This is a genomic window from Streptomyces sp. NPDC056128 (assembly GCF_042263835.1).
Taxonomy (GTDB): domain Bacteria; phylum Actinomycetota; class Actinomycetes; order Streptomycetales; family Streptomycetaceae; genus Streptomyces.
Genome location: NZ_JBHJVQ010000027.1, coordinates 63932 through 104462 on the forward strand (window position 1 = coordinate 63932; position 40531 = coordinate 104462).

Annotated in this window: 39 protein-coding genes (1 of these 39 only partly in view); 12 read left to right on the forward strand and 27 right to left on the reverse strand. The window is 73.4% G+C overall.

Going from position 1 to position 40531, the window contains the following annotated elements:
• Window positions 1–469: the 5' portion of a bifunctional glutamate N-acetyltransferase/amino-acid acetyltransferase ArgJ gene (gene argJ / locus ACFC1X_RS32360; RefSeq protein WP_376360590.1), read on the reverse strand. It extends 683 nt beyond the left edge of the window; the window shows 469 of its 1152 coding nt (coding positions 1–469); it begins with the start codon at window positions 467–469; its stop codon lies beyond the left edge, outside the window.
• Window positions 466–1494 carry an N-acetyl-gamma-glutamyl-phosphate reductase gene (gene argC / locus ACFC1X_RS32365; protein WP_376360593.1) on the reverse strand — a complete coding sequence of 343 codons (1029 nt, stop codon included), beginning with the start codon at window positions 1492–1494 and terminating at the stop codon, window positions 466–468. Before argC ends, argJ begins: the two co-directional genes overlap by 4 nt.
• A 135-nt stretch (window positions 1495–1629) precedes the next feature.
• Here argC and ACFC1X_RS32370 point away from each other — a divergent pair, with 135 nt between their 5' ends.
• Window positions 1630–2829: an SMI1/KNR4 family protein gene (locus ACFC1X_RS32370; RefSeq protein WP_376360596.1), complete on the forward strand. Its 1200-nt coding sequence runs from the start codon at window positions 1630–1632 to the stop codon at window positions 2827–2829.
• A 24-nt stretch (window positions 2830–2853) separates the two neighbouring features.
• Here the strand turns inward: ACFC1X_RS32370 and ACFC1X_RS32375 are convergent, their stop codons facing one another.
• Window positions 2854–5328, reverse strand: coding sequence for an alpha-L-arabinofuranosidase C-terminal domain-containing protein (locus tag ACFC1X_RS32375; RefSeq protein ID WP_376360599.1), 2475 nt, complete (start codon window positions 5326–5328; stop codon window positions 2854–2856).
• 139 nt (window positions 5329–5467) lie between these two features.
• On the opposite strand from ACFC1X_RS32375, the gene ACFC1X_RS32380 reads away from it, so the two are divergent.
• Window positions 5468–5977: a DUF6314 family protein gene (locus tag ACFC1X_RS32380; protein WP_376360601.1), complete on the forward strand. Its 510-nt coding sequence runs from the start codon at window positions 5468–5470 to the stop codon at window positions 5975–5977.
• Here ACFC1X_RS32380 and ACFC1X_RS32385 read toward each other — a convergent pair.
• The 3 genes from ACFC1X_RS32385 to ACFC1X_RS32395 all read right to left on the reverse strand — a co-directional run bounded on the left by ACFC1X_RS32385 (window position 5883) and on the right by ACFC1X_RS32395 (window position 8509).
• Window positions 5883–6503, reverse strand: a complete 621-nt coding sequence (locus ACFC1X_RS32385; protein ID WP_376360604.1) for a histidine phosphatase family protein — start codon at window positions 6501–6503, stop codon at window positions 5883–5885. The genes ACFC1X_RS32380 and ACFC1X_RS32385 overlap by 95 nt on opposite strands.
• 71 nt (window positions 6504–6574) lie before the next feature.
• Window positions 6575–7015, reverse strand: a complete 441-nt coding sequence (locus tag ACFC1X_RS32390) for a GNAT family N-acetyltransferase (protein WP_376360607.1) — start codon at window positions 7013–7015, stop codon at window positions 6575–6577.
• 54 nt (window positions 7016–7069) lie between these two features.
• Window positions 7070–8509 (reverse strand): PLP-dependent aminotransferase family protein, encoded by a 1440-nt coding sequence (locus ACFC1X_RS32395; RefSeq protein WP_376360610.1) that lies wholly within the window; start codon window positions 8507–8509, stop codon window positions 7070–7072.
• Here ACFC1X_RS32395 and ACFC1X_RS32400 point away from each other — a divergent pair.
• Entirely contained in the window at window positions 8508–9434 is a 927-nt protein-coding gene (locus ACFC1X_RS32400) for a DMT family transporter (RefSeq protein WP_122617270.1), read from the forward strand. The genes ACFC1X_RS32395 and ACFC1X_RS32400 overlap by 2 nt on opposite strands.
• A 30-nt stretch (window positions 9435–9464) precedes the next feature.
• Window positions 9465–9659 (forward strand): DUF1918 domain-containing protein, encoded by a 195-nt coding sequence (locus ACFC1X_RS32405; protein WP_376360614.1) that lies wholly within the window; start codon window positions 9465–9467, stop codon window positions 9657–9659.
• A gap of 21 nt (window positions 9660–9680) precedes the next feature.
• On the opposite strand, the gene ACFC1X_RS32410 is transcribed toward ACFC1X_RS32405, so the two are convergent.
• The gene (locus tag ACFC1X_RS32410; protein WP_376360617.1) at window positions 9681–10931 is read right to left on the reverse strand and encodes a glycoside hydrolase family 10 protein; all 1251 of its coding nucleotides are present in this window, start codon (window positions 10929–10931) and stop codon (window positions 9681–9683) included.
• Window positions 10932–11107: 176 nt separating this feature from the next.
• Here ACFC1X_RS32410 and ACFC1X_RS32415 point away from each other — a divergent pair, with 176 nt between their 5' ends.
• Both ACFC1X_RS32415 and ACFC1X_RS32420 read left to right on the forward strand, forming a co-directional pair.
• Entirely contained in the window at window positions 11108–11980 is an 873-nt protein-coding gene (locus tag ACFC1X_RS32415) for a 3-hydroxybutyryl-CoA dehydrogenase (RefSeq protein ID WP_307010662.1), read from the forward strand.
• Window positions 11981–12162: 182 nt separating this feature from the next.
• On the forward strand, window positions 12163–12420 hold the full coding sequence (locus ACFC1X_RS32420; protein ID WP_064726990.1) for a hypothetical protein: 258 nt from the start codon (window positions 12163–12165) through the stop codon (window positions 12418–12420).
• Window positions 12421–12635: 215 nt separating this feature from the next.
• Here the strand turns inward: ACFC1X_RS32420 and ACFC1X_RS32425 are convergent, their stop codons facing one another.
• The 9 genes from ACFC1X_RS32425 to infC form a co-directional block, all read right to left on the reverse strand.
• A complete protein-coding gene (locus ACFC1X_RS32425) occupies window positions 12636–13199 on the reverse strand; it encodes an NUDIX hydrolase (protein WP_376360622.1) in 564 nt (187 codons plus the stop codon).
• A 121-nt stretch (window positions 13200–13320) separates the two neighbouring features.
• Window positions 13321–14661 carry a transcriptional regulator gene (locus ACFC1X_RS32430; protein ID WP_376360625.1) on the reverse strand — a complete coding sequence of 447 codons (1341 nt, stop codon included), beginning with the start codon at window positions 14659–14661 and terminating at the stop codon, window positions 13321–13323.
• Window positions 14662–15115: 454 nt separating this feature from the next.
• Entirely contained in the window at window positions 15116–17638 is a 2523-nt protein-coding gene (gene pheT, locus ACFC1X_RS32435) for a phenylalanine--tRNA ligase subunit beta (protein WP_376360628.1), read from the reverse strand.
• The gene (gene pheS / locus ACFC1X_RS32440) at window positions 17638–18759 is read right to left on the reverse strand and encodes a phenylalanine--tRNA ligase subunit alpha (RefSeq protein WP_376360631.1); all 1122 of its coding nucleotides are present in this window, start codon (window positions 18757–18759) and stop codon (window positions 17638–17640) included. Before pheS ends, pheT begins: the two co-directional genes overlap by 1 nt.
• A 169-nt stretch (window positions 18760–18928) precedes the next feature.
• The gene (locus ACFC1X_RS32445) at window positions 18929–20068 is read right to left on the reverse strand and encodes an ATP-binding protein (RefSeq protein WP_376360634.1); all 1140 of its coding nucleotides are present in this window, start codon (window positions 20066–20068) and stop codon (window positions 18929–18931) included.
• 50 nt (window positions 20069–20118) lie between these two features.
• The gene (locus ACFC1X_RS32450; RefSeq protein WP_376360637.1) at window positions 20119–20967 is read right to left on the reverse strand and encodes a TrmH family RNA methyltransferase; all 849 of its coding nucleotides are present in this window, start codon (window positions 20965–20967) and stop codon (window positions 20119–20121) included.
• A 180-nt stretch (window positions 20968–21147) separates the two neighbouring features.
• Window positions 21148–21531, reverse strand: coding sequence for a 50S ribosomal protein L20 (rplT, locus tag ACFC1X_RS32455; RefSeq protein ID WP_004002577.1), 384 nt, complete (start codon window positions 21529–21531; stop codon window positions 21148–21150).
• A 97-nt stretch (window positions 21532–21628) separates the two neighbouring features.
• Window positions 21629–21823, reverse strand: a complete 195-nt coding sequence (gene rpmI, locus ACFC1X_RS32460) for a 50S ribosomal protein L35 (RefSeq protein WP_003977225.1) — start codon at window positions 21821–21823, stop codon at window positions 21629–21631.
• Between the two features lie 108 nt (window positions 21824–21931).
• Window positions 21932–22594, reverse strand: coding sequence for a translation initiation factor IF-3 (gene infC, locus ACFC1X_RS32465; RefSeq protein WP_376360688.1), 663 nt, complete (start codon window positions 22592–22594; stop codon window positions 21932–21934).
• A 385-nt stretch (window positions 22595–22979) separates the two neighbouring features.
• Between infC and ACFC1X_RS32470 the strand changes: the two genes are divergently transcribed.
• Window positions 22980–23336: a DUF1844 domain-containing protein gene (locus tag ACFC1X_RS32470; protein WP_125493101.1), complete on the forward strand. Its 357-nt coding sequence runs from the start codon at window positions 22980–22982 to the stop codon at window positions 23334–23336.
• On the opposite strand, the gene ACFC1X_RS32475 is transcribed toward ACFC1X_RS32470, so the two are convergent.
• Complete coding sequence (locus ACFC1X_RS32475; protein WP_376360641.1) at window positions 23327–24076, reverse strand: SseB family protein; 750 nt, start codon at window positions 24074–24076, stop codon at window positions 23327–23329. The genes ACFC1X_RS32470 and ACFC1X_RS32475 overlap by 10 nt on opposite strands.
• A gap of 11 nt (window positions 24077–24087) precedes the next feature.
• Window positions 24088–24648: a GNAT family N-acetyltransferase gene (locus tag ACFC1X_RS32480; RefSeq protein WP_376360643.1), complete on the reverse strand. Its 561-nt coding sequence runs from the start codon at window positions 24646–24648 to the stop codon at window positions 24088–24090.
• A gap of 125 nt (window positions 24649–24773) precedes the next feature.
• Between ACFC1X_RS32480 and ACFC1X_RS32485 the strand changes: the two genes are divergently transcribed.
• Window positions 24774–25508, forward strand: a complete 735-nt coding sequence (locus ACFC1X_RS32485; protein ID WP_376360691.1) for a serine hydrolase — start codon at window positions 24774–24776, stop codon at window positions 25506–25508.
• On the opposite strand, the gene mycP is transcribed toward ACFC1X_RS32485, so the two are convergent.
• Together mycP and ACFC1X_RS32495 are read right to left on the reverse strand one after the other, a co-directional pair.
• Entirely contained in the window at window positions 25493–26698 is a 1206-nt protein-coding gene (mycP, locus tag ACFC1X_RS32490) for a type VII secretion-associated serine protease mycosin (RefSeq protein WP_376360646.1), read from the reverse strand. The genes ACFC1X_RS32485 and mycP overlap by 16 nt on opposite strands.
• Entirely contained in the window at window positions 26695–27702 is a 1008-nt protein-coding gene (locus ACFC1X_RS32495; RefSeq protein WP_376360649.1) for a hypothetical protein, read from the reverse strand. Before ACFC1X_RS32495 ends, mycP begins: the two co-directional genes overlap by 4 nt.
• 1383 nt (window positions 27703–29085) lie before the next feature.
• On the opposite strand from ACFC1X_RS32495, the gene ACFC1X_RS32500 reads away from it, so the two are divergent.
• Window positions 29086–30288, forward strand: a complete 1203-nt coding sequence (locus tag ACFC1X_RS32500; protein ID WP_376360652.1) for an amino acid deaminase/aldolase — start codon at window positions 29086–29088, stop codon at window positions 30286–30288.
• 29 nt (window positions 30289–30317) lie between these two features.
• Here the strand turns inward: ACFC1X_RS32500 and ACFC1X_RS32505 are convergent, their stop codons facing one another.
• Genes ACFC1X_RS32505 through ACFC1X_RS32520 form a run of 4 tightly spaced genes read right to left on the reverse strand, consistent with a single transcriptional unit; the run spans window position 30318 to window position 34969 of the window.
• Window positions 30318–31340, reverse strand: coding sequence for a DUF2510 domain-containing protein (locus tag ACFC1X_RS32505; RefSeq protein WP_376360694.1), 1023 nt, complete (start codon window positions 31338–31340; stop codon window positions 30318–30320).
• Window positions 31341–31377: 37 nt separating this feature from the next.
• Complete coding sequence (locus tag ACFC1X_RS32510) at window positions 31378–32160, reverse strand: 3-oxoacyl-ACP reductase (protein ID WP_376360654.1); 783 nt, start codon at window positions 32158–32160, stop codon at window positions 31378–31380.
• Window positions 32157–33596, reverse strand: a complete 1440-nt coding sequence (locus ACFC1X_RS32515) for an aldehyde dehydrogenase family protein (protein WP_376360657.1) — start codon at window positions 33594–33596, stop codon at window positions 32157–32159. The genes ACFC1X_RS32510 and ACFC1X_RS32515 overlap by 4 nt, the downstream gene beginning before the upstream one ends.
• A gap of 8 nt (window positions 33597–33604) precedes the next feature.
• A complete protein-coding gene (locus ACFC1X_RS32520) occupies window positions 33605–34969 on the reverse strand; it encodes a glutamine synthetase family protein (RefSeq protein ID WP_376360660.1) in 1365 nt (454 codons plus the stop codon).
• Window positions 34970–35042: 73 nt separating this feature from the next.
• Between ACFC1X_RS32520 and ACFC1X_RS32525 the strand changes: the two genes are divergently transcribed.
• Together ACFC1X_RS32525 and ACFC1X_RS32530 are read left to right on the forward strand one after the other, a co-directional pair.
• Window positions 35043–35777, forward strand: a complete 735-nt coding sequence (locus ACFC1X_RS32525; protein ID WP_376360663.1) for a FadR/GntR family transcriptional regulator — start codon at window positions 35043–35045, stop codon at window positions 35775–35777.
• A 75-nt stretch (window positions 35778–35852) separates the two neighbouring features.
• The gene (locus tag ACFC1X_RS32530) at window positions 35853–36545 is read left to right on the forward strand and encodes a gamma-glutamyl-gamma-aminobutyrate hydrolase family protein (RefSeq protein ID WP_376360696.1); all 693 of its coding nucleotides are present in this window, start codon (window positions 35853–35855) and stop codon (window positions 36543–36545) included.
• Between the two features lie 209 nt (window positions 36546–36754).
• Here the strand turns inward: ACFC1X_RS32530 and ACFC1X_RS32535 are convergent, their stop codons facing one another.
• Complete coding sequence (locus ACFC1X_RS32535; protein ID WP_376360666.1) at window positions 36755–37702, reverse strand: LysR family transcriptional regulator; 948 nt, start codon at window positions 37700–37702, stop codon at window positions 36755–36757.
• Between the two features lie 70 nt (window positions 37703–37772).
• Here ACFC1X_RS32535 and ACFC1X_RS32540 point away from each other — a divergent pair, with 70 nt between their 5' ends.
• Entirely contained in the window at window positions 37773–38930 is a 1158-nt protein-coding gene (locus ACFC1X_RS32540; RefSeq protein WP_376360669.1) for a TDT family transporter, read from the forward strand.
• Here the strand turns inward: ACFC1X_RS32540 and ACFC1X_RS32545 are convergent.
• Window positions 38857–39582, reverse strand: coding sequence for a helical backbone metal receptor (locus ACFC1X_RS32545; protein WP_376360672.1), 726 nt, complete (start codon window positions 39580–39582; stop codon window positions 38857–38859). The two genes, ACFC1X_RS32540 and ACFC1X_RS32545, sit on opposite strands and share 74 nt — an antisense overlap.
• Window positions 39579–40148, reverse strand: coding sequence for a helix-turn-helix domain-containing protein (locus ACFC1X_RS32550; protein ID WP_376360675.1), 570 nt, complete (start codon window positions 40146–40148; stop codon window positions 39579–39581). Before ACFC1X_RS32550 ends, ACFC1X_RS32545 begins: the two co-directional genes overlap by 4 nt.
• Window positions 40149–40531: the final 383 nt, after the last annotated feature.

The window sequence follows — 40531 nt, forward strand, 5'->3', positions numbered from 1 at the left end:
TGACTACGGACGTCTTGTGCACGGTGTCGGTGGTCTTGATGGCGATGGCGGCCTTCTCGCCGCCGTGCTCGGAGAGCTGACCGGCGGCCGTCTCCACGCCGGGGAGCAGCTTGTCCATGGGCAGCAGTACGCCGATGAGTCCCGTGGAGCAGACGGCGACCTCGCCCGCGCCCGTCCCGAGCACCTCGGCGACCTTCTCCGCCGTGGCGTGGGTGTCCTGGAAGCCCTTGGGGCCGGTACAGGCGTTGGCGCCGCCGGAGTTGAGGACGACGGCGGAGACCTGCCCGCTCTTCAGCACCTGCTCGGACCACAGGACCGGCGCGGCCTTGACGCGGTTGGAGGTGAAGACGCCCGCGGCGGCGCGGCGGGGACCGGTGTTGACCACGAGGGCCAGGTCGGGATTGCCGCTCTCCTTGATCCCGGCGGTGATTCCGGCCGCCGTGAATCCCTTTGCTGCGGTCACGCTCACGGGGCGACTCCGATCGTCGTCAGTCCGGTGGTCTCGTCGAGACCCAGGGCGATGTTCATGCTCTGGACGGCACCGCCCGCGGTGCCCTTGGCCAGGTTGTCGATGGCGCCGATGGCGATGACGCGGCCCGCGGCGGCGTCGTACGCGACCTGGACCTGAACGGCGTTGGAACCGTAGACGGAAGCGGTGGCGGGCCACTGGCCCTCGGGCAGCAGGTGCACGAAGGGCTCGTCGGCGAAGGCCTTCTCGTAGGCCGCGCGGACGGCTTCGGCGGTGACACCGGGCTTCGCCTTGGCGGTGCAGGTGGCGAGGATGCCGCGGGGCATCGGTGCGAGGGTCGGCGTGAAGGAGACGGAGACCGGCTCACCGGCGACCGCGCCGAGGTTCTGGATCATCTCGGGGGTGTGCCGGTGCAGGCCCCCGACGCCGTACGGCGACATGGACCCCATGACCTCGCTGCCCAGCAGGTGCGGCTTGGCCGCCTTGCCCGCGCCGGAGGTGCCGGAGGCGGCGACGATCACGGCCTCGGGCTCGGCGAGGCCGGCGGCGTAGGCCGGGAAGAGGGCCAGCGAGACGGCGGTCGGGTAGCAACCGGGCACCGCGACACGCTTGGACCCCTCCAGCGCGGCGCGGGCACCCGGCAGTTCGGGGAGGCCGTAGGGCCAGGTGCCGGCGTGCGGGGAGTCGTAGAACCTCTCCCAGTCGCCGGCGTCCTTCAGGCGGAAGTCGGCGCCCATGTCCACGACCAGCACGTCCGGCCCGAGCTGCTCGGCGACGGCGGCGGACTGGCCGTGCGGCAGCGCGAGGAAAACGACATCGTGCCCGGCGAGCACCTCGGGCGTGGTCGCCCCCAGGACCCGGTCGGCCAGCGGCAGCAGATGCGGCTGCAGCGCGCCGAGCCGCTGCCCCGCGTTGGTGTTGCCGGTCAGGGCGCCGATCTCGACCTCGGGGTGCGCGAGCAGCAGACGCAGCAGCTCACCGCCCGCATACCCACTCGCTCCGGCCACCGCCGCACGTACCGCCATGACGTCCTCCATCCTTGATGGCATGACTATACGTATCGCTGCACGTTTATGCAATTTAGCTCTGAGCAGGCGGGCATCCGTCCGGCACCGACGGGTAGGCTGCCCAGCCGATCACCGGAGCGCACGGAGGACCCGTTGAGCGTCGACATCGCCGGTTTCACCACCTCGCACGACGAGCGACCGCCGGCTCCCGTACCGGTGGACTGGGACCTCGTCGAGGAGTGGCTCGGGGTACGGCTGCCACGGGACTACAAGCAGCTCGCGGAGCGGTACGGGCCCGTGGACCTCGGGGAGTACTTCTGGATCCACGTGCCGTGCGTCGAGGGCGGCCGGTTCGACTACGGCGAGTGGCTGCGCGAGACGCACCGGGAGGCCCGGATCGACGCCCGGGACCTGCCGCCCGAGGAGCGGTTCGCAGTGCACCCGGAGCCGGGCGGACTGCTGGCCTGGGGGTGCACCCGGGGCTCCGACACCCTCTTCTGGGACACCTCCGTCTCGGCCGATCCGGACGAGTGGACGGTGGTCGTCCGGCACCAGGGCTCCGTGCCGGGGAGCGGCCTGCTGGACTGGCACGCCTACGACCTCACCCTCACCGAGTACCTGCGCCACGCCGTCCGGGACACCTGGGAGCTGCCCTCTCCGCCCGGCCCGCTGATGGGGCCCGTGACCGGCAGCGTGGGGCGGACCGCCTTCCTGCCGACGGCCGCGCCCTGGACTCCGCCCGAGCCCGTCCCTCCCCGGCTGACCGCCGAGGAGCGACGCGTCGCCCTGGAGACCGGCACCGGAATGGACGCCCTGCGCCTGCTGTCACCGCCGCCCGAGCGGCCCTACCTGGGCGGCGGCACCTGGGAGGGGCTCTTCGCGGAACTGGGCACACGGCTGCCTGGCGAGTACGTGCGGCTGATGGACCTGTACGGCGCCGGGTGCTGGAGCGAGTATCTGCGCTTTCTCACCCCCCTGCGGGCCGGTGAGCGACGTTTCGCCACTCATGTCGAGGCGGTGCTCGGCGCGTACCGCTCGCACCGGTACAGCTTCCCGGAGTCGTACGGGCTCACCGTCTGGCCCGAGCCCGGTGGCTTCCTGCCCTTCGCCAACTCCATCGACGCCGATCACCTCGGCTGGCTCACGGAGGGCGACGACCCCGACGCGTGGCCGCTGGTGGTGTGGCCGCGGCACGCGCCTCAGGGGGCGCCCCTGGAGGACGGTCTGGTCGACACGCTGGTGGCGTGGCAGCGCGGGACGCTCGTCACCCACGGGCTGGCCGGTCTGGACGAGGAGGACGACCCGCTGGAGTTCGCCGGGTTCGAGGCCTGGGACGACCGCGCGTACTGGTGAGGCCGCCCCAGGCCCGCCCGACGGCTACCGCTGCCTGATCCGCAGGAACGTCACCGAGTTCGCCGGGAACGTGTACCCGAACTCGCTCGCCACCCCGGAGAAGGTGGACCGCACCGGGGTGACCGGCGTGGTCGTCTCCGTGTTCACCGCGTCCTGGTCGGCGGCCAGGGTCGTGACGCGGGCCTTGGTGGCGACCTTCGCTCCGCCGAGGTCGACGGCCGTGCGGGCCGCCGTGTCCTGGGCGTTGACGACCTTGACGATCAGGTCGCCGGTGCGCGCGTCCTCCGTGACGACCTGCCGGAACGGCTCGGCCGGCTTGTCGTCGGTGAAGCTGCCCCACTCCTCTCCGTCGAGGTAGAGGGTCACCTGGCGGCCCCGCACCTTGACGTCGATGTCGTAGGCGCGGCCCGTCTCGATCGACCCGGCCCTCGACAGGAGCGTCGACTTGCCGCCGTCCGCGGCCTGCTCGACGGCGGACCGGGTGTTGTTCCAGCCGCCCAGGTTCCACCAGTAGTAGTTGCCGGTGTCCTTGACGCCGAAGGCGACGAGGAAGCCCTCCTTGCCGGCCTTCTTGGTGGCCCTGACGTGCAGGTCGTAGTTCTGCCAGGCGGGGTCACCGGCCGTGACCATGGTGTTCTCGGCCGCGGTGTCTGTCTGGACGTAGGCGCCGTCCTGGACGGCCCAGCTGCCCGCGCCCGAGTGCGTCCACCGCGACGCGTCACCGGAGAAGTCGTCGGACAGGAGGGTCCGACCGTCCGCCGAGGTCACCCGCACGTCGTCGTACGCCGCGCTGGTCGCCCACGTCGACAGGCCGACGGCGCCGGTGATGGGGCCGCTGACGTCCGGTGTGCTCGTCGCCGTGGACGGGACGACGCGATCGCCGGTGTTGTTCATGAAGAGCTTCTGGACCTCGTAGTTCGCCGAGCCCCAGGACGCGTGGTTGTTGAACCAGATCATGTCCGGGCTCCACTGCACGTAGTCCTCGTTGGCGAGCAGCGGGGCGTAGGAGGCGAGCTTGACGACGTCCGCGTTGCGTTCGAGGCCGGTCATGAAGGCGGCCTCGGACAGGGCGTTCTTCCAGGCGTTGCCCTGGGAGGCGTACTCGCCGAGGAAGACCTTCGGGCCCTTGCGGTCGTAGGAGTCGTAGCGGTCGTTGTTCTGGAGGAACCACTGCGGGCTGTTGTAGTAGTGCTCGTCGACCATGTCGACGCCTGCCTCGCGGTTCAGCTGCCACGCCGTGTCGAAGATGGTGCCGGAGTCGTCCGGTCCGGAGTTGGAGATCACGGTGATGTCCGGGTACTTCGCCTCGATGGCCGCGCGGAACTTCTTGAAGCGCTCGAGGAACTCGACCGGGAGGTTCTCCTCGTTGCCGACCCCCAGGTGGGTGAGGCCGAAGGGCTTCGGGTGCCCCATCTCGGCGCGCTTGCGTCCCCACTCACTGGTGCGGGGGCCGTTGGCGAACTCGATGAGGTCCAGGGTGTCCTGGATGTGCCGCTTCAGCAGCGCGTCGTCGTCGACCGCCTGGTTCTGGCCGCAGCCGGTGACCAGGGCGGGGACGACGGGCAGCGGCATGGCGCCGATGTCCTCGGCGAAGCGGAAGTACTCGTAGTAGCCGAGGCCGTAGCTCTGGTTGTAGCCCCAGAAGTTGGCGTTGGTGGCGCGCTCCTCGACCGGGCCGATGGTGTCCTTCCACTGGTAGCTGCGCTCGCGCTGCCAGCCGCTCGCCTCGCTGTAGTCCTCCATGGAGCCGGTGTTGACGAGGCAGCCGCCGGGGAAGCGCAGGAAGCCGGGGTGCAGGGCCTCGATCTTCTCGGCGAGGTCCTCGCGCAGGCCGTTCGGCTGGTGCTTGTAGGTGTCGCGCGGGAACAGCGACACCATGTCGAGGGCGGCCGGGGCGGCGGTGGCCACGGCGAGCCTGCCGCGGTCGCTGGTGCGGGTCGCGGTGAAGGTGGCGGTGTACTTGCGCCACTCGCCCCTCGCGGCCACCTCGCGCACCTTCGCGAGCGTCCCGGCGGCGTCCCGGAGGGTGACGGTGAGGGTGGTGCCGCTCTCGGCGCGGGCCCACACCGAGAAGTCGTACCTCTCGCCCTTCTCGACGTGGATGCCGGTGTTGTAGCCGCCGTTGGTGACCGACGAACCGGCGTCCAGGGAGAGGTAGGTGCGGTTGCGCTCGTTGAGCCGGCCCGCGTCGTCCCGTACCCGGGCCGTGCCGTCGGCCGTCCAGGAGGTGAGCGGCGTGTACGAGGCGTGGTCGGCGGTGGAGTACTCGAAGGACCGGTTCTGCACCAGCTCGGCGTAGAGGCCGCCGTCGGCGGCCCGGTTGATGTCCTCGTAGAAGACGCCGTACATCGTGTCGTCGATCGCGGCGCCCCGGGCGGACGGGTCGACGGTGATCGTGTAGTCGGCGGCGGCCTCCGCGTGTGCCGGGGACGGCAGCAGGGCCGAGGCCGTCAGGAGGGCGGTGACGCTGAGACCGAGTCTCCAGCGGGTGCGTGACATGGATACTCCGCGGCTCTCACTAGGTCGTTCGAGATATCGGACGTTGGTCAGCACTTCGAACGGCAAGATAGGGAGGTGACCGAAGGGCGTCAATGGGTCACGCAGCAACCAGTGGGCCGGGGCCGGAAAGCGAGTGGAAATGGGCGAGTTGTGGCCGGTGCCGGACGTGCTGGCATATCTCGCGGGCCGGTGGCGCACCGAGCGGACGGTGCGGGACCTGGCGAGCGGCGCGGAGGGCCGCTTCGAGGGGACCACCGTGTTCGACGCGCTGGCGGAGGGCGGGCTGCTGAGCCGGGAGTCCGGCGCCTTCACCTGGCAGGGCGTGACCCGGCCGGCGGAGCGGACGCTGCGCTACGCGCCGGGGAGCGCTCCGGGCACCGCCGACGTGCGCTTCGCGGACGGCCGCCCCTTCCACGGCCTGGACCTGGCCTCGGGACGCCATGTGGCCGACCATCCGTGCGCCGCCGACCTCTACCGCGGCGAGTTCACCGTCCAGGGCCGGGATCGCTGGCGGACGGTGTGGCGGGTGGGCGGCCCGGCCAAGGACCTGCTGCTCACAACGGATTATCTTCGTGAAACGCCGGATGCGCGGCCCACTGCGGAGGCGTCCCCTCGAAGCGCAGGCTCCAGCGGCCCGCCCGGCCCGTGACCGTGGTCGCCGAGAGGGGCCGCACGTCCAGGTTCCAGTACGTGGCCGGCGGCGCCCGCAGCGCGTAGACCAGCGCGGCCCGGATCACGGAGGGCTCGGCGACGGCGACGATGCGGTCGCCGTGCTCGCCGGGGCGGGTGTCGAGCCAGCCGCCGACGCGGCTGATGAAGACCAGCAGCGACTCCCCGCCGTGCGGGGCCGACCACGGGTCGGCCAGCCAGGCGTCCACCGCCGCGGGCTCGCGGGCCATGGCCTCGGCGAGCGTCAGTCCGCGCCAGCGGCCCATGTCGCATTCCCGCAGGGCGAGTTGGACCAGCGGCGCGCAGCCGAGGGCGTCCCCGGTGGCGCGGCTGCGGGGCGTGGGCGAGCAGTAGCGCAGCTCGGCGGCGGCCAGCGGCAGCAGACTGCCCGCGGCGCGGAGCACCTCGTCCCATCCGGCCTGGTCCAGCGGTCGGTCGTCGTCGAAGCGCTCGGCGAGCAGCGGTGAGCTGCGTGCGGAGGCGACGAACGTGACCCGATGCGCCATGCCGTGATGGTGGAGGGCAGAGGTGACCAGGTCAAGGGGTGTTACTCGGCGCTACCCAGGATTCACGCCATTCACGGCCCGAAGGTGAGCGCCATCCACTCGTCGGGCCGCTCCAGCGCGGTGAAGCCGAGCTTCTCGTAGACCCCGTGCGCGTCGTGCGTGGCCAGCAGGATCCTGCGCGGCCCGTACCCCCTCAGGTGCTCGCGCACCGCGGCGACCAGCGCCGAGCCGAGGCCCTTGGCGCGCACGGCGGGGTCGACGTACACGTCGCACAGCCAGGCGAAGGTCGCCAGGTCGGTGATCACCCGGGCGTACGCCACCTGCTCCCCGGACAGGGCGTCGTAGACCCCGAAGTTGAGCGAGCCCTCGATGGCCCGGTTCTGCTTCTCGCGGGGCCGCCCGAGGGCCCAGTACGCGTCGGTGGAGAGCCAGTGGTGCACGCGCTCCGCGTCGATGCGCCGCGGGTCGGTGGAGATCTCGTAGCCCTCGGGCAGCCTCGGGGTGTGGGTCATGCCGGGATGCTCGCAGGGCCGGTGAGACCGCGTCGACCGGATATCGCGCCGGGGTCAGCCGCCCCACACCTCCGTGCAGGCGGTGCGCAGCCGTCGTACCCCTTCGGCGATCTCGCCGGCGCCCGCCACCGCCGCGAAGCTCAGCCGGAGGTGAGGGGCGGGCGGTTCGGCGCTGAAGTAGGGGCGGCCCGGGGTGATCGCCACGCCCGCGCGCAGGGCGGCGGCGGTGAGCGCGACCTCGTCGGTGCCGTCGGGCAGCCGGAGCCACAGGTGGTATCCGCCGGACGGGATGTGCGGCAGCGACACCTCGGGCAGGTGCAGCCGCAGCGCGGACGTCATCGCGTCCCGCCGGTCCTTCAACTCGGCGGCGATCGCGCGCAGATGGCGCGGCCAGGCGGGTGACCCCACGAGTTCCAGCGCCGCCTCCTGGAGGGGCCGGGGCACGAAGAAGGTGTCGACGACCTGGATGGCCCGCAGCCGCTCCAGGACCGGCCCGCGCGCGGCCAGCGCGCTGACCCGGAAGCTGGGCGAGGTCGCCTTGGTGAGCGAGCAGACGTGGACCACGACGCCGTCCGGGTCGTCGGCGGCGAGCGGCGCGGGCAGCGGTCCGGCGTCCTCGTGCACCAGCCGCCGTACGAAGTCGTCCTCCACGACGAAGGCCCCGGCCGCCCGCGCGATGCGCAGCACCTCACCGCGCCGCTCCGGGGCGAGCACGGCACCGGTCGGGTTCTGGAACAGGGGCTGGCAGACCAGGACACGGGCGCCGGTGGCCCGGAAGGCGTCGGCGAGCAGGGACGGGCGGACACCGTCGGCGTCCACGGGGACCGGCACCGGGCGCAGTCCTGCCGCCCGCGCGATGGCCAGCATGCCGGGATACGTCGGGGACTCGACCAGCACGGGGGTGCCGGGCGGGGTGAGGGCGCGCAGGGCGGTGGTCAGCGCGGACTGTCCGCCCGCCGTGATCAGCACCTCCGCGGCCGTGATGGCTCCACCGATCCCCCGCGCGAACCACTCCCGCAGCTCCGGCAGCCCCTCCATCGGCGGCCGCCCCCACGCACCGGGCCGCCGCCCGGCCCGGGCCAGGGCCGCGGCCATCGCGCGCTCGGGCTGGAGCGACGGGTGCAGGTAGCCGCCGTTGAACTCCACGACGCCGGGCGGCGGTGCGGCCAGCGAGACCAGCACACCCGAGGCGTCCACCGTGCGCGGTACTAGGTCGGCGGCGCCGTCGGCGCTGAGCGCGACCTCCTGCCAGGAGGTGTCCCCGGCGGGTGCGGCCGTGGGGCGCGGCCGGGCGCGGAAGGCACCGGCGCCGGGCCGGGTGACCACCAGCCCCTCGGCCGCCAGTTGGGCCAGGGCCCGGGAGACGGTCACCGGGCTCACCCGAAATCGGTCGACGAGGGCCCGGCTCGACGGGAGCTTTCCGCCGGGTGAGTAGCGGTCGAGCTCTCCTCGCAACTCACTCACCAGGTCAGCGACACTGCTACGCTCTTGCATGAGAGCACAGAGTAGCGCTACCGCACCGTCCGGGATAGCAGTGGGCGGTCCGACCGCGAGCACCGGCGGCCGGTCCTCCGGCACGCTCCTGGCCGCGCTCGGCGTCGTCGCCTTCTCCCTCACCTTCCCGGCCACCGCCTGGGGCCTGGAGGGGTTCGGCCCCTGGTCCCTGATCGCCGTGCGCAGCATCCTGGCCGCGGTGATCGCCGGGGGCTGCCTGCTCGTCCTGCGGGTGGCGTTCCCCGAGCGGCGGCACTGGGCCGGGCTCGCGGTGGTCGGTGCCGGGGTGGTCCTGGGCTTTCCGCTCCTGACCACGCTCGCCCTCCAGACGTCGACGACCGCGCACGCCGCCGTCGTGGTCGGCCTGCTCCCGCTGACGACCGCGCTGTTCTCCGCCCTGCGCATCGGCACCCGGCCCTCGCGCACCTTCTGGCTCGCCGCCCTGGCGGGCGCGGCGGCCGTGATCGCCTTCACGGTGCAGCAGAGCGGCGGGGCGCTGACCTCGGCCGACGCCTATCTCTTCGCGGCGCTGCTGGTGTGCGCGGCCGGCTACACCGAGGGCGGACGGCTGGCCCGGGTGATGCCGGGCTGGCACGTGATCGGCTGGGCGCTGGTTCTGTGCCTGCCGCTGACGGTGCCGATGGCCGCGGTGGCCCTGTCGTTCGAGCCGGTGCACCTGACGGCGCACAGCGTGACCGGGCTGCTGTGGGTGGCGGCGGGCTCGCAGTTCCTCGGCCTGGTCGTCTGGTACCGGGGCATGGCGGCGATCGGGATCCCGAAGGCCAGCCAGTTGCAGCTGGCCCAGCCGCTGCTCACACTGGTGTGGTCGGTACTTCTCCTGGGCGAGCACCTGACGGTGGCCGCTCCGCTGACGGCCGCGGCGGTACTGGTGTGCATCGCGGTCACCCAGCGGGCCCGGGGCTGAGAGCGGCACACAGGCGAGGAGGCCCCACACATGCACGCAATGAAGGGCGACCAGCTGGTGCAGCACGGCCGGGTGGTCGGTGAACACGACAAGATCGGCGAGATCGTCGAGGTCCTGGGCGAGAAGGGCTCTCCCCCGTACCGGGTCCGGTTCGAGGACGGGCACGAGGGCGTCTGCTCGCCCGGCCCCGACACCGAGATCCGGCACCGGGAGATCCAGCTCTAGGGCACCAGATCCGGGGCAGGCTCAGCGCGGGGCGGCGGCCGGCAGCGTGTAGTGGTCCGCCGCCACCCGCGTCATCGCGCCGCCCCGGTCCTCCGCCACGTCCTTGGCGGAGAAGAAGACGTGTCCGCGCACCTGCGGGTGGCGCGCGGCCAGCGTGAGGTGGCGGGACACCTCGGCCGGGTCCTGCCAGGCGGCGGGCTGTGCCGGGTCCCCGGCCTTGTACAGCGCCTCTCCCACGTACAGCTGCGTCCGGCTGCCCTGGGCCACCTCGGCCCACCAGGGGAGCAGCTTCGCGTAGTCCGCGCCGTTCTGGCCGATGCTCCAGTACAGCTGCGGCACCACGTAGTCGAGCCAGCCCTCGCGCACCCACTTGCGGGTGTCCGCGTACAGGTCGTCGTACGTCTGGACGCCCGCCCGGGTGTCCGAGCCGCGCTCGTCGGTGGTCGCGTTGCGCCACACCCCGAAGGGGCTCACCCCGAAACGGGCGGCCGGGCGGATCTTCTTGACGCGTGCCGCGGTCTCGCGCACCAGCCGGTCGATGTTGTCCCGCCGCCAGTCGGCCCGGCTGCCGAAGCCGGTGCCGTAGGTGCTGTAGGTCCCGCCGTCGTCGAAGCTCTCGCCCGCCACCGGATAGGGGTAGAAGTAGTCGTCGAAGTGGACGCCGTCCACGGCGTACTTCTCCACCGCGTCGAGCATCGCGTCCTGGACGAAGGCCCGGACCGCGGGCAGCCCGGGGTTGTAGTAGAGCTTCCTGCCGTACGGCACCACCCACTCGGGGTGCTTGCGCGCCGGGTGGGCGGGGACCAGGTGGCTCGGGTCGTCGTGCAGGGAGACCCGGTACGGGTTGAACCAGGCGTGCAGCTCCAGGCCGCGGGCGTGCGCCTCCTCGACCGCCGTGCCCAGCGGGTCCCAGCCAGGGTCGCGTCCCTGGCTGCCGGACAGGTACTGCGACCACGGCTCGTACGGCGAGGGCCACAGCGCGTCGGCCGTCGGCCGCACCTGGAGGAACACCGTGTTCAGCCCGTGCCGGACCGCGTTGTCCAGGTGCTCGACCAGTTCCGCGCGCTGCTCCGCGGCGCCCAGCCCGGCGCGGGTGGGCCAGTCGCGGCCGGCCACCGTGGCGAGCCACATGCCCCGCATCCCGGCGGCGGCGCGGCGCACCGGCGGTTCCGACGCGGAGACCGGCGCCGCCGGCGCCGCCGACGCCGCGGGCGCCATGGTGAACGCCGACAACGCCGCCACCGCGAAGGCACGACGCGAGACACCGCTCATGGGGAGACCTCCTGAACGCTGTGGATCCGCACGCTCACGGATCGTGTACGGGGCCTCAGCATGCCCGACCCGGGAGACGGATCCGTGACCATTCGGGGGTAACGTGCTCGATCGGAGCAGGCGCCGGGGACCCCGGTGCGCCTGTTACCAGCCTTGAAGTCAGCGAAAGGGACGATGTGACCGGCATCTCGGGAGATATCGCACGCGTCGGCGTGGTGGGCTGCGGTCAGATGGGGGCGGGCATCGCCGAGGTGTGCGCCCGCTCCGGTCTGGAGGTGATGGTCGCCGAGACCACGGGCGAGGCTCTGGAGATCGGCCGCACCCGGCTGTACAACTCGCTGGCCAAGGCCGCCGAGCGCGGAAAGATCACCGAGGAGGAGCGGGACGCCACGCAGGCGCGGCTGAGCTTCACCACCGATCTCGGCGAGTTCGCCGACCGTGACCTGGTGATCGAGGCGGTCGTCGAGAACGAGCAGGTCAAGACCGAGATCTTCCAGGTGCTCGATCAGGTCGTGACCCGGCCGGACGCGATCCTGGCCTCCAACACCTCCTCGATCCCGCTGGTGAAGCTGGCCGTCGCCACCTCGCGGCCCGACCACGTCATCGGCATCCACTTCTTCAACCCGGCCCCGGTGCAGCAGCTGGTCGAGCTGATCCCGGCGCTCACCACCTCCGAGGGCACGCTCAGCCGGGCGCAGCTGTTCACCGAGAAGGTGCTCGGCAAGCACGCCATCCGCGCCCAGGACCGCTCCGGTTTCGTGGTGAACGCGCTGCTGATCCCGTACCTGCTCTCCGCGATCCGGATGTTCGAGTCGGGCATCGCGAGCCGCGAGGACATCGACAACGGCATGGAGATGGGCTGCGCCCACCCGATGGGCCCGCTGAAGCTCGCCGACCTGATCGGTCTGGACACGGTCTCCTCGGTGGCGTACTCGATGTACGAGGAGTACAAGGAGCCGCTGTACGCCGCTCCCCCGCTGCTCCAGCGCATGGTCGACGCGGGCCGCCTCGGCCGCAAGAGCGGCTCGGGCTTCTACTCCTACGGCTGATTACGCGCAGCTACGCGCACGGGCCCGGCACCTCAGGTGGTGCCGGGCCCGCGGCTTTCACACGGCGTGTGCGTCCCGGGCTCGCATATGCCGCCCGCACACTCTCCCCACGCGTCCACCAGGCGAGTTGACTCGACATGCACATGCAAGGGACGTGAGACGACTACGGAAAGGAGCGGTCCGTGACCGCCGATCCCGAGCACCCCGTCGTCCAGGGAGAACTCGCAGAGTTACGACGCCGGCTCGATGTGGCCTACGCCCGAGTCGAGGGCGGGCACGCCCTGCTCTCCCACCGCACCGAGGAGACCGCCAAGGAGCTGGCGGATCTGAGCACCCGGCTGACCGCCCTGGAGCACGCCCGCTGGCCCCTCCCCTCGGTCGCGGTCCTCACGGCCCTGGGCGCACTGGTCGTGGCGGTCTGGCAGGCCCTCGGCCACTAGGGCCTGTCCGGCGGATCATGCCGCAGACGCGGGGTCTGGCACGCCCTCCCCCACTGCCTTAAAGGCGTGGGAGGTACCCCCAGCGGCGTTGTCGTCGGTTGCCAGGGCTCCGCCCTGTCGCCCTCCTCCGCCTTGCAGCTGGACGCACCAGACCCCACTCACCGGCGCTGATCAGGCGCCGCCACTTTCCTGCGACCTGATCCGCCGGACAGGCCCTAGGCCCCGGCGCCGAGGGCGGGCGGGGTGTCCTGGCCGAGCCTGAGGTGGTGCAGCAGGAGTAACGCGGCCGCCATGTTGGCGGCCGGGACCTCCCCGCGGGCGACCAGGTCGGGAACGAGCTTGAGCGGAATCCACTCCCGGCGGTCCGACTCGAAGTCGTCCACGGGGTGCCCGACGTACGCGCCTTCGTCGGCCCAGTAGATGTGGTGCCGGGCGTCGGTGAGCCCGTTGGACGGCTCCACGCTCATCAGGTGCCGCAGCGGTCCCGGCCGCCAGCCGGTCTCCTCCTCCAGTTCCCTGGCCGCCGCCACCGCGACGTCCTCGCCGTCCTCGACGACGCCGGCCGCCAGTTCCCAGCCCCAGCTGTCGGTGATGAAGCGGTGTCGCCACAGCAGGAGGACCTCGTTCGCCTCGTTCACGACCGTGGCCACGGCCACCGGACGCATCCGTATGAGGAAGTGGTCGAGGTGCCGACCGTCCGGTAGTTCGACATCGGCGAGATTGACGCTGAACCAGCGATTTGCGTACACATTTTGTTCGCTCTGTTTCGTCCACTGCACGGTTCTGCCACCTTTCTTGGAGTAGGTGGCAATATCGCAGCAGCAGCGTCCCGGCAGCAGGCGCACGGCGGCCGCTCACGGCGCAGTGGTGGGCGCAGTGTGCCCCGAAGGGCGGACGGGATCACAGCGGTACGCGCAGCGCCCCGTCGATGAGTTCGGCGGCCTCGGTCGTGCCCGCGCAGCCGCTGCGCACCAGGTGCTCGCGCACCGCGCGGAGTCGGTCGCGCAGGCGCTGGGACTCCATGCCCCGGGCCTGTTCGGCCATCTGCACGGCGGTGGCCACCGCCTTGTCGGCGTTGCCCTTTCGCAGCTCGATGGTGCTGAGCATGGCGAGCCGGTGCACCCGGCCGCGGTCGTGCGCCGGGTTGTCGACGGCCGCCGCGGCGTGCTCCCCGGCCGCCGCCAGTTCCCCGAGGCTCAACAGGGCCTCGGCGACTTGGACGTTGACCAGTCCGGGCTGGACATAGCCGGTCTCGTCGGGTTCGTAGCCGCGCCGGATGCGCTCGGCGGCCTGCTCGGCCCGGCGGATGCAGGACAGCGCGCCGCTGCCGTCGCCGAGGTGCGCGTACGCCTTCGCCTGCATCGCGTAGAGGTCGGAGGCGAGCGCCGGGGTGATGTGGCGGCCCGCGGCGCGCAGCGCGGCCTCGGCGAAGGCGACGGCCTGCCGGTGCTCCCGCATGAACAGCGCCTGGTTGACCAGCAGCGCGATGACGTAGGCGCCGAGCCCCTGGTCGCCGCTGGCCTTGGCGAGCCGCAGGGCCTGGTGGAAGTAGCGCTGCGCGAGTCCGTGCGCGTCGGAGTCGTACGCGCAGATCCCGGCGACCGCCACCAGACCGCCGGTGGCCCGGTGCAGTTGGCGTCCCGTGGCGTCGGTGTAGCCGCCGCGCAGCAGCGGCGCGGCCTCGGAGTTGAGGAAGCCGACGATGCGGGCGCGGGTCGCCATGCCGCCGGCCTTGCGGTACATCTGCTCGTAGTGGGCCCGCGCACAGCGCAGCATCTCCAGGTCGGCGGCGGTCACCCGGTGCCGCCCCCCGCGGGAGACGTCCACGTCCTCGGGCGGGTTCTCCCACTCCCAGACCGGCATCACGGCGGGCGTGCCGGTAAGCGCGGGGGCGCCGAGGATGTGCGGGCGCCGCTGCTGGTCGGAGCGCCACAGGGCGGTGGCGCGCTCCACGAACCCGGAGAGCGAGCCGGTGTGCGGGGCGGCCGGTTCGCCGGGCACGCCGAGGCCGATGTCGTCGAGGGTGACGGGGCGGTGCAGGCGGGAGGCGAGGACCTCGCAGATCAGGTCGGGCACCTGGCCGCGCGGGCGCTGGCCCTTCAACCACCGTGCGACGGCGGTGTGTTCGTACCTCAGCGCCAGTCCGCGGGCGCGTCCCGCCTGGTTGACGTGTGCGGCCAGTCCCGCGTGCGAGATCCCGGCCTCGTCCAGGATCGCGTCGAGCAGGGTGTTGGGCTGCATGGGTGCCCCCCGGTGCCGCGGTGACTCGGTGCCGACAGCGTAGTGTGCCGGGCTTCACACGGGGTGTGAACGGAGTACGCGCATCCGCAGTGTGTGCGCACTGTCGCGGAGAGTTCCGGGCCGGTTGACTGAAGGGCCTCGAAAGAGGCCGGCCGGGCCGCCGGCTCCCCCTCGTACAGTGCGGCGGCCCGAACTTGTGCCGTCCGCCCAGCTGCCTGCCCGACACTCCGTGGCGGGGCGGACGGCTCCGCCGGCTTCGCGAAGCGACCAATCGCCGTTCAGGGTGCGGGTGCGCTGTCGACTGCGGGTGCGCTGTGGCTGGTCGCGCAGTTCCCCGCGCCCCTTGAGGGACGTCACCTGAACGCCGCCAAGGGGCGCGGGGAACTGCGCGAGCCACCACGACGTACCCGCGGCCGCCAACCGGCAGAAGCCCCCCGCCCCTTGGGCGCACCGCCTAACTACGCAGCACCGCTCCGACCCGCTCGCCCGCGAGGGCAACCGCCGCGTCCCGCGCAGCCGACGCCTCGTCGACGGTGAGCGTCCGGTCCCCCGCGCGGAAGCGCAACGCGTACGCGAGGGACTTGCGCCCCTCACCCAGCTGCTCCGCGTTGCCGTAGACGTCGAACAGCCGGATGGACTCCAGCAGTTCACCGGCGCCCTCGCGCAGGGCGGCCTCGACCTCCGACGCCGGGACGAACTCGTCGACCACCAGGGCGACATCCTGCGTCGCCACCGGGAACGTGGAGATGCCCGGCGCCTGCGGGGTGTCGTTCCCGGCCCGCGCCACGACGTCGAGGTCCAGCTCCATCGCGCAGGTCCGCGCGGGCAGACCGAGCGCCTTGAGCACCCGCGGGTGCAGCTCACCCGCGTGTCCGACGACCCGCTCCGTGCCGTCGACCGTGACGATCAGCTCGGCGCAGCGCCCGGGGTGCCACGGCCCGTACTGTCCCTTGCGGAGGATCAGCTCGGCGCCGGCCTCCCGGGCCACCAGGCGTCCCGCCTCGACGGCGTCGGCCCAGTCGGCCGGACGGCCCTTGCCCCACCAGCCGGCCTGCTCCTGCGCGCCGGTCAGGACCACCGCGACGTGCCGCGGCTGGTCGGGCAGCGCGGCGTCCAGCGCGGCGAGGTCGTCCTCGCCGGGCCGCCGGTCGACGGGCAGGTTGGCGGCGACCCGTCGCTCGTCGCGCGGGAGGAAGACCAGGCCCGTCTCGAAGAGCGCCAGGTCGTGCGAGCCCCGGCCGTCGTTGCGGCGCAGGGCGCCGAGCAGGCCCGGCAGCAGCGTGGTCCGCAGCGCGGGCTCCTCGTCGCTGAGCGGGTTGACCAGCTTGACGACACGGCGGGCCGGGTCGTCGGCGTCCAGCCCGAGCTGGTCGAAGACCTGCTCGCCGACGAACGGGTAGTTCAGCGCCTCGACGTAGCCCGCGCCGGCCAGCGCCCGGCCGACCCGGCGGTGCAGCCGCTGCCGGGAGGTCAGGCCGCGGCCCGCGGAGGGCCTGGGCAGGGTGGAGGGCAGGTTCTCGTAGCCCTCCAGCCGGATGACCTCTTCGGCCAGGTCGTTCGGGTCGGTCAGGTCGGGCCGCCAGGACGGGACGGTGACGATCAGTTCGTCCTGCCCGTACACGTCGCAGCCGACCTCCTGGAGGCGGCGTACGACGGTCTCGCGGCCGTACGCGACACCGGCGACCTGGTCCGGGTGGTCGGCGGGGACGCTGATGGTGTGCGGTGCGGAGGGGGCGCTGATCTCCGTGACGCCGGCCTCGGCGGTGCCGCCCGCGAGCAGCACCAGCAGGTCGACGGTGCGCTGCGCGGCAGCGGCGGCGGCCTGCGGGTCCACGCCGCGCTCGAAGCGACGGGACGCCTCGGAGGACAGCTTGTGCCGGCGGGCGGTGCGCGCGACGGACACCTGGTCGAAGTGGGCGGCCTCGATGACCACGTCACTCGTCGCGTTGCCGCCGTTCTCCGCGGCGTCGTGGTCCGCGATCTCGGTGTTGGCGCCGCCCATGACGCCGGCGAGACCGATCGGGCCCCGGTCGTCGGTGATGACCAGGTCTTCGGCGTGCAGCTTCCGCTCGACGCCGTCGAGGGTGACGATCTTCTCGCCCTCCTCGGCCCGGCGCACGCCGATGGTGCCCTGGACGAGGCCCCGGTCGTAGGCGTGCAGCGGCTGGCCCAGCTCCATCATCACGTAGTTGGTGACGTCGACGGCCAGCGAGATCGGGCGCATGCCGACCTTCTGGAGGCGCCGCTGGAGCCAGAGCGGGGAGCGCGCCTCGGCGCTGAGGCCAGTCACCGTGCGGGCGGTGAAGCGGTCGCAGCCGGTGGGGTCGGCGATCTTGACGGGGTAGCCGTAGGCGTTGGGGCCCGGCACGTCGATGAGGGCGGGGTCGCGCAGCGGCAGGCCGTAGGCGATGGCGGCCTCGCGGGCGACGCCGCGGATGGACAGGCAGTCGCCGCGGTTGGCGGTGACGGCGATGTCCAGCACCTCGTCGACCAGCTCAAGCAGCTCGATGGCGTCCTTGCCGACCTCGGTCTCCGGCGGCAGCACGATGATGCCGTGGCTGCCGTCGTCGCCCATGCCCAGCTCGTCGCCGGAGCAGATCATGCCGTGGGACGTCTTGCCGTAGGTCTTGCGGGCGCTGATCGAGAAGCCGCCCGGCAGGGTGGCGCCGGGGAGGACGACGACGACCTTGTCGCCGACGGCGAAGTTCCGGGCGCCGCAGACGATCTCCTGCGGCTCACCGGTGCCGTTGGCCTGTCCGACGTCGACGGTGCAGAAGCGGATCGGCTTCTTGAAGCCCTCCAGCTCCTCGATGGTCAGCACCTGGCCGACGACGAGGGGGCCCTTGAGGTCGGCGCCGAGGTGCTCGACGGTCTCGACCTCCAGACCGGCCGAAATCAGCTTGGCCTGCACGTCGCGGCCGGTCTCGGTGGCCGGCAGGTCGACGTACTCCCGCAGCCAGGAAAGCGGGACCCGCATCAGATCTCCATCCCGAACGGCCGGGTGAACCGGACGTCACCCTCGACCATGTCTCGCATGTCCTCGACGTTGTGGCGGAACATCAGCATCCGCTCGATGCCGAACCCGAAGGCGAAGCCGCTGTACTTCTCCGGGTCGATGCCGCAGGCGGTGAGCACCCGCGGGTTGACCATGCCGCAGCCGCCCAGCTCGATCCAGCCCTCGCTGGAGCAGGTGCGGCAGGGCCGGTCGGGGTTGCCGACGGACGCGCCCTTGCAGACGTAGCAGAGCATGTCCATCTCGGCGGAGGGCTCGGTGAAGGGGAAGAAGTTCGGCCGCAGCCGGGTCTTCATCTCCGCGCCGAACAGCGACTGGACCATGTGGTCCAGGGTGCCTTTGAGGTCCGCCATGGTCAGGCCCTCGTCGACGGCGAGCAGCTCGACCTGGTGGAAGACGGGGGTGTGCGTGGCGTCCAGCTCGTCGGTGCGGTACACCCGGCCGGGGCAGATCACGTAGACCGGCAGCTCGCGGTCGAGCGCGGAGCGGATCTGCACGGGCGAGGTGTGGGTGCGCAGCACGACGCCGGACTCGGCGCCGCCGTCGGGGCCTTCGACGAAGAAGGTGTCGGCCTCGCCGCGGGCCGGGTGGTCCGGGCCGATGTTGAGGGCGTCGAAGTTGAACCACTCGGCCTCGGCCTCGGGGCCCTCGGCGACCTCGTAGCCCATGGCCACGAAGACGTCCTCGATGCGCTCGGAGAGCGTGGTGAGCGGGTGGCGGGCGCCGGCCGGCACGCGGTCGTGGGGCAGCGTGACGTCCACGGCCTCCTCGACCAGCACGCGCGCGTCGCGCTCGGCCTCCAGCTCGGCCTGGCGGGCGGCCAGCGCCTTGTTGACCGCGCCGCGGGCCATGCCGACCCGCTTGCCCGCGTCGGCCTTGGCCTGCGGGGGCAGGGCGCCGATCTCGCGGTTGGCCAGCGCCAGCGGAGAGGCCCCGCCGGTGTGGGCGACCTTGGCCTCCTGGAGCGCGTCGAGGGAGTCCGCGGCGGCGAAGGCGGCGAGCGCCTCGTCCCGCATGCGCTCGATCTCTTCCGGTTTCAACGCCTCGACCTCGACAGGGTCGTACGACTTATTCGGTGCCGACATCTCTTCCCGTGCTTCCGATTGGCTGGCTGGAACGCCCCGTCTACGGTCCGGAGACGGGGCTGGGACGCTTCGTCTGCGGAACTGGACGCAAAGGTGCCAAAGGCCGAGTCTAACGGGGCTGTGGAACGCGGATCACGCCCGTGGGGTCGTCGGCCGTCTCAGGTGATGCTCAGCTGAGATACGCCGGTGCCGCCACGGGCAACGTAAATCGGAACTCGGCGCCGCCGCCGGGGGCGCGGCCGACCGTGATGGTGCCGCCGTGGGCCTCGACGATGCCCTTGACGATGTACAGCCCGAGGCCGGTGCCACCGCGCTTGCTGCCCCGCCAGAAGCGGGTGAAGACGCGGTTCATGGATTCCTCCGGGATGCCGGCCCCTTCGTCGCTCACCGTGACCGACGTGCCGGCGTCCTCCCCTTCGCGGGGGGACGCCGTGGGCGTGATGTCAATGGTGACGGTTCCCTCGCCGTGCCGCACGGCATTTTCCAGCAGGTTGCTCAGCACCTGGTCGACCTTGTCGGGGTCGGCCCACAGGTCGGGCAGCGGCCGGCCGAGGCGGAGCAGGAAGCGGTCGGCCTCCTGGCCGGAGGCGACGTACGCCTGGATGTGCCGGCCGACGGCGGCGCCGATGTCGACCGGCTGGCGGCGGACCTCGAGCCGGCCGGAGTCGATCCGCGAGATGTCCAGCAGCTCGGCGATGAGCCGGGTGACCCGGTCGGCGTCGGCGTCCACGGTCTCCAGCATCAGCCGCTTCTGGTCGTCGGTGAACCTCTCCCACTTGGCCAGCAGCGTCGCCGTGAAGCCCTTGACGGAGGTGAGGGGCGAGCGCAGTTCGTGGGCGACGGTGGCGATCAGCTCGGCGTGGCTGCGTTCGGTGCGACGGCGGGCCTCGGTGTCACGCAGGGTGACGACTACGCGGTGGACGGGGCCGAGGCGTTCGACGCGGACGTAGCGGGCGGAGACGAGGACTTCCCGGCCGCCCGGGAGCAGGAGGTTGCGCTCGGGCTGGGCGGCGCGGATGGCGAGGCCGCCGTAGGGGTCGGTGAGCTGCCACCAGCGGCGGCCCTCCAAGTCCTCCAGGGGCAGTGCCTTCTCCAGCGGCCGGCCGAGGGCTTCGGCGGCGGGGACGGCGGTGATGCGGGCGGCGGCGGCGTTGAAGCAGACCACGCGGCCGCGTTCGTCGGCGACGACCAGGCCGTCGGGCAGCTCGTCGGGGTCCAGGCCGAGGCCGGCGAGATCACCGGGGGTGCGGGGCGCGGGCGGACGCGGCGCCCCCCGGGCTCCCGGCGCGCTGCTCGTGCCGACACTCATCCCCGTATCCCACCTCTCAGCCGCGCGGGGGCCTTGGGCAGGTCACCCTACTAGGCGTTGGTGACGGAGCGGCACCCTCCGGCGGCGCGCTGTGCACGCGCCGACGCGTAGAGACATACGGCGGCGGCGGTCGCCAGGTTCAGGCTCTCGGCCTTCCCGTGGATCGGGACGCGCAGGACGGCGTCGGCGAGGCCGCGGGTCTCCTCGGGGAGCCCCCACGCCTCGTTGCCGAACACCCAGGCGGTGGGGCCGCCCATGGTGCCCGCGTCCAGCTCGGCGTCGAGGTCCTGCTCCCCCGCGCCGTCGGCGGCGACCACCCGGACCCCGGCGTCCCGCAGCCCGGCCACGGCCCGCTCGACGGGGACGCCGACGGCGACCGGCAGGTGGAACAGGGAGCCGACGGAGGCGCGTACGGCCTTGGGGTTGTACAGGTCGACGGAGGCGTCGGTGAGGACGACGGCCTCGGCGCCGGCGGCGTCGGCGCAGCGCAGCACGGTGCCGGCGTTGCCGGGGTCGCGGACGTGCGCGAGGACGGCGACGAGCTTGGGGCGGGCGGCGAGGATCTCCTCGAAGGGGGTGTCGATGAACCGGCAGACCCCGACCAACCCCTGTGGGGTGACGGTGGTGGAGATGTCCTCGATCACCTGCTCGGCGGCGAGGTGCACACGCACCCCGGCCTCACGGGCCGCCCCGATGATGTCGGCGTACCGCTCCGCGGCCTCGACGGTGGCGAACAGCTCGACCAGCGTGTCCTCGTACCCCGCGGCCTCCCGCACGGCCTGCGGCCCCTCGGCCAGAAACAGCCGCTCCTTCCCCCGAAAGTTCCGCTTACCCAGCCGCCGGGCGGCGAGGACCCGGGGGGAACGGGGGGAGATCAGCTCGGGGGCAGCGGGACGCACTCTTCTCACCTTCACAACTAAATCGACGCGGGCTGAGGCGCCCCTCCAGGGGCGCGGGGAACTGCGCGACCAGCCACAACGAACCGGCACCCGAACGACGGGCCGGACGGCAACTGAAGGACCCGCAGGCTTCCACAAGCCTGCGGGTCCTTCAGTCACTCGGCTCAAGCCAGCGCAGCGTCACGCAGCCTTGGGCGCGTTCACGTCGCTGGGCAGCGCCTTCTGCGCAACCTCGACCAGCGCCGCGAAGGCACCGGCGTCGTTGACCGCCAGCTCGGCGAGGATCTTGCGGTCGACCTCGACGTTGGCGGCCTTCAGGCCCTGGATGAAGCGGTTGTACGTGATGCCGTTGGCGCGGGCAGCGGCGTTGATGCGCTGGATCCACAGCTGGCGGAAGTCACCCTTGCGCTTCTTGCGGTCGTTGTAGTTGTAGACCAGCGAGTGGGTGACCTGCTCCTTGGCCTTGCGGTACAGGCGCGAACGCTGACCGCGGTAGCCGGAGGCCTGCTCGAGGATCGCCCGGCGCTTCTTGTGGGCGTTGACTGCCCGCTTGACGCGTGCCACTTGTTAACTCCTTGTAGCGGGGCCGCGGTGATCCTCACGCGGCCCGGTATCGATGGGGTCCCGGTCCTGACGTACGGCGCTCAGTGGCGCCCGTACGTCACTTGCCGAGAAGCTTCTTGATCTTCGCGGCGTCGCCCGGGGCCATCTCGGCGTTGCCGGTCAGGCGGCGCGTCACGCGGGACGACTTGTGCTCGAGCAGGTGGCGCTTGCCGGCGCGCTCACGGAGCACCTTGCCGGAGCCGGTGATCTTGAAGCGCTTGCTGGCACCGCTGTGCGACTTGTTCTTCGGCATAGCGCCGTTCTCTCCTCGTCGGTGGCGCTCCGGTGCCCGGTCGTGAAACCGGGCACGGTGGAGCGTCGCTTGTATCGGTTGGTCCTGGGGACTCGCGTCCCCCCGGGGTCACGCCTCGGCGGGTTCCTGGGCCGGAGCCTCGGCGCCCTCGGCGTCCTCGGCGTCGGCCTCCGCGGCGTTCTGCGACTTACCGGGGTTGGCCTTCGCGTCCGCCTTGCGCGCTTCCTGCGCCTGACGGGCCTCGGCCATCGCCTCGGTCTTCTTCTTGTGCGGACCGAGAACCATGATCATGTTTCGGCCGTCCTGCTTCGGGTTCGACTCCACGAAGCCGAGGTCCTGGACGTCCTCCGCGAGACGCTGCAGCAGTCGGTAGCCCAGCTCGGGGCGGGACTGCTCGCGGCCACGGAACATGATCGTGATCTTGACCTTGTCGCCCTGCTTGAGGAACCGGACGACGTGACCCTTCTTGGTGTCATAGTCGTGCGGGTCGATCTTCGGCCGGAGCTTCATCTCCTTGATGACCGTGTGCGCCTGGTTCTTGCGCGCCTCACGGGCCTTCATGGCCGACTCGTACTTGAACTTCCCGTAGTCCATGAGCTTGCAGACAGGCGGACGGGCGTTCGCCGCGACCTCGACGAGGTCGAGGTCGTACTCCTGCGCAAGCTCCAGGGCCTTGGCAAGCGGAACAATCCCGACCTGCTCGCCGCTGGGACCGACAAGTCGCACCTCGGGAACGCGAATCCGGTCGTTGATGCGGGGCTCGGCGCTGATGGATCCTCCTCGGTAGCACCACGCGACGGTCTGGCAAACAGCCGCGTAACGTCTGTGTTCGATAGACCTAACCGCGCCGATGCACAAAAAATGCCCCGGACGATCACAGGCGGGGCTCCTCGAACTACTACCGGAGCACCGTCGCGATGAACGCGGGGCGCGATTTCGGGCCGGTCACCGCCGCTGGGACGGGACCGCCTGACCGGTGACCCGCCGTCCCTGAGGACGGCCAGGTGGGAGATCGGAGCCTCCACTTGTGGGCCGGATCCGCTGCCGTGGGCGTGCGTGTCCGACCGGTCGTTACACAAGGTTAGCAGCTCGGCGGGGGAAGGGCTAACCGAGACCGAGTGGGGCCGGATCGCCCGCTGCGCCTATCGTGTGCGGCATGAGTGACACCCCGCCTGAGACGCCCGACTTCGACGCCATGACCCGCGACATCGCGGAGGTCCCCGCGGTCGAGGTGATCGTGACGGTCGCCGTCAACCTGATGAGCGCCGCCGCCGTGAAGCTGGGGCTGACCGAGGAGGGCGAGGCGCACAAGGACCTGGACGAGGCGCGCAAGCTCGTGCACGCGCTGGCCGGTCTGCTCGACGCGACGGCGACCGAGATCAGCTCCTTCCACGCGGCGCCGCTGCGGGACGGCCTGAAGTCGCTCCAGCTGGCCTTCCGCGAGGCCTCGCTCGTCCCGGACGAGCCGGGCCAGGGTCCGGGCGAGAAGTACACGGGACCCGTCTACCGCTGACCCTGCCCCTCCCGCACGTACAAGGGCTCGCCCGGCGGCGTCGCCCCGGCCGGCAGCAGTGCCAGGTCGAGGCCGCGCACCAGGCGGGCCCTCAGCGTCTCGTCGGCGGCCAGCCGCTCGGCGACGGCACGGGCGGCCTTCGCCGGGTCGTCCTCCCCCGGGTCCAGGACCAGCGCCAGGGTGCCGTCGGCCCGGCCCCGCCCGAGGTGCGCCCGGAGCACGGCCGGCTCCGCGGCCAGGACGGCCCGTACGGCGTCGGCGACGGCCGGATCGGCGAGCGGGTCGGTCGTCGTACGCCCCTCGGCCAGCGCCAGCAGCACCGCACCGGTCAGCTCGAACGGCACCGGCCCGGCCAGGTCCAGTACGACCGTGTCCGCCTTCTCGTGCGCGGCGGCCTGCAGCGCCTGGTGCACGGGTACGGCGACGGGGCGGGCCGCGGGGTCCCAGCGGGCGAGCGACGCGGTGGAGGTGAAGGCGGGCAGCGCGGTACGGCCGCCGGCCTTCAGCGTGGGCACCGCCATGTCACTGGTCTTCTCCCGGCGCAGCCCGTTCTCGTCCTCCTCCACCTCACCGAGAACGGCCACGACGGGCACCAGCAGCCGCGCGCCCTTGAGCGCCTCCAGCACCGGCGCCAGGGCGGCCCGGTCCTCGGCCCAGGCGGCGAGCGCGGCATCGAGCCGGGGATCGGCGGAGCCGTCGTCGTCGGAGTAGCCGGAGTCGGGGATGTTCTTGTTCGCCACGGTCCCCGACCCTAGTTCAGGGTGTCCGCCGGTCGTCGAGGGGGCGCGGCCGGGGACCGCAGGCCCAGCCACTGCTCGGCGTCCCAGGCCCGGAACCGCTCCACCTCGGTGAACCCCAGCCTTGCCGCGAGGCGCATCGAGCCGACGTTGGCGGTCTGGGTGGCCAGCACCACCGGTTCACCGGGAAGGGCGGCGTCGAACCAGTCGAGTGCCGCCGCGCACGACTCGCGGGCGTACCCGTGACCCCACGCCCGGGGCAGGAACAGGTAGCCGAGATCGGCCTTCCCCGACGCAGCCGGGCGATGGCCCTCCGACGCCCTCCTGAGCAGGATCTGGCCGATCATCGCCCCGTCGAGGTCGACGACGAAGCTCCCCGGCCACCGCTCGGGCACCGCGGGCAACTCGCGCTCCAGCTCGTCACGCGGTCGGGGGCCTCCGAGGTAGGTGTGGACCTCTGCCGACGCCAGCAGCTCGACGAACGCCGGACGGTCCCGGGCCTCGGGCGCACGGAGTACGAGCCGCTCGGTCCTGATCGGGGCGGGCGGCCACGTGACGCCTCCGAGTCCAGTCATGCCGGACAGCCAACCAGCGGGCCCGGGCGGTGATCAAGGCCGTCGTGGCGTCGTATCGTCGCCGGTGCCGGTGACCGTGGAGGGGAGGGGTGGGCTTGGAGCGGGACGCGTCGCTGGCCGGCGTCATGGCGTCGGTGGCTGTGGCGGGCGGTGTCGAGGTGGGGGTGGCGGGGTTCGATCCGGGGGCCGGGGTGACGGCGGCTTACGGTGCGGGGGGCTTCGAGACGGCGAGTGTCGTCAAGGTTGGCATTCTGGCCGCGCTGCTGCTGCGGGCGCGGGACGCGGGGCGGGTGCTGACCGTCGCGGAGCGGGCGCATGCCGCCGCGATGGTCGAGAGGAGCGACAACGACTCGGCGTCGGCGCTGTGGCGGGCGATCGGCGGGGCGCGGGGGCTGGACGCGGCGAACGAGCGGTTCGGGCTGACGGGGACCGCGGGCGGCGAGGGGACGCTGTGGGGGCTGACGCGGACGACGGCCGTTGATCAGGTCGCGCTGCTGCGGCAGTTGTTCGTCGCGGACGGTTCCGAGCTGAGCGCGGACGCACGGGCGTACGTGACCGGGTTGATGGGGCGGATCGCGGACGGTCAGCGGTGGGGGGTGTCGGCGGCGGCCGACGGTTCCGCGTGGGCGCTGAAGAACGGCTGGCTGCGGCGGAGCACCACCGGGTTGTGGGTGGTCAACAGCATCGGGCGGGTCACCTCGGGCGGTCACGACCGGCTGGTGGCGGTGGTGTCACGGGGCAGCGCGACCCTGGCGGAGGGGATCGCGCTGGTCGAGGCGGCGGCCAGGGCGGTGGTGTCCGTTCTTGCCGGGGACGGCGACGGGAGCCGCTGGGCGGAGCGGGATCAGAAGTCGTCGTAGCGTTCGCGACGGCCGCGCCACAGGACCACGGCGGCGACCACGAGGACGCCGCCCGCGCCGCCGGCCAGCGGGGCCGCCCAGGCGGAGGTGGAGTCGTCGGAGTCGTCGGTGTCGGGGCCGGAGCCGAAGTACTTGTCGCCGTACGCCGCCGAGTTCAGACCCTCCGGCTTCAGCCGCCCGGCCGCCTCGATCGCCGCGGCGGGGTCGACGAAGCCGAAACCGCGGGAGTCGTCGCGGCCCTCGGCCGGGGCGTTGCGGGCGGTGTCCTCCAGCAGCGCCTTGACCTGGGCCGGGCCGAGGTCCGGATGGGCCGCCTTCACCAGGGCGGCGGCGCCGGAGACGAAGGCCGAGGCGGCGCTGGTGCCCCAGCCCTCGTAGTACCGGTGGTCGGGGTCGGCGATGATCACGTCGACGCCGGGCGCGCTGACCGTGGCGTACCAGCGGCGGGTGGAGAAGGAGGCGCGGGTGCCGTAGCGGTCGACGGCGGTGGCGGCGATGACGCCCGGATAGGCGGCCGGGTAGGAGACGTGGTCGCCCTTCTCGCCGCCGTTGCCGGCCGAGGCGACGACGATCACGCCCTTCTTCAGGGCGTACTGGATGGCCTCGTCCTCGGCGGGTTCGGGGTGCGCGGAGGCGGAGTCGTCGCCGAGGGAGAGGTTGATGATGTCGGCGCCGTTGTCCGCGGCCCAGCGGATGCCCTCGGCGAGGGCGTTGCCGCGGGTCTTGCGGGCCTTGGCGCGGGAGGGGTCGCCGTCCTCAAGGATCACGCGCAGGGGCATGATCTTGGCCTCCGGGGCGATGCCCATGACTCCGTCGGCGTTGCCGGCGCCGTGTCCGTGCCCGGCGATGATCCCGGCCATGGCGGTGCCGTGCCGGGCCCAGGCGCGGTCGCCCTCGCTCGCGCCGAAGCCGACCAGGTCCTTGCCGGTGAGGACGTTGCCGGCCAGGTCGGGGTGGTCGGCCTCCACGCCCGTGTCCAGGACGGCGACGGTGACGCCCGCGCCCTTGGTGGTGCGCCAGGCGTCCTGGGTGTGCATGGCGTCCAGGGCCCACTGCTGGGCGCGGATGCCGTCGGCGTGTGCGGCGGGGGCGGGGACGAGGACGAGGACGCCGGCCAGGAGGAGGCTCAGGGCGGTGCCTGCCCGGCGGGTGCGGCGGGTGCGGCGGGTGTTCACCTGGGGTGCGTTCACGACGGGTGCTCCGTGGCCTGGCCCACGTTCTTGCGCAGGGCGCGTTCGACGCGGTCGGCGAGGCCCTTCGCCTCGTGGCCGAGGCCGGCCTGGGCGGGGGCGGACGTGGCGCCGGACTCCATGGCCTCCTCGGCGGGCTGGGGGTCGTCGACGGTGCGGGCGTCGGCCCAGCCGGAGACGGCGTAGACGACGACGGGGGCGTCGGTGAGGACGGAGACGGTCCAGGCGGCCCGCTGCGGGGCGCCGAACCCGGCGGCGACGGTGTCCTTCGCGGCGTAGGGCAGCGGCATGAGGTCGTCGCGGCCGCCCAGGCCCTCCTTCTCGAACCGTTTCGCCAGTGAGGTCATGGCGGCGGCGTCGGCCTTGGTGAACAGCATGCCGACGGTGGTGACGTGGCTCCGGGTGGCGTCGGTGTAGGTGGCGCGCAGCAGGCGCCGGCAGCCGACCGGGTCCAGCACCTTGGCGAGCAGCCGGTCGAAGGCGGCGGCGCAGTCGCCGTCCGGGGCGACCGCGACCCGCGTCCAGGTGCGGTCGGCGCCGCCGGGACCGGCGCCCTGGCCCCGCACGGTGGGCGGGAACAGCTGGTCGACCGGCACGCTGTGCCACAGGTCCCCGGCCTCGGCGAACGCGCTGCGCGCGCCACCGTCGCCGGAATCCCCGGCGAGCCAGCTGCCGGTGACCGCTCCGGTGAGGAGCCCCACGCCGAGCACGAGACAGACGGCGGCGGCGAGGGCCTGCGGCCGCAGCCGGCCGCCGAGCGGGCGGGGCCGGGCGAGCCCGTCGTACCCCTCGGGCCGCCCGAACGACACCCGGGGCCGCCCGTCGCCGGGCACCACCGGGGCGCTCCAGGAGAACGCGGGGTCGGGACCGGAGTCGCGGCCCGCCACCGGCTCGGCCGGCACGGGCCGCAGCCGCCGGGTCGTCTCGGAGGGGGTCTCCTCGGGGACGCCGGTCCGCTGGGCCGACGGCCGGGACGCCCCGGCTCCCCGAAGGGCCTCGCCCACACCGGGGCCGTGCGCCGTGGGCCCCACCGGGCCGCGAGGCGGGTCCTGGGGCGCGGGAACGTTTCGCGGGGGCGCGGGTGTCTCCGGGCGCGTGACGCCAGGAGCCGGGGCATCGCCGCCGACGGTGGGCGGGGCGTCGGGAAAGCGGGCGGAAGCCTCCGGCGCGGCGTCCCGCCCGACGGACGGCGGGGCATCCGGGAACCGGGCGGAAGCACGCGGCTCGGCCTCACGCCCGACCGACGGCGGGGCATCCGGGAACCGGGCGGAAGCACGCGGCTCGGCCTCACGCCCGACCGACGGCGGGGCATCCGGGAACCGTGCCGAAACACGCGGCTCGGCCTCACGCCCGACCGACGGCGGTGCGTCCGGGAACCGGGCGGAAGCACGCGGCGGGGGTACGGCCTGTCCCTGTCCGCCGGGTGGGCGGTCGTCGAGGCGGAGGCGCGGGTACGGGGGCCGGGTGCGTCCGGGGCCGTCGGATTCCGGGGGCGTCTGTTCGGCCGAAGAGGGTCGTCGGCCCGGGGTCCCGTCGGCCGACGGGACGAGGGACGCCGCCGTGCCGGAAGCGGACGCGGTGGCCGCAGGAGCCCCGGGATCGCCCGCAGCCGCGTCGGACCCCGGCGGGGGCGACGCGGGGCGCGGCGGCACGGCGGGACGGGAAGGAGCCCCCGGGTGTCGCGGGGCGTCGGCCGGTGCGGGCTCCGTGGCGGGGCGCGGTGGGGACTGTGGGTGGGTCGGGGCGCTGGTGCCAGTGCCAGTGCCCGACGTGGTGGCCGACCGGGGGTGCCACGGGCCCCCGGTACCGCCCGCACTCGCGTCGGAACCCGGCGGAGGCGACGCGGGGCGCGGCGGCACGGCAGGACGGGAGGGAACTCCCGGATTGCCCGGGGCGGCGGTGCCCGAGCCGGACGTGGTGGTCGACCGCGGACGTGGCGGAGCGCCGGGGTGCCGGGGGGCGTCGGCCGACGGGGCCTGCGTCGCGGGGTGCCGTACGGAGTCCTGGTGGCCGGGGACGGCGTCGGATCCCGGCGGTGGTGGGGCTTCCCCCGGTGGAGCGGTGGGGCGGGGCGGATGGGAGGCGCGGCGCGCTTCCGTGCTCATGCACCCCCCGTTTCTCGGGCCCGGGCCGTTCTCCGACGCGGGCCGGTGATGTCTCCTGCCCCGGCCCGGTGCGGACCGATCCGTCCCGGGCACGCATACCCGCACGGGAGGACTGCCATCCCGGCGCGGGCCCGGGGGCCCGGCCGCCCGGGGTCGTTCCGCCGTGCGTGCGCGTCACTCTACGGCGTGCCGCCGCCCGGCGGGGAACCAGTCCGCACGCCCGCGGCATTGGCCCGGAACGTCCCCCTACCCTGCGGTAATCCTGTCTGGCAGGCTTCGAGCATGACTGCGCGCGCCGCCGACCGGGCCCGTTACGACCGGGCCACCGCCCATCTGGACGCCCCCGTGGCCATCGTGGACCTGGAGGCATTCGACGCCAACGCGGACGACCTGCTCCGCCGGGCCGGCGGCAAGCCGGTCCGGGTGGCCAGCAAGTCCGTGCGCTGCCGTGCCCTGCTGGAACGCGCCCTGGCCAGGGACGGTTTCGCCGGTCTCATGTCGTACACACTGGCCGAGTCCCTGTGGCTGGCCCGCTCCGGTTTCGAGGACGTGCTGCTCGCCTACCCGTCGGCGGACCGCACCGGATACGCCGAGCTGACCGCCGACCCGAAGCTCGCCGCCGCGCTGACCGTCATGGTCGACGACCCGGCGCAGCTGGACCTCATCGACGGGGCCCGCGACGGCGGCCGCGAAGTCGTGCGGGTCTGCCTGGAGTTGGACACCTCGCTGCGGCTGCTCGGCGGCCGGGTGCGGGTCGGGGCCCGCCGTTCCCCGCTGCACTCCCCCGCCGAGATGGCCGACCTGGCCCGGGCGGTGGCCCGCCGCAAGGGGTTCGAGGTCGTCGGTGTCATGGCGTACGAGGGGCATGTCGCCGGGGTCGGGGACGCGGTGGCCGGGCGGCCGCTGCGGTCGCGTGCGGTGCGGCTGATGCAGGCCGCCGCCCGCCGGGAACTCGCCGAGCGCCGCGCCGCGGTGGTGCGGGCCGTGCGGGCGGTGGTGCCGGGCCTGGAGTTCGTCAACGGCGGCGGCACGGGCAGCGTGCAGCACACGGCGGCCGAGGACGCGGTCACGGAGATCGCCGCCGGGTCCGGCCTGTACGTGCCGCGCCTGTTCGACAACTACACCTCGTTCACCGGGCGTCCGGCGGCGCTGTTCGCGCAGCCCGTCGTACGGCGTCCCGGCGTCGGGGTCGTGACCGTGCTGGGCGGCGGCTATCCGGCCTCCGGCGCGGCCGGCGCCGACCGGCTGCCGGTGCCGTACCTGCCCGAGGGGCTGCGCTACGACCCCCAGGAGGGCCCCGGCGAGGTGCAGACGCCGCTGCTCGGCTCGCCCGCCGACGACCTGCTGATCGGCGACAAGGTGTGGTTCCGGCACGCCAAGGCCGGTGAGCTGTGCGAGCGGTTCGACGCGCTGCACCTGGTGGAGGGGGACGCGGTGACGGCGACGGTCCCGACGTACCGGGGCGAGGGGCACACCTTCCTCTAGGCCCGTCGGCCCGTCAGCCCGTCGGCCCGTCAGTCCGTCGGGCCGATCCCGCTGCCCACGCCGCCGCCCGTGTCCGCGTCGCCGATGGGCCGGATGCCCTTGGTGATCCTGTCCATGTCGGCGAGCGGCGGCCCGTCCTCGCCCGCGTCGAAGACGTAGCGGACGAGGATCGGGGACTCGGTGCCGACGGTGGAGGGGAACACCAGCGACTGCACGTAGCCGCCGGGCCCCTTGGCCGTCTGCACCCGCCAGCGCACGTAGTAGCCCGCGCGTCCGGCGACCGCGACCTGCCCGGACGCCACCTCCTCGTGCGACTCGATGCCGCCGAACGGCTTGTTGCCGACCAGGTCGCGGTCGTACGCGTCGTCGGCGGCGTCCTCGATGTCCTGCCGGGCGAGGGTCTTCGGGGAGGACTCGGCGTTCGAGGTGACGGTGCGGGAGACGACGATTCCGTGCCGGCACACGCCGCCGTCCGCCGGGCAGTCGTAGGTGCCGTCCGTGGTCATCATGACGTCGTCCTCGGCGACGTGCTCGGGCAGGACCCAGCCGTCCGGCAGCGGGAAGGTGACGCCGTTGAGCTGGTCCTCGACCACGGCGGGGTCGTCGGCGGAGGGTTCGGAGGGGGTGGGCGACGGCTCCTCGGTCACCGGTGCGGGGTCGGTGGCGGTCGGGGTGACGGGCGGGGCCTGCGTCTCGGGACCGCCACCGTCGTCCTCGCCCAGGACGAACACACCGGTGACGATCGCGGCGACCAGCACGGCCGCGGCGACGGTGAGGGCCACGGCCTTCCCGCGCGCGGTGCCGCCCGGCTGCCCCTGTCCACCGCCCGAGAACAGCGGCACGGTCGACGGCTGGCCGGGCTGCGCCTGGGGCGCCGGATACTGGGCCGCGCCGTACCCGGTGGTCGCGGGTGCGCCGTACCCGGTGTCCCCCGGTGCTCCGTACCCGGTGGCTTCCGGTGCGCGCCGGTGCTCGGTCCAGGCCGTGCCGTCCCACCAGCGTTCCTGGTGGGCGGCCGACGGGTCGCGGTACCAGCCGGGCGGCGGCGTCATGCTCATTCCGGCACTGTAGGACGCCGCGCGCGGTGATCTACAGCGGTGTGACGTACGCCCCGGAAATCCCGCCGTCCACCAGGAAGTCGGTGGCGTTCACGAAGGAGGAGTCGTCGCTGGCCAGGAAGGCGACGGCGGCGGCGATCTCCTCGGCCTCGGCGAACCGCCCGACCGGAATGTGCACCAGGCGGCGGGCGGCCCGCTCGGGGTCCTTGGCGAACAGCTCCTGGAGGAGCGGGGTGTTGACCGGACCCGGGCAGAGCGCGTTGACGCGGATGCCCTCCCGGGCGAACTGCACGCCCAGTTCACGGGACATGGCGAGGACGCCGCCCTTGGAGGCGGTGTACGAGATCTGGGAGGTGGCCGCGCCCATCCGCGCCACGAAGGACGCGGTGTTGATGATGGACCCCCGGCCCTGGCGCCGCATGTAGGGGATGGCCGCCTTGCAGCACAGGTAGACGGAGGTGAGGTTGACCTCCTGGACGCGCTTCCACGCCTCCAGGCCGGTCTCCAGGATCGAGTCGTCGTCGGGCGGTGAGATGCCGGCGTTGTTGAAGGCGACGTCGACGCTGCCGTAGGTGTCGTACGCGGTACCGAACAGCGCCTCGACCTGTTCGGGGTCGGTGACGTCGACCTGGACGAAGGTCCCGCCGACCTCCTCGGCCGCCGCCTTGCCCCGGGTCTCGTCGACGTCGCCGCAGACGAGGTGCGCGCCCTCGGACGCCAGCCGGCGGACGGTCGCGAGGCCGATGCCGCTGCCGGCTCCGGTGACGACGGCGGTACGGCCGACAAGCCTGCGGCAGACGATCTCTTCGCTCACTGTGCGGGGCCCTCCGTGCTCGACGAGGCGGTGCTGATGAAGACGTTCTTGGTCTCGGTGAAGGCGGTCAGCGCGTCCGGGCCGAGTTCGCGGCCGAGTCCGGACTGCTTGAACCCGCCGAACGGTGTCCAGTAGCGGACGCTGGCGTGGGAGTTGACGGACAGGTTCCCGGCGCGGACCGCGGCCGAGACGCGCAGGGCGCGGCCGACGTCCCGCGTCCACAGTGAGCCGGACAGGCCGTAGTCGGTGGCGTTGGCCAGGCGGATCGCGTCGGCCTCGTCCTCGAAGGGCAGCACGACGGCGACGGGCCCGAAGACCTCCTCGACCGCCACCCGCGCGTGCGGGTCGGCGCCGGTGAGGACCGTGGGCGGGAACCAGAAGCCGGGGCCGCCCTCGGGGGCCTTGCCGCGGATGCCGTCGGCGCCGTCGGGGACGTAGGAGCGGACGCGGTCCAATTGGGCGCGGGAGATCAGGGGGCCCATGTCGGTGCCCTCGTCGGCCGGGTCGCCGACGCGGACGGACTCGATCGCCGGGGCCAGGAGGGCGAGGAAGCGGTCGTACACCGGGCGCTGGACGAGGATGCGGGTGCGGGCGCAGCAGTCCTGGCCGGAGTTGTCGAGGAAGGACATGGGCGTGGCGGCCGCGGCGGCCTCCACGTCGGCGTCGGCGAAGACGATGTTGGGGCTCTTGCCGCCGAGTTCGAGGGTGACGGGCTTGAGGAGCGCGGCGCCCTGGGCGGCCACCCGCCGGCCCACGGTGGTGGACCCGGTGAAGACGATCTTCGCCACGCCGGGGTGCTCCACCAGCGCGTCGCCCGCGACCGGCCCGTGTCCGGGCAGCACCTGGAACACCCCCTCGGGCAGTCCCGCGTCCAGGGCGAGTTCGGCGAGCCGCAGCGCGGTCAGCGGGGTCGTCTCGGCGGGCTTGAGGAGGACCGCGTTGCCCGCCGCGAGCGCCGGTGCCGTGCCCCAGGCGGCGATCGGCATCGGGAAGTTCCAGGGGGCGATGACGCCGACGACGCCGAGCGGTTCGAGGATCGTCACGTCCAGGCCGCCGGGCACGGGGATCTGGCGTCCGGTGAGCCGTTCCACTCCCCCGGCGGCGTAGTCGAGCAGGTCGCGGACGTTGCCGGCCTCCCAGCGGGCGTTGCCGATGGTGTGCCCGGCCTCGCGGACCTCCAGCCGGGCCAGTTCCTCCAGGTGCTCGTCGACGGTGGCGGCGAAGCGGCGCAGCAGCCGGGCCCGGTCGCCGGGGGCGAGGGCGGCCCAGGCGGTCTGCGCCCGCGCGGCCCGTACGACGGCGGCGTCGACGTCGGCCGCGGAGGCGGCGGGGACGGTGGCGACGACCTCTTCGGTGGCGGGGTTCAGTACCCGTAGTACGTCGGGCAGTTCGGCGGACGGGCCAGAGAGGTCGGACAGGTCGGGCAGGTCGGACAACGGGTGCCTCACATGCGTTCGAAGGAGCGGCGCAGTTCCCAGTCCGTGACGGCGGCGTCGTAGGCGTCGATCTCGACGCGCGCCATGTTGCGGTAGTGGGCGACGACCTCGTCCCCGAAGGCGGCCTTGGCGAGGGTGCTGTTCTCCCACAGCTCGGCGGCCTCGCGCAGGGTGGTGGGGACGTGGGCGTAGTCGGCGGTGTAGGCGTTGCCCGCGCAGGGTTCGGGCAGCTCCAGCCGCTGTTCGAGGCCGTGCAGTCCGGCCGCCACCATGCCCGCGACCGCCAGGTACGGGTTGACGTCGCCGCCGGGGAGCCGGTTCTCGAAGCGCAGGGAGCGGCCGTGGCCGACGACGCGCAGGGCGCAGGTGCGGTTGTCGTGTCCCCAGGCGACCGCGGTCGGCGCGAAGGAGCCGGGCTGGAAGCGCTTGTACGAGTTGATGTGGGGGGCGTAGAGGAGCGAGAACTCGCGCAGTGCCACGAGCTGTCCGGCGAGGAAGTGCCGCATGACCTCGGACATGCCGCCCTGCTGGTCGCCGGCCATGACGGCGGCGCCGTCCTCGTCGGCGAGGGAGAGGTGGATGTGGCAGGAGTTGCCCTCGCGCTCGTTGTACTTCGCCATGAAGGTGAGGGACATACCCTCCTGCGAGGCGATCTCCTTGGCGCCCGTCTTGTAGACCGCGTGCTGGTCGCAGGTGACCAGGGCCTCGTCGTAGCGGAAGGCGATCTCGTGCTGGCCGGGGTTGCACTCGCCCTTGGCGGACTCGACGGTGAGGCCGGCGCCCGCCATCTCGTTGCGGATGCGGCGCAGCAGGGGCTCGATGCGGCCGGTGCCGAGCACCGAGTAGTCGATGTTGTACTGGTTGGCCGGGGTCAGGCCGCGGTAGTTGGCGTCCCAGGCCTGTTCGTAGGTGTCCCGGAAGACGATGAACTCCAGCTCGGTGCCGGCCCGCGCGGTCAGGCCGTGGCCGGCGAGGCGTTCGAGCTGGCGGCGCAGGATCTGGCGGGGCGCGGCGAGCACCGGGGTGCCGTCCTCCCAGGCGAGGTCGGCGACGACCATCGCGGTGCCCTCGTTCCACGGCAGGCGGCGCAGGGTGGCCAGGTCGGCGTGCATGGCGAAGTCGCCGTAGCCGCGGTCCCAGGAGGACATCGCGTAGCCGTCCACGGTGTTCATGTCGGCGTCGACGGCGAGGAGGTAGTTGCAGCCCTCGGTGCCGTGTGCCAGGACCTCGTCGAGGAAGAAGCGGGCCGCGAACCGCTTGCCCTGGAGGCGGCCCTGCATGTCGGGGAAGGCCAGGACGACGGTGTCGATGTCACCGGCGGCGACGAGGGCGTGCAGTGCCTCGACCCCGAGCGGGGGTGTGCGGTCTGGCACGGGGAGAGCCTCCTTTGGCCGGGAGCCATAAGGTATTGCCGGGAACCATTGGTTGGGAAGGGGGCGCGGCCGCATGCCGGAGGAAACCGGGGGGAGCGTGACGGACCGGCTCGCACCGGTGTTGCGGCCGGTGCGGGCCGGCAACGGCTTCGAGGAGGCGCTGGAGCAGATCCTTCAGGTGGTCAGGCTGGGCCTGGTGTCCGGGGGCGAGCGGCTGCCGGCCGAGCGGGAGCTGGCGGAGCGGCTCGGGATCAGCCGGGTGACCCTGCGCGAGGTGCTGCGGGTGCTCCAGGACCAGGGGCTGGTGGAGGCCCGGCGCGGGCGGTACGGCGGAACGTTCGTGCTGCCGCGTGCGGACGCCGGCGGCGAGGACGAACTGCGGCGCCGGGTGGCCGGGGTCGACATCGAGGACGTGCTGCGCTTCCGTGAGGTGCTGGAGGTGGGCGCGGCCGGGCTGTGCGCGGCGCACGGGCTGACCGACGGCCGGGCGGCGCGACTGAGCGAGTCGCTGGCCGCGACCCGGGACGCGCCGTTGGCGGAGTACCGGCGGCTGGACACGAGGCTGCACCTCACCCTCGCGGAGCTGTGCGGGTCGACGGCCCTCGCGGCGCAGTACGCGGCGGTCCGGGCCACCCTGAACGACCTGCTGGACTGCATGCCGCTGCTGGTGCGCAACCTGGAGCACTCGCAGCGGCAGCACACGGCGCTGGTGGAGGCCGTGCTCGACGGGGACGCGGACGCGGCCCGCGAGATCACGCGGGAGCACTGCGCGGGGACGGCGGCGCTGCTGCGGGGGTTCCTGACGTGAGTGTGCCGCGCGAGTGTGTCCCGCGCGGGCAAAGGTATGAGGACGGTCCATAGCGGGAGGCGGAGGGCTCGGATGGTGACGGACAGACCGCTGATCGGCGTCAGCACGTACCTGGAGACCGGGGCGCGCTGGGGCGTGTGGGAACTGGAGGCGGCGCTGCTGCCCGCCGGGTATCCGCGGCTGGTGCAGCGGGCGGGCGGTCTGGCGGTGATGCTGCCGCCGGACGCGCCGGAGCACGCCGCGGCGACGCTCGCCCGCCTCGACGGGCTGGTGATCGCGGGCGGCCCGGACGTGGAGCCGGTCCGCTACGGCGCGAAGCCCGATCCGCGCACCGGCCCGCCCGCGCGCGCCCGGGACACGTGGGAGCTGGCCCTCATCGAGGCGGCCCTGGCCGCGCACGTCCCGCTGCTGGGCGTCTGCCGCGGCATGCAGCTCCTCAACGTCGCCCTGGGCGGCACCCTCGTCCAGCACATCGAGGGCCACGCCGAGGTGGTGGGCGCCTTCGGCGGTCACCCGGTCAAGCCGGTGCCGGGCACGCTGTACGCCGGTGTGGTCCCCGAGGAGACCTTCGTCCCGACCTACCACCACCAGGCGGTGGACCGCCTCGGCACCGGCCTCACCCCGTCGGCCCACGCGGCGGACGGCACGGTGGAGGCCCTGGAACTCCCGTCCGCGCCCGGCTGGGTCCTGGGCGTGCAGTGGCACCCGGAGATGGGCGAGGACGTACGGGTGATGCGGGCTTTGGTGGAGGCGACCCGCCCCTCCTGACCGGCCCAGAACCGGGTGCGCGCCCCCGAGGCACCCGGCGCCCGGGCACGCCCCGGAGGCGGGACGGACCGGCGCCCGCGGCGGCCCGCGGCACACCACACGTGGCAGAGCCTCCCCAGCACCGGGCGCGTCGGGCACGGGACAGACCGAGGCCCGCACCCCGGTGCACCCCACCACCGGAGCCCCGGGACGAGGGCGTGTCGCGCCCGCTACACCCGCGTCAGCGAAAGCAACTGCCGTGCCGGTCCCGTCGGACGATGGCCCGTGGGCCATACCGCCCGTAGGTCGCGGGCCAGGGTGACGTCCGCGAGGGGGACGCTCACCAGGCGGCGGGTGGTGAGTTCCTCGCCCACCGCGAGTTCGCTGAGGACGGAGGGGCCGGCGCCGCTCACCGCCGCCGCCTTCACGGCCGTGGTGGACGACAGCTCGATCAGGGGGCGGGCCAGGCCGCCCAGGGCCGCGTCGAGGACCTGCCGGGTGCCCGAGCCCTTCTCGCGCAGGATCAGCGGGGTCGCCGCCAGTTCCGCCGCCTCGAGCGGGCGCCGGCGGCGGGCCCACGGGTGGCCCGGCGCGGTCACGACGATCAGCCGGTCGCGGGCGATGACCGCGGAGTCGAGGCCCGCGGGGACGCTCACGCCCTCCACGAACCCGAGATCGGCCTCGTCGGCCAGCAGTCGCGCCGCCACCGTCGCCGAGTTCCCGGCGAGCAGGGAGACCGCCGTGTCGGGCAGCTGGGTGCGCAGGGCGACCAGCCAGCCCGGCAGCAGGTACTCGGCGATCGTCATGCTCGCCGCCACCCGCAGCCGCGAGTCCCGCCGGTCCCGCAGCGCCTGCGCGCCCGCGTCGAACGCCTCGGCGGCCTCGACGATCCGCCGCGCCCAGTCCGTGACCAGCACGCCCGCGTCGGTCAGCCGGGAGCCGCGCGGCGAACGGTCCACCAGCGCGACCCCCAGCTGCCGCTCCATCGACCGGACGCGGCTGCTGGCGGCCGGCTGCGTGATGCCCAGCTCGCGCGCGGCACCCCCGAGGCTGCCCAGCCGGGCCACCGCCAGCAGCAGCTCCATCGCGCCGAGGTCCGGCACCCGGTGCGCCAACGAACCCGGCACACCCTGACCGCCCTGACCGGCCTGCTCACCCTCCGCACTGCTCCTGCTCATAACCCCAGCTTATGCCCTCATAGAGACATGGTCCCTGGTCAGCGGCTTCGGCCGCGATGATCGTGGACACATGGTCACCGTCGCCCAGCCCCACTCCCCCGCCGCCGCCCCCACCCGGCGCGTCCCGGCCGTCCGCCATCTCGGGCCCAACTGGTACGCCTGCGTCATGGGCACCGCCATCGTCGGCAGCGCCGGAGCCGCGCTGCCGGGGCACATACCCGGGCTGCGCACCGTATGCACCGCGTTCTGGGCCCTGTCCCTCGTCCTCCTCGCGGCGCTGCTCGTGGCCCGTTCCCTGCACTGGTACCACCACCGGGACCAGGCCCGCGCGCATCTCCTCGACCCGGCCGCGGCCCCGTTCTACGGCTGCCTGTCGATGGCCCTGCTGGCCGTCGGCGGCGGCGCCCTGACGGTCGGCCGGGACTGGATCGGCACCTCGGCGGCGGTCGCCCTGGACGCCGTGCTGTTCACCGCAGGTACGGTCATCGGGCTCGCGGCGGCGGTCGCCGTGCCGTACCTGATGGCCGTACGGCACCGGGTGGAGCCGGGGCAGGCCAGCCCGGTGTGGCTGCTGCCGCTGGTCGCGCCCATGGTGTCGGCGGCCGTCGGTCCGCTGCTGGTCCCGCACCTCCCGCCCGGACAGCCCCGCGAGACGCTGCTGCTCGCCTGCGTCGCGCTGTTCGGCGTCAGCCTGCTCGCCACCCTGGTGACCCTGCCGGTGATCTTCGGCCGGCTGCTCACCGGCGGCCCGCTGCCGCTCGCGCTCACCCCGTCGCTGTTCCTGGTCCTGGGCCCGCTCGGGCAGTCGACGACCGCCGTGGGCCAGTTCGCGGACGTCGCCCCGGGCGTCGTCCCGGCGCCGTACGCCGAGGGCTTCGGGGTGCTCGCCGTGCTGTACGGCGTGCCGGTGACGGGCTTCGCGCTGATGTGGCTGTGCCTGGCCACCGCGCACGTGGTGCGGGCGCGGCGCGAGGGCATGGGCTTCTCGATGACGTGGTGGTCGTTCACCTTCCCGGTGGGCACCTGTGTCACCGGCGCGGAGGCCCTGGCCCGGCACACCGGGCTCGTCGTCTACGACGGGCTCACGGTCGTCCTGTACGCCGTGCTGGTCACGGCCTGGGCGGTCGCCGCCGTGCACACGACGCGCGGCCTGTTCAGCGGTGTGCTGCTCGCAGCGCCGCGGCCAGTGACCGGGGCGCCTCGGCCAGTGACGGCCCGTACCACGTGAGGTACCGCCCGTCGACGAGGGCGCAGGACAGGCCGGGAAAGGACTCCGGGCCGTCGTCGGCGGTGAAGCGGTACGGCTCGTCCGGCAGGACCACGACGTCCGGGCGGGCCGCCCGCAGTTCCTCGACGGGGATCTTCGGATACCGCTCGGGGTGGGAGGCGTAGAGGTGGTCGACGCCCAGGCGGGACAGCACGTCGCCGGCGAAGGTGTCGCGGCCCAGCACCATCCAGGGCCGGCGCCAGATCGGCACCACGGCGGTGCGGCGCTCCCCGGGCGGCGGGGACGACAGAGCGGACCAGGCCGCCTCGGCCTCGTCGAGCCACCGGGGCCGGGAGGGGGCACCGCAGGCGGTCAGCACTCGGTCCAGCTCGGTAAACGCCTGCGGAACGGTGCGCACCTCGGTCACCAGCACCTCGACGCCCGCCTCGCGCAGGGCGTCCAGGTCGGGGGCGCGGTTCTCCTCCTCGTTGGCGATCACCAGGTCGGGGGCGAGGGAGCGGATCCGGTCGGTCTTCGGGTTCTTGGTGCCGCCGACGCGTACGACGTCGAGCCCGGCCGGGTGGGTGCACCAGTCGGTGGCACCGGCCAGGACACCGGGGAGCGTACGGGCCACCGCGTCGGTCAGGGACGGCACCAGGGAGACCACCCTCACCGGCGGGGTCCCTCCCGGACCGCCTCGATGTGCTCGGCGACGGCGACCACGACCAGCCGGGTGTCGGGCACCGTGGCCCGCCAGCGGTGCCGCACGCCGCCCGTGAGGTACAGCGTGTCGCCCCGGCCCAGCCGGTAGGCGCGGCCCTCGGCCTCGATCTCCACGGCGCCCTCGGCGACGAACATCAACTGGTCGTTGCGGTACTGCAGTTCGCGGCCCGCGTCATGGTCGCCGGTGAACTCGGAGGCGTGCATCTGGTGGTGCCCGCGCACCAGCGAGCGCACCTTGGGCGCCAGCTCCGGGTCGGGGTCCTCGTTGCGGACCACGTCGACGCTGCACGCGGGGTCGGCGGCGGCGAGCAGTTCCACGGCGGTGGTGCGCAGGGCGTCGGCCACCTTCTCCAGGGAGCTGCGGCTGGGCCGCGCCCGGTCGTTCTCGATCTGGCTGAGGAAGGGCACGGACAGGCCGCTGCGCTCGGACACCACGGCGAGGGTCAGGTCGAGGGTCCGGCGCCGGCGCCGTACGGCCGCGCCCACCCGGAGGTGCTGATCTTTGTGGTCGCCCATCGCTCCGGCTCCCTCCTTCACCCGTCGTCTACCGCCGCGGTGCCCGTTTCGGGTCGCCGTCCTCCTGATGAGTTCTCTGCACCCTACGCATGTTCGGCAAACCGTTTCATGCGGCCGTCACATCGATGTCACGGTGCGGTGGCCGGGACCTCACAGTTCTCGCCACGCGCGGGCCGCTCCGTCCGACGTGCCGGACGCCTTACCGGTTCAAGGCTCGGACGGCCCCGCGTGTTCCCGCCAGCCCCTCCCGCCCCGGCGAGGCGATGCTCAGGCAGGGGGTTGGCGCTCCGTGGTTGTCCAAATCCCTACCGTGTCCCCGCCCGGCACGACCCGAGGGGTGGGGGCCGCCGCGCGCGCGAGCGGGGGGGGGGCGGCGCCCCCCC

Coding starts and splice junctions, on each gene's coding strand:
- pheS (WP_376360631.1), bottom strand. CDS start 18,759: ATGTCGGCACCGAATAAGTCGTACGACCCTGTCGAGGTCGAGGCGTTG.
- ACFC1X_RS32430 (WP_376360625.1), bottom strand. CDS start 14,661: ATGCAGCCCAACACCCTGCTCGACGCGATCCTGGACGAGGCCGGGATC.
- ACFC1X_RS32550 (WP_376360675.1), bottom strand. CDS start 40,148: ATGGGCGACCACAAAGATCAGCACCTCCGGGTGGGCGCGGCCGTACGG.
- ACFC1X_RS32400 (WP_122617270.1), top strand. CDS start 8,508: ATGAGAGCACAGAGTAGCGCTACCGCACCGTCCGGGATAGCAGTGGGC.
- ACFC1X_RS32480 (WP_376360643.1), bottom strand. CDS start 24,648: ATGACTGGACTCGGAGGCGTCACGTGGCCGCCCGCCCCGATCAGGACC.
- ACFC1X_RS32410 (WP_376360617.1), bottom strand. CDS start 10,931: ATGAGCGGTGTCTCGCGTCGTGCCTTCGCGGTGGCGGCGTTGTCGGCG.
- ACFC1X_RS32405 (WP_376360614.1), top strand. CDS start 9,465: ATGCACGCAATGAAGGGCGACCAGCTGGTGCAGCACGGCCGGGTGGTC.
- ACFC1X_RS32485 (WP_376360691.1), top strand. CDS start 24,774: ATGGCGTCGGTGGCTGTGGCGGGCGGTGTCGAGGTGGGGGTGGCGGGG.
- ACFC1X_RS32375 (WP_376360599.1), bottom strand. CDS start 5,328: ATGTCACGCACCCGCTGGAGACTCGGTCTCAGCGTCACCGCCCTCCTG.
- pheT (WP_376360628.1), bottom strand. CDS start 17,638: ATGCGGGTCCCGCTTTCCTGGCTGCGGGAGTACGTCGACCTGCCGGCC.
- ACFC1X_RS32535 (WP_376360666.1), bottom strand. CDS start 37,702: ATGAGCAGGAGCAGTGCGGAGGGTGAGCAGGCCGGTCAGGGCGGTCAG.
- ACFC1X_RS32500 (WP_376360652.1), top strand. CDS start 29,086: ATGACTGCGCGCGCCGCCGACCGGGCCCGTTACGACCGGGCCACCGCC.
- ACFC1X_RS32385 (WP_376360604.1), bottom strand. CDS start 6,503: ATGGCGCATCGGGTCACGTTCGTCGCCTCCGCACGCAGCTCACCGCTG.
- ACFC1X_RS32445 (WP_376360634.1), bottom strand. CDS start 20,068: ATGAGTGTCGGCACGAGCAGCGCGCCGGGAGCCCGGGGGGCGCCGCGT.
- ACFC1X_RS32505 (WP_376360694.1), bottom strand. CDS start 31,340: ATGACGCCGCCGCCCGGCTGGTACCGCGACCCGTCGGCCGCCCACCAG.
- ACFC1X_RS32390 (WP_376360607.1), bottom strand. CDS start 7,015: ATGACCCACACCCCGAGGCTGCCCGAGGGCTACGAGATCTCCACCGAC.
- ACFC1X_RS32380 (WP_376360601.1), top strand. CDS start 5,468: ATGGGCGAGTTGTGGCCGGTGCCGGACGTGCTGGCATATCTCGCGGGC.
- ACFC1X_RS32395 (WP_376360610.1), bottom strand. CDS start 8,509: ATGCAAGAGCGTAGCAGTGTCGCTGACCTGGTGAGTGAGTTGCGAGGA.
- ACFC1X_RS32540 (WP_376360669.1), top strand. CDS start 37,773: ATGGTCACCGTCGCCCAGCCCCACTCCCCCGCCGCCGCCCCCACCCGG.
- ACFC1X_RS32470 (WP_125493101.1), top strand. CDS start 22,980: ATGAGTGACACCCCGCCTGAGACGCCCGACTTCGACGCCATGACCCGC.
- argC (WP_376360593.1), bottom strand. CDS start 1,494: ATGGCGGTACGTGCGGCGGTGGCCGGAGCGAGTGGGTATGCGGGCGGT.
- rpmI (WP_003977225.1), bottom strand. CDS start 21,823: ATGCCGAAGAACAAGTCGCACAGCGGTGCCAGCAAGCGCTTCAAGATC.
- ACFC1X_RS32525 (WP_376360663.1), top strand. CDS start 35,043: ATGCCGGAGGAAACCGGGGGGAGCGTGACGGACCGGCTCGCACCGGTG.